Source organism: Promicromonospora sp. MEB111, from assembly GCF_030209445.1.
In the GTDB taxonomy this organism is placed as follows: Bacteria; Actinomycetota; Actinomycetes; order Actinomycetales; family Cellulomonadaceae; genus Promicromonospora.
The window spans coordinates 224,591-282,261 of the sequence record NZ_JARVSD010000018.1 but is presented as its reverse complement, the minus strand read 5'-3'; the positions used below and the strand labels follow the sequence as shown (position 1 = coordinate 282,261).

Here is a 57,671-nt window from a genome sequence, read left to right as displayed (position 1 = left end):
TACGAGGTGAACGACGGCCGGGGCGGCACCGACGAGGGCTCCGTGGACGTCAAGGTGGTGCCGCCGGAGGAGAACAACGCGCCCGAGCAGCCGGGCAAGCCGGTACTGGTGGTGGGCCAGGGCGGCCTGGGCACCATCAAGGTGCTGCCCTACTTCAAGGACCCCGACGGCGACGACATGTTCCTGTCGAGCGCGAGCACGGCCGACCCCCTGGACGAGGTGCGGTTCCGGCCGGACGGCACCGTCGAGTTCCGGGACGGCGGCACCGTGACGGGCAACAAGATCGTCGACGTCCTGGTGTCGGACGCCATGGGCCAGTCCTTCCCCGGCACGCTGATCGTCAACGTGGTCGCCACCAACGTGCCGCCGGTCGCGGTGCAGGACCACGTGGCCGTGCTGGCCGGCGAGCCGGTGACGGTGGACCCGGTGGCCAACGACTTCGACCCCAACGGCGACGACTTCCGGCTGATCCGGGTCGACGACAAGCAGGGCGCGACGATCACGACCAACGCGACGGCCGAGACGTTCAAGTTCGAGTCGGACACGCCCGGCGCGTACGACGTGACCTACCACATCAGCGACGGCCCCGAACCGACGATGGGCCTGGTGCGCGTGGACGTGCTGGAGCCGCCGGACGAGACCGGCGCACCGGTCGCGGTCTCGGACCAGGTGCTGCTGCCGGCCGGTGGCACGGCACTGGTCGACGTGCTCGCCAACGACACCGACCCCGCGGGCGGCGTGCTCGTGGTGCAGGGCGTCAGCGTGCCCGGCGACGCGCCGGTGACCGTGTCGGTGCTCAACCACCAGATCCTGAAGGTCTCGGAGGTCAAGCGCCTGGAAGGTCCCGTGACCCTGAGCTACAAGGTGGCCAACGGCACGAGCACGGCCACCGGCCAGGTGCGTGTGGTGCCGATCCCGGCGCCGGCCCAGCTGCGCCCGCCGGAGGCGGGTCCGGACGAGGCGACCGTGCACGTGGGTGACGTGGTGACGATCCCGGTGCTGAAGAACGACACGCACCCGGACGGCCTTGATCTGACGCTCACGGACAAGCTGCAGGAGTCGCCGCCGGACTCGGCAGGCGAGGCGTTCGTCTCGGAGGACACGGTGCGGTTCCGGGCCGGCCAGGAGGCCGGGACGTACCACGCGGTCTACGAGGTGAGGGACGCCAACGGGCAGAAGGACTCCGCCCAGGTCACGATCAACGTGCTCGACGCACCCGAGAACTCCGCCCCGCAGCTGCCCGACATCGAGGCCCGCGTGCTCAGCGAGGGCATCGTCCGCATCCCGCTGCCGCTGGACGGCACGGACCCCGACGGTGACTACGTCTCCCTGAGCTCGATCTCCGCGGCGCCGTCGCAGGGCACGGCCACCATCGTGGACGGGTTCATCGACTACACGGCCGCGGCGGGATCGGCGGGCCTGGACACCTTCACCTACCAGGTCACCGACACGCGCGGCGCCCCCGCCGAGGGCGTCGTGCGGGTCGGCATCGCGATGGCTCCGGCGTCCAACCAGGACCCGCAGGCGGTCGACGACGTGACGACGGTGCGGCCCGGCCGGACCGTCGCGGTCGCGGCCCTGGACAACGACTCGGACCCCGACGGCAACCAGATCGGGCTGGTGGGCAACGGCTTCGAGGGCACGGGCGACCTGGAGCCCAAGGCGGTGGACGACGACGTCGTGGTCACCGCACCCGACAAGGAGGGCCCCTACTCCTTCTACTACGGCATCCAGGACACCTACAAGGCGCGGGCCAGCGGCGCCATCACGGTGAACGTGGACGCCAACGCGCCGCTGCTGCGTCCCGTCGCCCACGACGACGTCGTGACGGTCGACGACGTGGAGGGTTCGAGCAGCGTCACGCTCGACGTGCTGGCCAACGACGTGGACCCGGACGGCGTGGCCGCGGACCTCGAGGTCGCCGTGGACGCGGACCTGGAGGGCGTGACCGTCACCGAGTCCGGCGCCGTCAGGGTGGAGCTGACGCAGGACGCCCAGGTCATCACCTACACCGTGACCGACGTCGACGGCCAGGGGGCCAAGGCGTTCGTCCGCGTGCCGGGCGACCAGGCACGGCCGCACGTCAAGCCGGGCCTGGAGCCGCTCAAGGCGACCAGCGGCGAGCCGCTGACGATCGACATCGCGGACTACGTGGTGGTGCGCGACGGCACCGAGCCGCGGATCACGGAGGACCGGACGGTCAAGGCGCTGGAGGGCACGGTCACGGTCGAGGACCACGACACGATCGTCTACACCTCGACGGCGGACTACGCCGGGGCCGCGTCGGTCAGCTTCGAGGTGACCGACGGCGACGGGCCGGACGACCCCGAGGGCCTGGCGGCGGTACTGACGCTGCCGATCGACGTGACCCCGGCCAAGAACATGCCGCCCAGGATCACCGGGACGCCGGTGCTCAGGGTCGCCCCGGCCGAGACGGCCGAGGTGGACCTGTCGCGGTACGCCAAGGACCCGGACAAGGACCCGCTGACCTTCGAGGTCAAGGGCACCGAGAAGATCATCACGTCCGTGACGGGCACGACCGTGCGGGGCGAGGTCGACGCGTCGGTGCCGAAGGGCACGTTCCAGGAGATCCCCATGATGGTCTCGGACGGCAAGAACCCGCCCGTCGAGGCCGAGCTGACCGTCGAGGTGGTGCCGTCGACCCGGGAGAAGGCGAAGACGACGCCGGACGTGGTGCTCGACGCCCACCAGGGCGAGGCGACCACCATCCCGGTGCTGGCCAACGACACCAACCCGTTCCCGAACAAGCCCCTCGAGGTCGTCGACGCGACGCGCGAGACGGGCCAGGGCGAGGTCTCGCACAACGGCTCCGAGGTGATCGTCACCCCGGGCGCCGACTTCACCGGCGTCATGACCGTGCGCTACCGCGTGCAGGACGCGACCGGTGACCCCGACCGCGAGGTGGACGGCATCGCGAAGCTGACGGTGCTGGGCCGCCCCGAGGCGCCCCGCGCGCCGCGGGTCGAGGAGGTCCGTTCGGAGACGGTGGTGCTGAGCTGGGACCAGCCGAACAACAACGGCGCGGAGATCACCGGGTACACGCTGCGGACGCAGACCGGTCAGGAGCACGCCTGTGCCACGACCACCTGCACGTTCGACGGGCTCAAGAACAACGTGAAGTACCGGTTCACGGTCACCGCGACCAACGAGGTGGCAGACTCCGACCCGTCACCGGCATCGCGCGAGGTCCGCCCGGACGAGAAGCCGGACAAGCCGGAGCCCCCCACGCTCGACTTCGACAACCAGAGCCTGATGGTGAGCTGGAAGAACAAGGCCTACACGGACCGCTCGCCGATCGAGTGCGTCAACCTCGAGATCAGCCCCGCGCCGGCGAACAACGTGACCCAGAAGGCGTGCGTCGAGAACACCTCGGTCAAGTGGTCGGGGCTGGAGAACGGCACGGCGTACACGGTGCGGGTGCAGGCCAAGAACGAGGCGGACAGCCCGTCGGACTGGAGCGACCCCTCCGCGCCGGAGACCCCCGCCGCGCCCCCGGCGCAGCCGGCCGCACCGGCCGCGCAGCGCGTGGACACGGGCGTGGGCGGCCAGATCACCGTGTCGTGGACGGCCCCGGCCAACAACGGCGACGCCGTGAAGCGGTACTACCTGGCCGTGTACAAGGACGGCGCGAAGGTCAACACCATCCCCGCCACGGGTACGTCGGCGCCGGTCCAGAAGCTGAGCACCAGCTCGACCTACACGTTCACGGTCCAGGCCGAGAACAAGGCGGGCAGGTCCAAGGCCAGCCCGCCGTCGAACGCGGTGGTGCCGTACGGCGTGCCGGATGACCCCAGCCGGCCCACGGCGAAGCTCGGGTCGAACACGAGCAACCAGGCGGACGTGAGCTGGACCGCGATCCCGAGCTCGAACTTCCGCGGCAAGAGCCCGCGGTACGAGGTCACGCACAACAACGGCACGGACCACCCCAGCGCGGGCAACACGACGGCGTACACCTACAAGAGCCTGACCAACGGCACGGCGTACGCGTTCCGGGTGCGGGCGTGCAACGCCGACGCCTGCTCGGACTGGTCCACCGCCTCGAACGCGGTGACCCCGTACGGCCCGCCGAAGACCCCGACGATCACGGCGACCGCCGGGATCGGCAAGGTCACCTTCACGTGGGACGCGCGACCGGAGAACGGCCTGCCCACCACCGCGCGGGTGACCGGCGCGATCACCAGCACGGCCAAGAACGGCACCGCGTCCGCCACGGCCAGCGAGGGTCAGACCAAGGACGCCTGCGTCACGGTCACCGACTCCCAGAACCGCACGGCCCGCGCCTGCGCCTCGAAGGCGGCCCTGCAGCCGCGGGCCTGGGTGACCGTGGGCGGCAACAGCGGCGACTGCGCGAGCTGCCGCAACTGGGTGCTGAACTGGTCGGGCTTCGACACGGGCAACCACCAGGCGGCCTGCTGGGCGGGCAACACCCGGCAGTACGACCAGGACAGCCCGACCGTCTGGCACGACATCCACCCGCCGCACGCCACCACCTGGGGCGGCAGCACCACGTACCCGATGAACGGGGCCAGCGGCAACAGGACGCTCTCGTGCTTCATGAGTGCCAAGTACAACGGAGCGGAGGTCGCCTTCATGGTCGACGGGAAGCGGTACCAGGTCTCGAACTGGAACAGCTGACGCCGGCCGTGCACGGCTGACGTCAGTCCTCGCGGGGCGCACGGGTGACCGTGCGCCCCGCGCTGTCGTTCCCGGACCCGTCCGGCCGACCGCCTCCTGACCGGGCGAAATCCGCTTCCGCAGGCGAAATGCACCACTTGTCGCTACGCTGCCGCCGACGCCGGGTTCGACCAATTGGTCCGCTCTGCCCAGAGTCGTGTCCACAACCTGGATCTCGAACGTAAGGACCACGATGCTCGTTCAGGCCTTCACCGCCAGCCTGATGGACGGCCAGTCGCCCGTCGACAGCGAACCGACGACGTCGATCTGCCGGAGCTACGGGAGCCATCCAGGGGTTCGGACACCGACCACGGAGCACGGCGGGTACTGCGCCGTCGTCGACCACGCGCCGCTTCCGCCGGCGTCCGAGGACGACGAGCTGAGCGTGCAGCGCGGGGCGGCCGTCGACATCGGCGACGGGTGGGCCTTCTTCGACAGCCTCGCCCCGGCGGCCTGCTTCGTCCGTGCGGGCCTGCTGTCCAACCTGAGCCCGTCGTGGGACCTCTTCGAGGCCGCCGAGGTCCGGTCCTGGTGCACGGAGCACTGCTGCGACGAGCTGGCGCTCGTGCTCGGCCGCCAGGTCTACGAGCCGGCCGAGATCGACGAGTTCTTCGCGCAGTTCGCGACCTCCCTCGCCGCGTAGGACGTACCGAGCAGTCCTTCGCGAACCACGCCGGCAGCGCGCGGGCCCCGCCGACCCGGCCTCGGCTACCCCGCGTCCGCCGCCAGCCGCTGCGCGACCGCCGCGGCCTCGGCGGCCTTGACCTGCGCCTTCTCCGCCCGCCGCGCGGCCTTGGCGGCCCGCTTGGGCGTGGTGCCCTCCGAGCGCCGCTCGAACAGCGTGTAGATCACCGGCACCACGTACAGCGTCAGCAGCGTCGAGGACACGAGCCCGCCGATCACCACGAGCGCCAGCGGCTGCGAGATGAACGCCCCGCCGCCGGTCAGGCCGAACGCCATCGGGGTCAGCGCCAGGATCGTCGCCGCCGCCGTCATCACGATCGGCCGCAGGCGCTGACGCGCGCCCTCCCGGACCGCCTCGTCGAGCGGCTGCCCGTCGGCCCGGTACTGGTTGATCAGGTCGATCAGCACGATCGCGTTGGACACCACGATGCCCACCAGCATCAGCACGCCGATCAGGGCCGCGACGTCGAGCGGCGTGCCGGTCAGCAGCAGCGCCAGCAGGGCGCCCGTCGCCGCGAACGGCACCGAGACCAGCAGGATCAGCGGCTGCCCGATGCTCCGGAACGTCGCCACCATCACCAGGTACACGATGAGGATCGCCGCCAGCAGAGCGAGGCCCAGGTCGGCGAACGCGTCGGCCTGGTCGGCCGCCACACCGCCCACGCTCACGTCCGCGCCGTTCGGCAGGTCCAGCCCGTCGATCTCCTCGGTCAGGGCCGTGGTCAGCGTGCCCAGGTCCTGCCCCGCCGGGGTCACCGCGACGGTCGCGCTGCGCTCGCCGTCCACCCGCGTGACCGACGCCGGGGCCGACACCTCCTCGACCGTCACCAGGTCGCTCAGCGGGACCACGCCCGCCGCCGTCGGCACGTCGATCTTCTCGATCTCGGCCGTCGTGGCCGGCACGTCGCCGGCGACGACGACGTCGAGCGACGCGCCGTCGAGGTCCACGGTGCCGATGCTCGCCTCGTTCATCGCGCCGGCCACCAGGCCGGAGACCGCCGCCTCCGTCAGCCCGGCCTCGGCCGCCGCGTCCCGGTCGACCGTCACCTGTACCGTCGACTGCTCGGCGGCCAGGTTGTTGGTCACGCTCTCGACGCCGTCGAGGTCCGTGACGGCGTCCTCGACAGCGCTCGCGGCGTCGGCCAGGTCGTCGGCGTCGGGCGCGGTGACCACCAGGTCCACGGTGGTGCTGGAGAAGCCGGAGTCGCCCGCGGCGACGGTGACCTCGCCGTCCAGGGTGGCGGTGTCGAGCGCCTCGCGGACGTCGTCCTGCACCGCCTCGCCGTCGGCGTCCTCGTCCAGCGTCATCGCGAACGACGCGCTGCTCCCGCCGCCGCCCATGCCGAAGGCGGCGGCCATCCCGTCGGCCGACCCGACGGTGGTCTGCACGGTCGCGATGCCGTCGATGCCCGCGAGGACGTCCTCGACCTCCTTGGCCCCCGCGTCCTGGTCCTCCAGCGACGTGCCCGGCTCGAACTCCTGGGTCACCGACAGCGTGTCCTGGCCGGCGGCGCCGATGAAGTTGGTCTCCATGCGTGGCACCAGCGCGAGCGTGCCGCCCAGCAGCGCGACCGCGACCGTCAGCGTGACCGCCGGGTGGCGCAGCGACGCCGCCAGCGACGGCACGTAGGCGCGCTGCCAGATGCCGCGCCGCTCCTTGAGCTCGGCGGCCTCCCGCATCGCGGCCCCGCCGTCGGCCGAGACCGGAACCTTGATGAACCAGTACGCGAGCACCGGCACCACGACCAGCGCCACGACCAGCGAGGCGCCCATGGCGATCGCCACGGTGACGGCGAACGGCTGGAACAGCTCGCCCGCCATGCCGCCCACGAGCGCGATCGGGGCGAACACCGCGATGGTGCAGACCGTGGACGCGGTGATGGCCGCACCCACCTCGCGGACGGCGGTGACGATGGCGTCGACGCGGTCCTCGCCGTAGGACAGGTGCCGCTTGATGTTCTCGATCACCACGATCGAGTCGTCCACGATGCGCCCGATCGAGATGGTCATGGCCGCGAGCGTAAGGATGTTCAGCGTGTAGCCGGTCAGGTTCATCGCCGCGAACGTCACGGCCAGCGACAGCGGGATCGAGACCGCCGCGACCAGCGTGGCCCGCAGGGAGGCCAGGAACACCAGGATCACGAGCACCGCGAACAGCAGGCCGAGCCCGCCCTCCGTGGTCAGACCCTCGATCGACTCCTCGATGAACGGCGCCTGGTCGAACGTGACGGCGGTGCTCACGCCCGCGTCGTCGAGCTCGTCCTCGACGTCGGCCAGCACGTCCTGCACGGCGTGCGACACGTCGACCGTGTTGCCGTCGGGCGTCTTGGTCAGCGCGATGGCCAGCGACGGCTCGCCGTCCAGCCGCGAGAAGGAGGTGGGCTCGACGTCCTGCACGCTCACCTTCGCGACGTCGCCCAGGTGCACGACGGCGGCGGGGCCGGCCTCGGCGGCCGGCGCCTCCCCGGTGGCGCCCGGGACGCCCGCGGCCGCACCGGCCCCGGCGGCGCCGGCTGCTCCGGCACCGGCTCCCGCGGAGCCGGCGGACGGGACGATCGGCAGCTTCTCGAGCTCCTCGACGGTGCTCACGGTGGTGCCCACCTGGACGCTGCTCGTGCGGCCGTCCTCGGTGACCGAGCCGACCGGCATGACCGTGCCGTTGTCCTGCAGCAGCGACGAGAGCTGGGCGGCGGTGAGACCCGCGGCGGCCAGCTTCTCGTCGTCGGGCTCGATCACGACCTGGCGCTCGGTGGTGCCGGTCACCGTGACGTCGCGGACCTCCGCGATGCCCGACAGCTCGGGCACCAGCACGGAGTCGATCGTCTCGGTCAGCTCCCGCTCGGTGCCGTCGCCGGACACCGCGAGCTGCACCACGGGCAGGTCGTCGAACGAGCCGGCCATGACGTCGGGCTCGACGTCGTCCGGCAGGTCCTGGAGACCCCCGACGGCGGAGGTCATCTCCTGGCTGGCCGCGTCGATGTCGGTGCCGTACTCGAGCTCGACGGTGGTCATCGAGACGCCGGTGGAGACCGTCGAGGTCACACCCGTGACGCCGTCGATCGCCTCGACGGCGGTCTCGATCGGGTCGGTGACGCGCTCCGCGACGAGCTCCGGCGCCGTGCCCGGGTAGACCGCGGTGACCGCCACCACGGGCACGTTCAGGGAGGGTATGAGTTCCTGGCGGAGCTGCCCCATGCTGAAGATGCCGACGACGAAGACGGCGATCGTCGCGAGTGCCACGAGGGCACGGTTCGCGAGCGACATTCGGGCAAGACGAAACACACTGCCTCCAGATCTGGGGTTCACGCCGGGGTCCCACGACTCCGTCGGCGCAGTATTTTGCCTAACGCAAAGGATCACGCCCGGGTTCCCGGCACGCAACTCCGGTTCTCGTGCGGCTCCGGGGCCACTAAAATCACCCCGTGACCGACCAGACCCGCGCGCAGCTCGCCGCCGAGCTCGCCGACCTGCACCACCAGCTGGGTGAGGCGTTCTTCGCCTCCCGGCTCCGGCCCCTGCTGGAGACGGACCTCACGGTGCAGCAGCTCAGAGCGCTGGCCCTGGTGCAGGTGGACCGCGACTCGACACCGCAGCGGCTCGCCGAGGCGCTCGGCGTGTCCGCCGCCACGGTCTCCGGGATCCTCGACCGACTGACCGCGGCCGGGATGACGGTGCGCACGCCCGACCCGGCCGACGGCCGGGTGCGCCGCGTGACCAGCACGGAGAAGGGCAGCGAGGCGATCCGGCGCATCGTCGCCCACGAGGACGACCTGCCGCCCGACCTGCTGGACCTGCTCGACGTGGACGACCTGCGCGCGCTCACCCAGGGCACCCGCGCCCTGCTGGAGGCGACCCGCCGCCTGACGCCCTGACCCCCGCGACGCGTCAGACGTACAGGTCCCCCGGGTGACCTGTACGCCTGACACGAAGGCGGGTGGGGTCGTCAGGCGTGCCGGCGCGCGGTCTCCTCGGCCAGGCGGTGGAGCAGCGCCCGCGCCTCGGGCGGGCCCGTGACCTCGATGTGGTCGGCGAACTGGAGCAGCTGCCGCGCGGCCTCGACCTGCGCGTAGCCGATGGTGATCGGCACCCGGCCGGACGCGTCCGGCGGCCCGACCGTGCGGAGCCGGGAGCCGAGGATGCGGTACGCCAGGTCCACGGCGCCGGCGTCCAGGACCGCCTCGACCGTCATGCCGCGCCGGGTCTCCAGCGCCTGCCCGAGCCCGCGCGCGACGTCCTCCAGGGCGACGTCCCGGACCCGGCGCGGCTCGTCGAGCAGCGTCCAGCCGTCGAGCCGGGTCAGCGCGAACAGCCGGGGCGCCGCGTCGACGTCGGCGACGAGGTACCAGCGGTCGACCCGCAGCAGCAGCCCGTACGGGTCGACCACCAGGTCCGCGGCCGCGCTCTGGCCGCTGCGCCGGTAGGTGACGTGCAGCCGGCGGGCCTGGCGCAGGTCGCGCGCGAGTGCGGCGACGTCGGGCGCCTCGCGCGGCTCCTGCGGCGCGAACCAGGCCCGGTTCTCGACCGTGACGACGTCGGCCAGGGACAGCGGCGCGGCCCCGGGCCGCGCCGGGGGCGCGCCGGGCCGGGTCGCGAACTTGCCGACGGCGGCGCGGGCGGCCGTCTCCGCGCCGAGCGCCCGGGCTCGCTCCAGGTCGACGCCGACGGCGCGGAGCACGTCGGCCTCCGACGTGGTCAGCCGGGTGAGGTCCACCTGCTGCCCCGGGAGCAGGCTGATGCCGCCGTACCTCCCACGCTCGGTGAGCACCGGGATGTCGGCGTCGACGAGCTTCTGGATGTCGCGCAGCACCGTGCGGGTGGACACGCCGAACTCCTCCGCGAGCGCCTCCGCGGTGGTGTGCCGCCGCGCCTGGAGCGCACCGAGCAGGCCGATGAGGCGCTGTGCCGAACCCATTCCTTCTCTCCGGTTCCGTCTTTCCGAGTTCCGTCTTTCCGAGTTCCGTCTTTGCGAGTTCCGTCGGTCCGAGTTCCGTCGCCTCGGGGCTGAACATGACAGGTTCTGTCACGTTACCGCGCGAGCGTGGGTCCGTCGCCGAACGTCGGCGGCACCCTTGGAAGGAGCTACCCATGCCCGCACCCAACCTCTTCCTCGTCTACGTGACCGACGTCGAGCGCGCCACGTCGTTCTACGCCGACCTGTTCGAGATCGAGCCGGTCGTGCGCGCCCCGCGCTACGTACCGTTCGAGATCGCGCCCGGTGTGCTGTTCGCGCTGTGGAGCGGCCACACCGACGGGCTCTCCGCGCGGACGTCGCGGTCGTTCGAGGTGGGCCTGATGGTGTCCCGGTCCGCGGCCGCCGTCGACGACGTCTTCGCGACATGGGTCGCGAAGGGCGTCACCGTCGTCGAGGAGCCGCACGACGAGGTCTTCGGGCGCACGTTCGTGGTCGCCGACCCGGACGGCAACCTGATCCGCGTCTCGCCCACCGACTGACCGGTCGGCGGTGCCGCGCCGCCGTCGTGATGACCTCACGACGGCGGCGCGCCGCGCGCCCGGGCCGCACGTAGGGTGTGTGCCGTGCCGGACACCACCGCCCCTGAGCCGTTCGCCCCGCAGGCCTCGTCGGAGGCGATCGAGGACCTGCGCGCGCGGCTGCGGGCGACCCGCTGGCCCGACGCCCCGGAGGACGTCGGGTGGTCGCTGGGCACGGATCTCGGCTACCTCCGCGAGCTCGTCGCGTACTGGGCGGACGGTTTCGACTGGCGCGCCCAGGAGGCGGCGCTGGCCCGGCTCCCCCGCTTCCGGGCGTCGGTCGGCGGGCTGGGGATCCACTTCGTGCACGCCCGCGCCGTCGCGCCGTCCGGACCCGCGCTCCCCCTGGTGCTCAGCCACGGCTGGCCCGACTCGTTCTGGCGGTACTCGAAGGTCGTGCCGCTCCTGACGGACCCGGGCGCGCACGGCGCCGACCCGGCCGACGCGTTCGACGTCGTGGTCCCGGACATGCCGGGCTTCGGGTACTCGGACCGGCCGACGGGCGCGCCGCTGAGCTCGATCGCCGTCGCGGGGCTGTGGGCCGGGCTCATGACCGTGCTGGGCCACGAGCGGTTCGGCGCGGCGGGCGGCGACATCGGCAGCCACGTGAGCCGCTACCTGGCGCTGGACCACCCGGACCGCGTCGTCGCCGTGCACCGTACGGACGGCGGGCTGCCGGTCTTCGCCGGCGACCCGGCGACGCTCCAGGCCGAGGAGCGCGCCTGGTTCGCCGAGACCGCGACGTGGAGCGCGACCGAGGGCGCGTACGGCGCCATGCACCGCACCAAGCCCCAGACCGTGGCCGCCGGGCTCAACGACTCGCCCGCGGGGCTCGCCGCGTGGATCGTCGAGAAGCTCCGGGCCTGGAGCTTCGGCGACCTGGAGGACGCCTACACGCGGGACGAGATCCTCACCAACATCACGATCTACTGGCTCACGGGCACCATCGGCTCGTCGATGCGGATGTACCACGCCAACGGCGCGATCCCGGCCCGGCAGCTCACGCGTCGCGTCGAGGTGCCGTCCGGGTTCTCGCTGTTCCCGGGCGACATCGTGCGCCCGCCCCGGGCCTGGCTAAAGCGGACCGCCAACACCGTGCGCGTGACCGAACCGGAGCGCGGCGGGCACTTCGCGGCGTTCGAGGAGCCGGAGCTCTACGCCCAGGAGCTCCGCGACTTCTTCCGCCCGTACCGCGCCTAACCCACCTGTCGGGACCGCCGGCCCAGCCGGCCACGGCCGTCAGGCCGGGACCCGTTCGGCCCAGTCGATGTGGTGCTCGTAGATCCAGCGGCTCGGGTCGTTGCCCGTGCGGGCCATGTGCGCCATCCCGAGCCGCATGACCAGATCCCGTGGCACCGCGGCCAGCGGATGAAGCGACTTCCACCCGCCGGTACGCCGCCCCTGCTCGACGACGCGCTCGACGCGCTCGCGCCGCAGCCCCTCGTAGGCCACGAACGCCGACGCGACGGTCGGCCGGTCCCGCAGGCACTTCGCCAGCACCACGGCGTCCTCGATCGCCATGGCCGCGCCCTGCCCGATCGACGGGGCCGTGGCGTGGGCGGCGTCCCCGATGATGATCATGCGGTTGCTGTGCCAGACCGGGACCGACGGCACGTCGTACGTGTTCCAGCCCGCGAAGATCTTCTCGGTGGCGCCGATGATGTCCGAGGCGGATCCCTTGTCGTCCCGGAAGAGGTCGATCAGCCGACGCCGCCACTCCTCCGGGCTGATCGCCGCCAGCTCCGCCGGGGTGGGCTCGACCGGGCTCGGCGGGTTCGCCACCCACCACACCTCGCCGTCCGGGTGCGGCGTGAACGCGAAGAAGCAGCGCCGGCCGAAGATCGCGTTCATCATGCCCGGCTCGCTGTCGACCGGGACGCCGGAGGCGTAGCCGCCCGTGTTGAGCAGGCCGTTGTAGCGCGCACCCGGCGCGTCCGGCGCGATGATCTCGCGGGTCCGTGACCGCAGCCCGTCGGCGCCGATCAGCAGGTCTCCCTCGGCCGTGGTGCCGTCCGCGAACGAGGCAACCACACCGTCGTCGGACGGCGAGGCGCCGACCAGGCGCCTGCCGTGCTCGAAGCGCACGCCGCGCCGCAGCGCCTCCTCACGGAGCCTGCGGTAGAGGTCCGCGCGCTTGACCGTGCGACTGGTCAGACCGTCGCCCGCCGCCTCCAGGCCGGTGCCGTAGGGCAGCTCGCCCAGCGTCCGGCCGGAACCACTCCGCATCGTGATCCGGGGCGTGTCGAAGCCAAGCCCGTGGAGGTCCACGTCCACCGCGCGCAGCGCGTCGAGCGCGTTCACGGCGAGCGTCAGGTAGACGCCCGCGCCGTCCGCCGTCCGGTCGTAGGCCTCGTGGACGGTCGCTTCCATGCCTGCCTCGTGCAGGGCGATCGCGCACGTCGTCCCGGCGATCCCGCCGCCGACCACCATCGCTGTGTATGTCATACACACGAGCGTATGGCATACACTCGGGATCGAGCCAGCCCCTCTTTCCCCACGACACGAGAGTGAGCGCTGCACCATGGACGCCAAGGCCCCGACCGGCCTCGACCTGCTCTGGGGGCGGGACGCGGCCGCGCCCGCCGCCCGGCCCGGCCTGAACGCCGCGCGCATCACGCAGGCGGCGGTGGAGCTCGCCGACGCGGGCGGCCTGGACGCCGTGTCGATGGCCCGGATCGCCGAGCGCCTCGGCTTCACGACGATGTCGCTCTACCGGCACGTCCAGGGCAAGGAGGAGATCTTCCTGCTGATGCTGGACGCCGTCGCCGCGGTACCGGCGGAGCTCGACGAGCCGCCGTCCGACTGGCGCCTCGGGCTGCAGCGCTGGAGCCTGGCGCAGTGGACGATGCTGCGGGCGCACGCCTGGATCGTGGACGTGCCCATCAGCGGCCCGCCGGTGACGCCCAACCAGCTCACCTGGACCGACCGCGCCCTGGCCACGCTCCGGGACACCGGGCTCACCGAGAGCGAGAAGGCCGGCGTGGTGCTGCTCGTGGCCACCTACCTGCACAGCAGCGCGCGGCTGAGCGCGGGGCTCGGGGAGGCGGCCTCCGGCGAGTCGGTGGCCGCGTACAGCACGCTGCTCGGCCGGCTCGCCGACGCCGAGCGATTCCCCGCCCTGCGCCGCGCCGTCGACGCGGGCGCCTACGACTACCCCGCCGACGCCGCCGAGGAGGACCGCCGGCTCGACCACTCGTTCGGCCTGGACCGCATCCTGGACGGCGTGGCGGCTCTGATCAGCCAGCGAGCCAGCTGACGGTCCCCTCCAGGTCCGCAGCTTGTCGCACGAACTCGGCAGCTACCAGTTCAGGGACGCGCCCCGCGGCGACACCGTGCGGGGCACGCCCCACGGGTTGTCGTCCCGCAGCGGTGCCGGCAGCAGGTCCTGCGGGGCGTCCTGGTAGGTGATACCGCGCAGGAACCGGCCGATCGCGGCGGTGCCCACCGACGTGCCGTCCGTCGTCGTCGCCGGCGACGGCCCGCCGTGCTGCATCGCGGGGGTCACCGCCACACCCGTGGGCCAGCCGCCGAGCAGCACCCGCCCCGCGTACCGGCCCAGGGCCGCCACGAGCGCGCCCTGCTCCGCGCCGGTCTCCCCCGACCCCAGGTGCAGGGTCAGCGTGAGGTTCCCGGGGAACAGCTCGCCGACGACGGCGGACAGGTCGGTCCCGGCCGGGTACTCCACGATCACGGAGAACGGCCCGAACACCTCGTCGAGCAGCGCGGGCCCGGCGGTCCGGAGCACGTCCAGCGGCACGGCGACGAACGTCGGCGTCACCCAGGCCTGCCCGTCGCCGTCGCGGCGGAAACTGCCGGAGCGCACCACGCGCACCCCGTCCACCGCCAGCACCTGGGCCACGCGCCGCTCGTAGCCGTCGGCGATCGACGGGTTGAGCAGCCGGTGCTCGGGAACGTCGGCCGTGGCGGCGGCCACGGCGTCGTCGTACACCGTGCCCTGCGGGACGAGCAGGAAGCCCGGCTTGGTGCAGAGCTGGCCGGCCGAGCCGGAGACGCTCGCCACGTACCCGGCCAGCAGCGCGTCCGCGCGCTCCGCCAGGGCCGCCGGCGAGACCAGCACGGGGTTGACGCTGCCCAGCTCGCCGAAGAACGGGATCGGGTCGGGCCGCGCGGCGGCCCGGGCGGCCAGGAGCTGCCCGACGTGCGGCGACCCGGTGAACGCCGCGGACCGCACGGCCGGGTGCTCCAGCAGGGCCACACCGGCGTCCTGTCCCGTCACGAGCTGGAGCGTGTCCTCCGGCAGCCCCGCCTCGACGAGCGCGCCGGCCACGATCCGGGCCGTGCGCTCGGAGAGCCAGGGGTGCCCCGGGTGCGCCTTGACGATCACCGGGCAGCCCGCCGCGAGCGCCGCCGCGGTGTCGCCGCCCGCCACCGAGAACGCAAAGGGGAAGTTGCTGGCCGCGAAGTTGAGCACGGGTCCGACGGGCCACAGGGCGCGGCGCAGGTCGGGGCGGGGACCGAGCACGAAGTCGGGGTCGGCCTCGTCGATGCGGACGTCGAGGTAGGCGCCGTCCTCCACGACGTGCGCGAAGAGCCGGAGCTGCACCTGCGTGCGCTTGAGCTCGCCGCGCAGCCGCGCCTCGGCAAGGCCGGTCTCGACGTGGGCGGTGGCGACGAGCTCGTCGGCATGGTCGCCGAGGGCGGCGGCGGCACGGCGCAGGCCGTCGGCACGGGTCGCGGGGGTGGCCCGGGACAGTCCGGCGAACGCCTCCGCGGCCCGGCGGGCCACGTCGTCGACGGTGCGGTCAAGGTCGGACGCCGCGGTGGCGGTCATGGGGCTCCTCATCAGGCAGGCTTAGATTCGGTGGGCTCAGAACACGAAACCCGTGGGGAACGGGTCGCTCGGGTCGAGCAGGTAGTTGGCGGTGCCGGTCACCCAGGCGCGCCCGGTGATGGTCGGCAGGACGGCGGGCACGCCCGCGACCGTCGTCTCCCCCACCAGGCGGCCGACGAACCGGCTGCCGATGAACGACTCGTTGACGAAGTCGGTGTGCAGGGCCAGCTCGCCGCGCGCCCAGAGCTCGGCCATCCGGGCGGACGTCCCCGTGCCGCACGGCGACCGGTCGAACCAGCCCGGGTAGATGGCCATGGCGTGGCGGGAGTGCCGGGCGTCCGAGCCGGGGGCGATCAGCTCGACGTGGTGGCAGCCCTCGACGCCGTCGAGCTCGGGGTGCCTCGGCTTCGCCGTCTCGTTGATCGCGTCCATGATCGCGAGCCCGGCGGACAGCAGGTCCTGCTGACGCTCGCGGTCGAACGGCAGCTTGAGGTCGTCGAGGTCGACCAGGGCGTAGAAGTTGCCGCCGAACGCCATGGAGTAGGGCACGGTGCCGTAGCCCGGCACCTCGACCTCCTGGTCGAGGGCGGTGACGAAGCTGGGCACGTTCTCGATGGTCACGGCGTCGGCGTGGCCGTCGCTGACGGCGACCTTGGCGACGACGAGCCCGGCGGGCGTGTCGAGCCGGATCTCGGTGACCGGCTCGACCACGTCCACCATGCCCGTCTCGACCAGCACCGTGGCCACGCCGATGGTGCCGTGGCCGCACATCGGCAGGCAGCCGGACACCTCGATGTAGACGACGCCCCAGTCGCAGTCGGGCCGCGTGGGCGGCTGCAGGATGGCGCCGCTCATCGCGGAGTGCCCCCGCGGCTCGTCCATCAGGAAGTGCCGCAGCTCGTCCATGTGCTCCATGAAGTACAGCCGCTTGTCGTTCATCGTCTCGCCCGGGATGGGGCCGACGCCGCCGGTGACGACGCGCGTCGGCATGCCCTCCGTGTGCGAGTCGACGGCGGTGATGGTCCTGCTGCTGCGCATGGTCGCTCCTGTGCTCGATGCGTGGGTGCCGGTGCGGGCTGGTCCGGTGCTGGCTGGTCCGGTGCGAGTGGGTCAGCGCGAGGCGATGTAGCTGAGCGCCGCCTCGGTGTCCTTGCGCACCTGCGCCTCGTGCTCCGCGGACAGCGGGCCGCGCGGCGGGCGGGTGGGCCCACCGTAGCTCTGCCCGGCCATGTCGATCGAGAGCTTGATGGCCTGCACGAACTCGGTGCGCGAGTCCCAGCGGAAGACCGGCACGAGGTGGCGGTACAGCTCACGCGCCTCGTCGATCTTCCCCTCGGTGACCAGCGTGTAGATCTCGACGGCCTCGCGCGGGAACGCGTTGGGGTACCCGGCGAACCAGCCGACGGCGCCGGCCACGAGCGACTCGAACAGCAGGTCGTCGGCGCCCGCGATGACGTCGAGGTCCGGGGCGAGCTCCTTGATCTCCAGCACGCGCCGCACGTCGCCGGAGAACTCCTTGACGGCCACGACGTTCTCGAGCTGGGCCAGCTCGGCCAGGATGCTCGGCGTGAGGTCGACCTTGGTGTCGATCGGGTTGTTGTAGATCATGATCGGCAGGCCCACCTCGTTGACCGCGGCGTAGTGCGCGATCACCTCGGACCGGTTGGCGCGGTAGATGGTCGGCGGCAGCAGCAGGACGCCGTCGGCCCCGTCCTCCGCGGCGAGCTCGGCCCAGTGCTTGGCCTGGTGCGAGCCCACGCCGTGCACGCCGGCGACGACCAGACCCCGGCCGTCCACGGCCTGCACGGCGGTCTGGATCACCTTGCGGCGCTCGTCGTCGGTCAGCGAGGAGTACTCGCCCAGGGAGCCGTTCGGGCCCACGCCGCGGCAGCCGTTGTCGATCAGGAACTCGCAATGAGCGGCGAACTTGTCGTAGTCGACGGCCAGGCCGGCCGGCGCGGACTCGTCGGGCGTGAAGGCGAGCGTGGTGGCGACGATGACGCCGCCGAGGTCGAATCGCTGGTTCATGTCAGGTCTCCTGTGGTTGCGATGCTGTGTGGGTAGAGGAAGTCGGTGTGGCGGCGAGGTCGCCGAGCCGCACGGGCACGACGATCGGACGGCGGTCGACGCCGGTCCCCCCGTCGTCGAGCAGGTCCTGGAGCGTCCGGCCGCACATGCGGGCCTGGCACGGGCCGAGCCCGGCGCGGCTGGTGAGCTTCACGGAGCGGGTCTCGTGCGAACCGGTCAGCTCGACGACCTCGCGCACGCGGCCGTAGGTGGTCTCCTCGCAGCGGCACACGACGGTGTCGTCGCGCAGCCAGCGCACCCACCCGCCGCGGATGCCGTGGGCGGCCTCGATCCGGGCGGCGAAGCCGCGGGCACGGTCCCGGGAACGGATCGCGCGCGGGGCGGCACCGGCACCGAGGTCGCCCCCGGCCGCCGCCGCGCCCGCGACGGCGCCCTCGGCCAGGGCCGCGTCGGCCCCGCCGATCCCGGTGATCTCGCCGGCGGCCCACACGCCCGGCACGGACGTGGCCTGCGTGTCGTCCACGATCACGAACCTGCTCGCCGTGAGGGCGCACCCGGCGGCGATCGCCAGCTCCAGGCGCGGTGTGAACCCGTGGCTCACCGCGACCGCGTCGGCCTCGACCTGGCGCTCCGTGCCCGGCACGGGCGCCCAGCGCGCGTCGAGCCGAGCGACGGTCACGGCCTCGACCTGGCCGTCGCCGTGCGCGGCGACCACGGCCTCGCCGGGGCGCCACGGGACGCGGTGGCGCACGAGCTCGCCGACGTACCCCGCGAGCTCGCCGGCCTTGCCGACGGCGCCGGCCAGCTCCCAGGGCCGGTCCAGCCAGCCGCGCGCCAGCGAGCCGGTCCGGCTCGCCTCGTGCACGCCGAGCACGGTGGCGCCGGTCCGCAGCAGCGAGGAGGCGACGGGCAGCAGGAACGGTCCGGCTCCGGCGACGACGACGCGGCGCCCGACGGCCACTCGCTCCCCCTTCGCCAGCGCCTGCGCCGCCCCGGCCGAGTACACCCCGGGGAGCTGCCAGCCGGGGAACGGGAGGGTCCGGTCGTGGGCGCCGGTCGCGAGCACGAGGGCGTCCGGCTCGAACGTACGGGCCGCGCGCCCTGCGGCGTCGGGCTCCCCCACGAGCACGTTCAGGCGGACGCCGTCGCGCCGTCCCGAGGACGACACCAGCCCCGGCGACGACACCTGCTCCAGCGACCACACCTGCGCCGTCGGGACCACCGTGACCGCGGGGTGCGCCCGCAGGGCGTCGCTCAGCGCGCGGTACGTGTCCCACTTGTGGTGCAGCAGGTGCTCGCGCCCGGCCGGACGTTCGTCGGGCAGGTGGCGCCAGTACTGGCCGCCGAGCACGTCCGCGGCGTCGAGCACTGTGACCCGCGCCCCGGCGTCGGCGGCGGCCCGCGCGGCGGCGAGGCCCGCCGGGCCGGCGCCCACCACGACGACGTGCCGCTCCTGGCCGCTCATCGGGCCACCTCCGGTCCGTCGTGCTCGTCCGAACGCCCTGCGCCGGGCTCGCCGAACGGCCCGCCCTGCGGCGCCACGACGTCGCCGTCCTGCGCGCGGCGCAGGCAGGCCCGCACGTCACGCAGGCCGTTGACCTCGACGACGCAGTCGAAGCACACGCCGATGCCGCAGAACACGCCGCGCGGCGCGCCGCTCTGGCCGGTCGAGCGCCACTGGCGCCGCCCGGCACCCAGCAGGACGCCCGCGATGGTCTGCCCGGCCGTGCCGGTGACGGGCTCGCCGTCGACCCAGATCGTCAGGGGCCGGTCGGGACCCGGCCGCACCGGGTCCGCGGCGGCCGGGATGCGGCGCGACGTCATGATCGTGCTCCCTCGGGGTCGCTCTCCGTCGTGTCAGACGTACAGATCCCCCGGGGGGCCTGTACGTCTGACACGTCAGGGGTGGGGCGCAGGGCCTGGAGCGTCGGGCGGTCGGCGGCGTACGGGGCCGGGTCGACGGCGGGCGCGGAGCCCAGCAGTGCCGCCGCGACCAGGTCCCCGGTCGCGGGTGCCAGGCCCACGCCCGCGCCCTCGTGGCCGGTCGCGAACCACAGCCCGGGCAGCGCCGGGTCGGCGCCGATCACGGGCAGGTGGTCCGGCATGTACGGGCGGAAGCCCAGGTAGGAGCGCATCACGTGGGTCTCGGCGAGGAACGGGAACACCGTCACGGCACGGCGCGCCATCGGGGCGAGCACCTCGGCGCTGAACCGCTCGTCGAACCCCACCTGCTCCCGGCTCGACCCGATCAGCACGGTCCCGCCCCGCGTCGACTCGATGACGGCGGACGTCTGCAGCTCCGCGCCCGCGGACTGGGTGGCCGCGAAGTAGTCGCCGTCGTACACCTTGTGGTGGATGCGCTGCGGCATCGGCGTGGTCACGAGCACCGTCCCGCGGCGCGGCCGCACCGGCACCCACGAGCCGAGCCGCTCCGCGACGTCCGCCGACCACGGGCCGGCCGCCACGACCACGGCTCCCGCGGCGACGTCACCCTGGGTGGTGGTGACGCCGGTCAGGCGCCCGTCGGCCCCCAGCAGCGGCCCGGTCACCTCGACCCCCGTCCGGACGACGGCGCCGGCCCGGCGCGCGGACGCCAGCAATGCCTCGGCGGCGGCGACCGGCTGCACCTGCGCGTCCTGCGGGTAGTGGATGGCGCCCAGGACGCCGGGCGCGAGGTCGGGCTCGAGCTCGCGGGCCCGGTCGCCGGTCACCTCGACGGCCTCGACGCCCGCGGCCCGCTGCGCCGCGGCGAACTCGCGCAGGCCCGTGAGGCCGGCGTCCGAGGCCACCACGACCACGCCGCCCTTGGCGTCGTGCTCGATCGACGGGAACCGGGGGCCGAGCTCGTCGGCCAGCTCGCCCGCGAGCGCCGTCCACCGGCGCAGCGACTCCTGGGCGAGCACCAGCTCCGGCCCCGGGCCCTTGTCCGAGACCAGCAGGTTGCCCTCGCCGTGCGCGCTGGTGCCGGCGGCCGCGGCCCCGCGGTCGAGCACCACGACGCTCGCTCCGGCCAGCGCCAGGGAGCGCGCGCACGCGGCGCCCACGACCCCGGCGCCCACGATCACCACGTCCGCTGCCACGTCCACCCCTTCATCGCTCCGCCGTCCTGTGCTGTGCCTGGCTTGCTGTCACTGCCCTGCTGTCACTGCCCGCTCAGTCCTCGGGCTTGCCCGCCCACGTGCCCAGCGAGTGTCCGATGTGCCGCTCCATCAGCGCCTTTGCGCCAGGGCCGTCGCCGGCCGCGAGCAGGTCGAGCAGCTCGTGGTGCTCCTGTGCGGAGGCGGCCAGCGTGCCGCCCGCGACCATCGTCGAGAGCCCGAGCAGCCGCGCGCGGTCGCGCAGGTCGGCCACGATCTCGCCGGCCACCGGATTGCCCAGCAGCCCCATGAGCCGCAGGTGGAACGCCTGGTCCGCCTGGAGGTACGCGATGAGGTCCCCCGTGCGCGCGCCCTCGACGATCTCGTCGGCGAGCGCCCGGAACTCCCCGAGCTGCCCCACGGGGAAGGACCTCGCCAGGCGTTCCATCCACACCGGCTCGATCACGAGCCGGACGGCGGCGACGTGCCGCAGGGTCTGGTCGCTCACGCGGGTGACGCGGAAGCCCTTGTTGCGCACAGCCTCCAGGAAGCCGCGCCGCTCCAGGTCCAGCACCGCTTCCCGCACGGGGGTCGCGGACACGTCGAAGCGCGCGGCCAGCGTGGGCACGGAGACCAGCTCGCCGGGCTCCAGCTCGCCCGCGACGATCGCCGCCACGAGGGCGCGGTGAACCTGCTCGCGCAGGCTCGCGACCGGAGGTAGACGACGGACCGACGGGGTCGGTGATGCTGAGCTCATGGTGCTCTCCAGGGGTGTCAGGCTTCGACAGTAGAATATTACACACGACAGGAAACCCGTCGTCAATGCCGCCAGAGGGTACCTGAGCAAGGGCCGGCTCGCCGGTCTTTCGCCCGCCAAAACTGGCGTCATCCCGCCGAAACGCGACGTTTACAATCACCCCATCGACATCCCTGTACCGTCTCAGTAACATATCACGCATCACATATCGAAGGCTGGCCGCGTCGACGACGACCGTGGCCGCGCCGGGGCCGTACCGCAGACCACCCGACGCACCCGCGTCACTGATCGAAGGGCCACATCGTGAAGCTCCATCGGATAACGACAGCAGCCGTCGCGGTCGCCGCGACGCTCGCGCTCGCCGCGTGCGGCGGCGGCACCCAGGACGCCTCCTCCGCGGGCGGCGGCGGGTTCGAGGCCGAGCCGGCCGAGGGCGGCACCGTGCAGGTGCTGCAGAACGCCGACTTCTCCTATCTCGACCCGGCACGCGGCTGGGACGGCGGCGTGAACAACTTCTACCGGCTGGTCTACCGCCAGCTCACCACGTCCGCGCCGGGCTCGGCGGAGGACCCGACCGAGATCGTCCCGGACCTCGCCGAGAGCCTCGGTGAGGTGTCCGACGACGGCCTGACCTGGACGTACACACTCAAGGACGGGCTCAAGTTCGACAACGGCGACCCGATCACCTCGGCCGAGGTCAAGTTCGGCATCTCCCGCGCCTGGGACCCGGAGATCGGCATCGGCTCCCCGTACCTCAAGCAGGTCATCGACGCCCCCGAGGGCTACGAGGGCCCGTACAAGACCGGTGACCTGCCGACCGTCGAGACGCCGGACGAGAAGACGATCGTCTTCCACCTCAAGGAGCCGTTCCCCGAGTTCGACGCCGTGCTCTCCCAGGTGAACGCGACCCCGTTCCCCGAGGGCAGCGGTGCGGGCGACGAGTTCATCCACCAGATCATCGCCTCGGGCCCGTACAAGCTGGCCGAGTACGTGCCGGGCAGCACCATCAAGCTCGAGCGCAACGAGAACTGGGACGCCGCGACCGACGAGGTGCGCGCCGCCAAGCCGGACGCCTGGGAGTTCACCATCGGCCTGGACCCGGCCACCATCGACGAGCGCCTCATCGCGGGGCAGGGGGCCGACGTCAACGCGATCTCGGGCACCGTCCAGCCGGCCACGCTCCCCCGCCTCCAGACGCCGCAGCTCCAGGAGCGCACGCTGCAGCTCCCGGGCATCTGCACGACGTACATCGGCCTGAACACCACCAAGAAGCCGCTCGACGACGTCCGCGTGCGCCAGGCCATCAGCTACGCCATCGACCGCAACGCGATCGTCAACGCGAGCGGCGGCACGCAGCTCGGCGAGCCCTCCACGACGATCCTCCCCAAGTCCGTCGCCGGTCACAAGGACTTCGACCTGTACCCCTCGGCGGACGGCACGGGTGACGTCGAGGCCGCGCAGAAGCTGCTCGACGAGGCCGGCCTGTCCGACGGGTTCACCCTCACGCTCGACATCCGCGCCCAGGAGTCCATGCAGGCCCAGGGCGAGGCCGTCCAGCAGGCGCTGGAGCGGATCGGCATCAAGGTCGAGCTCAACCTGATCGACACCGCCACCTACTACGAGACCATCGGCACCCCGTCGCAGCAGCACGACGCCGCCATCACCGGCTGGTGCCCGGACTGGGCCTCGTCGGCGGCCACGTTCATCCCGCCGCTGTTCGACGGCCGCAACATCTACGAGAAGGGCAACTCGAACCTCGCGCAGCTCGACGACGCCGACGTCAACGCCCGGATCGACGAGATCAAGGCGATGACCGACATCGACGCGGCGAACGTGCAGTGGGGCGACCTGGACGAGGAGATCCTGGAGCTGGCCCCGATCGTGCCGCTCATGGTCGCCAAGACGGTGTCCCTGCCCGGCGAGAACGTCACCGGCCTCTACTCGTCGGCGAACGCCGCGACCGGCGGCATCGACTACGTCGGCGTCGGTCTCAAGGACCCCGAGAAGGGCTGATCCATGACGTCCTTCCCGACCGATCTCACGACGGCGCAGCCCGTCGAGGCCGGGACCGACGACACCCCCGAGGCGCCGGCGGCAGCAGCCGCCGGCGCCGTCCGGGCGGGTGCCGGCGGTCCCTGGCAGGCGCTGCGCCGCGACGTCGGCGCGATGCTCGGCCTCGGCTACATCGTGCTCGTCACCCTCGTCGCGGTCCTCGCGCCCGTGCTCACCTCGATCAGCGGCTGGACCCCGTACGAGTTCGACCAGACGGCGATCGACCCCAACCTCGGCGGCATGCCGATCGGCCCGTGGGGCGGCGTCACCGCCGAGCACTGGTTCGGCGTCGAACCCGGCAGCGGCCGCGACATCTTCGCCCGCATCGTCTACGGCGCCCGGGTGTCCATGAGCATCGCGCTGTCCGCCACCGCGCTGACCACCGTGCTGGGCGTCTCGCTCGGGCTGGTCGCCGGGTACTTCGGCGGCCGCGTCGACCTGGTGATCTCGCGCGTCATGGACTTCCTCATGGCCTTCCCGGCGCTCATCTTCATGATCGCCGTGCTCTCCGCCCTGCCGGCCAGCAACCGGTCCACGCTGCTGGTGGTCGTGATCTCGGTCTTCGGCTGGCCCTACCTGGCGCGCATCGTGCGCGGGCAGACCATGTCGCTCGCGCAGCGGGAGTTCGTCGAGGCGGCACGCGCCGCCGGGGCGAGCGGCACCCGCATCGTGTTCCGCGAGATCCTGCCCAACCTGCGCTCCACCATCATCGTGATGGCCACGCTGGCCGTGCCCGGCTACATCGGCACCGAGGCCGGCCTGTCCTTCCTCGGCGTCGGCGTCGTACCCCCCGCGCCGAGCTGGGGCCAGATGATCGCCGCGTCCGTGAAGTGGTACGCCGTCGACCCCGCGTACTTCGTGTTCCCCGGCGCGTGCCTGTTCCTGCTCGTGCTCTCGTTCACCGTGCTCGGCGACCGCCTGCGCGCCGTCGTCGACGCCCAGGAGGGTCGCTGATGCCCCGGTTCCTACTGACCCGAGTCACCTCGGGCCTCGGCGTGCTGCTGCTGGTGTGCCTGTTCACGTTCGTGGTCTTCTTCGCGCTCTCGCCCGACCCGGCGGTGCAGATCTGCGGCAAGAACTGCACGCCCGAGGTCATCGACCAGATCCGCGGCAACCTCGGGCTGGACCAGCCGTTCTGGACGCAGTTCTTCCACTTCGTCGTCGGCATCTTCGCGGGCCGCACCTACGGCGAGGGCGCCGGCGCCGTGGAGTGCGCCGCGCCCTGCCTGGGCTACTCGTTCCAGTCGAGCCAGGCCGTGTGGGACATGATCGTGCAGCGGCTGCCCGTCTCGGCGACCATCGCCGTGGGCGCCGCCGTGCTGTGGCTGCTCGCCGGGCTGGCCGGCGGCCTGCTCAGCGCCGTCAAGGAGGGCACGTTCCTCGACCGGTTCACCACCGGCCTGACGCTGACCAGCATGTCGATCCCCAACTACGTGCTCGCGCTCGTGCTGCAGTACGTGCTGGTGGTCAAGCTGCAGTGGTTGCCGTTCCCGCAGGCCGTCGCCTTCGCCGACGACCCCGGACAGTGGTTCGCCAACTTCGTCATGCCGTGGATCGTGCTCGCCGTCGGCTACGCGGCCGCCTACACGCGCCTGACCCGCGCCAACGTGCTGGACGTGCTGCGGGAGAACTACGTGCGCACCGCCTACGCCAAGGGCCTGGCCCAGCCGCTGGTCTGGCGCCGGCACGCCCTGCGGCCGGCCCTGACACCCGTCGTGACCATCTTCGGCATGGACTTCGCCGGCCTGCTCGGCGGGGCGCTCATCACCGAGACGGTCTTCGGGATCAACGGCGTGGGCAAGATGGCCGCCGACTCGATCGCGCGCAACGACCAGCCGGTGATCATGGGCGTCACGCTGCTCGCCGGATTCCTCGTCGTCGTCGGCAACATCGTGGTCGACGTCGTCTACACCGCCATCGACCCGAGAGTGCGGGTGAACGCATGAGCCTGCTGACGGTGCGTGACCTCACGGTCACCTTCCCCACCCCGCGCGGGCCGCTCGACGCCGTCCGCTCGCTCGACCTCGACCTGGAGCCCGGCGGCGCGCTGGGCATCGTGGGCGAGTCGGGCTCCGGCAAGTCCATGACCAGCCTGGCGATCATGGGCCTGCAGCCGCGGGCCGCCAAGCGCACCGGCAGCGTGCGGCTGCTGGACCAGGAGCTCGTCGGGATGTCCGAGGCCGAGCTGCGCCGCGTGCGCGGCGACCGCATCGCAATGGTCTTCCAGGACCCGCTCTCCTCCCTGAACCCGTACTACACCGTCGGGCTGCAGATCGAGGAGGCGTACCGCGCCCACCGGCCCGGCACCACCCGGCGCGTGGCCCGGCGGGTCGCGATCGAGGCGCTGGAGCGGGTGCACATCCGCGACGCCGCACGGCGCGTGGACCACTACCCCCACCAGTTCTCGGGCGGCATGCGCCAGCGCGTCATGATCGCCATGGCGCTGAGCACCGAGCCCGAGCTGCTCATCGCCGACGAGCCCACCACGGCGCTCGACGTCACCGTGCAGGCGCAGATCCTCGACCTGCTGCAGGAGATCCGGCGGGAGACCGGCACGGGCCTCGTGCTGATCACGCACGACCTGGCCGTGGTCAGCGAGGTCACCGACCACATCGTGGTCATGAAGGACGGCGTGTGCGTCGAGCGCGGCGCCGTGGAGCAGATCTTCACGCGGCCGCAGCACCCCTACACCCGGGCGCTGCTCGACGCCGTCCCGCGCATCGACGACGAGATCGGCGAGCTGCGCGCGGTCGCCAACGAGAAGAACGGAGGCCCCGCATGAGCGCGCCGCTCCTGAGAGCCACGCACCTCGTCAAGGAGTTCCCGGTCCTGGGCACCGGCGGCATCGTGCGCCGTCCGGACACCTTCCGGGCCGTGGACGACGTGAGCTTCGAGATCAACGCGGGCGACACGCTCGCCCTGGTGGGCGAGTCCGGCTCGGGCAAGTCGACGACGGCGCGGCTGGCCGCCCGGCTGCTCGACGTCACCTCCGGCACCGTCGAGCTCGACGGCGAGGACGTGACCCGGCTGGGCCGCGCCGACCTGCGCCGGTTCCGCAGCGACGTGCAGGTGGTCTTCCAGGACCCGTACTCCTCGCTCAACCCGCGGCACACCGTGGAGCGCATCGTCACCGCTCCCCTGCTCTACCAGCAGCGCGGCATCCCCGGCGGCGCCCGGGCGTTCACGCGCTCGCTCATGGAGCGGGTCGGGCTGGACCCCGACCACTCGCAGAAGTACCCGGCGCAGTTCTCCGGCGGGCAGGCGCAGCGCATCGGCATCGCCCGCGCGCTCGCGGTCGGGCCGCGCGTCGTCGTGTGCGACGAGGCCGTCTCGGCCCTGGACGTCTCCGTGCAGGCACAGGTGATCAACCTGCTGCGCGACCTGCAGCGGGAGGAGGGCCTGACGTACCTGTTCATCGCGCACGACCTGGCCGTGGTCCGGCAGATCGCCACCCGGGTCGCGGTGATGACGCAGGGCCGGATCGTCGAGGAGGGCGACCGGGACGCCGTCTTCGACGCTCCGCAGCACGAGTACACCCGCAAGCTGCTCGACGCGGTGCCCCGCATCCGGCCCGAGTGGGAGGCAGAGCGGCGGCGCAACGCGGCGCTCGCGGCGGAGGGAGCACGATGAGCGCGAACTGGACCACCTACCGGCTGCCGGGCATCGGCGTCCGCGAGCGCCGCCTGGCGGTGCCGCTGGACCGGACGGGCCGGCTGACGGGCGAGGTGGAGCTGCTGGTCCGCGAGCTCGTGGACCCGACCCGGGGCGACGAGGACCTGCCGCTGCTGGTGTACCTGCAGGGCGGGCCGGGCGGGGCGAACCCGCGGCCGCTGCGCCGGGACGGCTGGCTGGACGTGGCGCTGCGCGACCACCGCGTGGTGCTGGTGGACCAGCGCGGCACGGGCGGCAGCTCGCCGCTGGACGGCGAGGCGCTGGCCGGGCTGGACGCCCGCGCGGGTGCCGACCTGCTGGCGTGCTACCGCGCCGACTCGATCGTCGCGGACCTGGAGGACGTGCGCCGGGCCGTCTACGGCGGGCGCCGGTGGGCCACGCTCGCGCAGAGCTTCGGCGGCTGGATCACCCTGACCTACCTGTCCGTGGCACCCGAGGCGCTGCGCGCCTGCTACGTGGCGGGCGGGATCCCGGGAACGCCGCCGGACGCCGCGGAGGTCTACCGCCGCACGTTCGGCCGGGTGGCGGGCAAGACGGCGGAGTTCTACCGGCGCTACCCGGCCGACGTCGACGCGGTCGCGGCGATCGCCGACCGGCTCGCCGAGGGCGACGTCCGGCTGCCGGACGGCGACGCGCTGACGGTGCGCCGGTTCCAGTCCATGGGCATCGACCTGGGCATGAGGCCAGGGCCGGAGCGCCTGCACTGGTTCGTCGAGAAGGCGTTCGCCGCGCCGGGCCGGCTGTCGGCCGGGTTCCTGCAGGAGGCGATGGTCCGCACGGCGCAGGCGGACGGCCCGCTGTTCTGGACGCTGCAGGAGTCGATCTACGGGCACGGCGCCAACGGCCCCACGGGCTGGGCCGCGCAGGCGGAGCGGGACCGGCGCCCGGAGTTCGACCCGGACCGCCGTCCGCTGCTGTTCACGGGCGAGATGGCGTTCCCGTGGATGTTCGACGAGATCCGGCTGCTGCGCCCCTTCGCGGGCGCGGTGCACGAGCTGGCGGCGCGCCAGGAGTGGTCGCCGCTGTACGACCTGGACCGCCTGGCCGCCAACGAGGTGCCGGTGGCGGCCATCGTCTACCACGACGACATGTTCGTGGACTCCGGCCTGCAGCTCGACACGCTCTCGCGGGTCGGGTCGGCGCAGGCGTGGGTCACCAACGAGTACGAGCACGACGGGATCGGCGACGCACGCGTGCTGGAGCGCCTGCGTGAGCTGGTCCGCGACCGAGGAGGAGAGATCCGATGAGCACGCACGACACCACTGGCCGGCCCCCGTACGCGGGCACGCGCGCGCCCCGGCTCGCCGACAGCCCGGCGTTCAACGCCCACATGGCGCGCGGCTGGGGCGCGCCGGACGTCGTCGTCCCGGTGATCCCCGGGGCGCCGGAGGCGGCCGCGGACCACCGTCGCCGCCTGTCGGAGCGCATCGGCGCGCGCGACGCCGTCGTCAGCGCCGGACGCGCGCCGCTGCGCAACGGCGACGCGATGTACGGGTTCCGCGCGGACAGCGACTTCGTGTGGCTCACGGGCGTACAGCCCGAGGACGGCGTCCTGGTGCTGCGGGCGAGCGACGGCGGGCACGACGCGACGCTGTACCTGCCTCCGCCCGCGCGGCCCGGCGAGAGCGAGTTCTTCGCGAACGCGGCCTACGGCGAGCTCTGGGTGGGGCCGTCGCCCGACCTGGCCGCGTGGGCCGGGGCGCTGGGCATCGCGGTCGAGCCGCGGTCCGCGCTGGACGGCGTGCTCGACACGCTGGACGGCGCGCTCGCCTCGCCGTCGGTGGACGACGACCTGGTGCGCCGGTACGGCCTCAAGCCGTCCGAGGACCTGGCGCGGGCGCTGTCGGACCTGCGCATGATCAAGGACGACTGGGAGATCGCGCAGCTCCGCGAGGCGATCGACCACACCGTGACCGGGTTCGACGCGGTCGCGCGCGAGGTGCCGCGCGCCGTCGGCGGCCTGGGCGAGCGCTGGCTGCAGGGCACGTTCGACCGGCACGCCCGGACGTTCGGCAACGGTCCGGGGTACTCGACGATCGTCGGCTCCGGCCCGCACGCGCCCACCCTGCACTGGGTGCGCTGCGACGGCCCCGTGCTGCCCGACGTGCCGCTGCTGCTCGACATGGGCGTGGAGGCCAGCTCGCTGTACACGGCCGACGTGACCCGCACGATCCCGCCGTCGGGCACCTTCAGCGCGGTCCAGCGCCAGGTGCACGACCTGGTGGAGAAGGCGCACCGCGCCGGTATGGCGCAGGTCCGGCCGGGCGTGGAGTACCTGGACTTCCACTTCGCCTCCATGGAGGTCATCGCCCAGGGGCTGCACGACTGGGGGCTGCTGGACGTCTCCGTCGACGAGGCGCTGTCGCCGGGCGGGCAGCAGCACCGGCGCTGGCTGGTCTGCGGCATCGGCCACCACCTCGGGCTGGACGTGCACGACTGCGCCCACTCCGACTACCCCACCTACCAGGCCGCTCCCCTGGCGCCGGGCGTGGTCATGACCGTCGAGCCCGGGCTGTACTTCCACGCCCACGACGAGACCGTGCCGCCCGAGCTGCGCGGCGTCGGCGTGCGGCTGGAGGACGACCTGCTGGTCACGGCCGACGGCGCCGAGGTGCTGTCGGACGCCCTGCCGATCGACGCCGCCGGCATCGAGCGGTGGACCACGGAACGGATCGGCGATGCCTGAGGCGGTGCTCGCGGCGGGCCGCGCCGTCGGGGGTCTTCTCGCTCCCGGGACCCGCGTGGCCGAGCCGTTCCCGCTCGCCGACGTCGTCCTGACGGGCGGCGTCTTCACGCGGGCCCGCGACCAGATGCTGCACCTGGCCCGCGTCTACCCGGTCGACCGGCTGCTGGCCGTGTTCCGTGCGAACGCGGGGCTGGACACGCGCGGGGCGCTGCCGCCGGGCGGCTGGGAGGACTTCGGCCATCCCGACGAGGACGCCTGGGGCCCGGACGACTACCCCGGCCGCGAGGCCGCGCCCACCGCGAACCTGCTCCGCGGGCACTACGCGGGCCACTTCCTGTCCATGCTCTCCCTCGCGGCAGGCGGCGCGGACGACGCCGTGGTGCGCGCCGAGCTGCGGGCCAAGGTCGACGACCTGGTCGAGGGGCTGCGGGAGGTCCAGGAGACGCTGGCGGCGACCGGCCGGTACAGCCACCCCGGTTTCCTGGCGGCGTATGGCGAGTGGCAGTTCTCGCGCCTGGAGGGCCTGGCGCCCTACGGCGAGATCTGGGCGCCGTACTACACGTGCCACAAGATCATGGCGGGGCTGCTCGACGCGCACCGGCACACGGGGTCGGCGACGGCGCTGGACGTCGCCGCCGCGATGGGGCGCTGGGTGCACGGGCGGCTGTCCGTGCTGCCCGCCGAGCAGCGCGCGCAGATGTGGGCCCTCTACATCGCGGGCGAGGCCGGCGGCATGAACGAGGTGCTGTGCGACCTCGCCGTGCTGACCGGCGACGAGGTCTTCGTCGAGGCGGCCCGCCTCTTCGACCTCGACACGCTGCTGGACCTCGCGGCGGCGGGGCGGGACGAGCTGGACGGCATGCACGCCAACCAGCACGCCGCGACGCTCCTGGGCTACCTCGCTCTGGCCGACCTGACCGGCGAGAACCGGTACCTGGACGCCGTCGTCAACCTCTGGGACATGGTCGTGCCCGGCCGCACCTACGCCCACGGGGGCTCGGGCGAGAACGAGCTCTGGGGGCCGGCGGGCGCCGTCGCGGGCGACATCGGCAACCGGAACGCCGAGACGTGCGTGACCTACAACATGCTCAAGATCGCGCGCGCCCTGTTCGAGCGCACCGGCGAGGCCCGGTTCGCCGACTACTACGAGCGGGCGGTGACGAACCAGGTCCTGGGCTCGCGGCGCGACGTCGGCTCGGACGACTCGCCCGAGGTGACGTACATGTTCCCCGTGCACCCGGGGGCGCTGCGCGAGTACGACAACGTGGGCACGTGCTGCGGCGGCACCGGGCTGGAGAACCACGTCAAGTACCAGGACTCGGTGTACTTCCGGTCGCCTGCCGGTGTGTCCGGTTCGGCCGGTTCGCCCGGGTCCGCCGGGGGTGCTCCGGCCGGGGCGGCCGACGGCGACGTCCGGACCGTCTGGGTCAACCTCTACGTGGCCTCGACGGCGAGCTGGCCGGAGGCCGGCGTCCGGCTGGTCCAGGAGACCGCGTACCCGCTGGAGGGCGCCAGCCGGATCCGGGTCGACGCGACCGGTGACCTGGAGCTGCGCCTCCGGGTGCCGGGCTGGGTCGGGGGCTCCCCCGTGTCAGACCCACAGGTCACCGGAGGGAACCACAGGTCTGACACGGGCGTTCCGGGCTTCAGCGTGCGGGTGGACGGCGAGGTGCAGTCCGTCCGGGCCGACGGCGGGTACGTGTCCCTGCGTCGCGACTGGCGGCCCGGGACGGTGGTCGAGATCGACATGCCGCTGACGCTGCGCGAGGTCCCGGCACCCGACGACACGTCGGTGGTCTCCCTGGAGCTCGGGCCGACGGTGCTGCTGGCCCGCAGCGCCGCCACCACCTGGCTGCCGGTCGAGGCCGCGACCTGGCGGCGGCTGGACGGCACGCTCGACGCCCCGCTGACCTCGGCCGACGACGGCACGTGGCGGCTGGGCGACCTCGTGCTGGAGCCGACGTGGTCCGGGTCGGACGCCCGGTACCACATGTACCTGCGCCGGGCCGACGCGCGGATCGCGTTCGCCGGGACGGATCCCGCCGCGGACTCGGGCGTACCGAACCCCGCGCGGCAGGACGGCCGCACGTTCCTCGACGTCCTGTGGTCGGACGGCGGCTTCGCCGACCGCTCGGCGTTCGTCGAGGCCGTGCTGTCCGCGACGCACGAGTTCGTGGACCTCGGGCTCCTGAGCGCCACGGAGGCACGGCAGGTGCTGGTGGCGGCCGCCCGGTCCGACGTCGGACGCGAGGCCGACGGCGCTGCCGGGCGGTTGTCCGACGGCGACGGCGGGCCGGGCTCCGACGGCGATCCGCGAAGCGCGGACGAGGCGGCGCTCCTGTCCCGGGCGCCGACCCCGACGCACGAGGGCTCCGCCCCGCGCGTCGAGATCGTCGCGGCCGCCGCGCCCGGCGTCACCGGCTGGTACCTCCGGCCGGCGGAGCTCACCGTCTCCACGCGGGCCGACGTCGGCGAGCCGGCCGTCGAGGTCCGCGTCGGTGACGAGCCGTGGCGGCCGGCCGGTCAGGCGCCCCTGGTCCTGTCCGACGGCGTGCACACGGTCACCGCGCGCGCCGTCGACGAGGCGGGGCGGGAACGCCGCGTCGTCCGCGAGGTCAGCGTCGACACCAGGCCGCCGCGGACCACCGTGACGACCAAGCGCCTGGGCCCGCGGGGCGTCGAGATCAACCTCGCCGCCGCCGACGACGTCTCGGGCGTGGACAGCATCCGGTGGAAGGGGCCGGACACGTTCTGGGCCACGTTCGCCGAGCCGTTCAGCCGGGCACTGTCCGACGTGCCCCAGGTCATCGAGTTCGCCGCGACCGACCGGGCGGGCAACCAGGAGCCGGTCCGCACCCTGGTGCTCCCTCCGGCGGACGCCGACCGATGAACGTGTCAGACGTACAGGTCACCCGGGTGACCTGTACGTCTGACAGCTCCGCCGGCCGGCGCGCGAGCGCGGACCCGGCGGTGCAGGCAAGGTTCGAGTGATGTCCGACCAGCGAACTGGAGAGCACGCATGAAGCAGCAGCGAGCCGCCCGACCGTCCCTGGCCCTACCGCTCGCGGCGGTCGCCGCGAGCGCCCTCGCCCTCGCCCTCGGCGCCGTGCCGGCGAGCGCGGCGGCCTCCCCGCCGCCGTCCGCCGCGCCGTCGGCGGCATCGTCCGTCGCCCCGACCGCGGTGCACGGCGCCGCCGACTGCCGCCTGCCCGCCGCCGTCGGCGGGCTCGGCTCCGGGTTCCCGGTGGACGACCAGGCGCTCCCGGCCGTCGGCACGCTCAAGGCCGCGCTGCTGCTCGTGGACTTCGACGACCATCCGGCGTCCGCGGGCTCGGCCCAGGAGGCGGAGGCCAACCTGGCCTCGGGCGTCGAGTACCTGGAGCGGGTCTCGGGCGGCAGGCTGGACGTCACCACGACGACGTCGGACGGCTGGGTGCGGATGCCCGAGCCGTCCACGTCGTACCCGTTCGAGCGGGGCCTGAGCTACGAGGACCACGTCCGCTACATCGGCGACGCGATCGCCGCGGCGGACGACACGTTCGACTTCACCGACGTCGACGTGGTCTGGGTGACGGCCACCAAGGAGGCGCCGAACATCACCTACTCGCCCACGACGAACTTCCTGGACGTCACCGCCGACGGCAACCACCTCACGCACGCCGTGACGTTCGGCTACGACCAGTGGCGCTGGGGCGGGCTCGTGCTGGCCCACGAGTCGGGGCACACGCTCGGCCTGCCGGACCTCTACCTGTTCGAGGCGCCGCCGGAGGACCCGGGCAACTACCACGCCGCGGTCGGCGGCTGGGACCTCATGGGCCTGATCTCGGGTGCGGGGCCGGAGTACTTCGCCTGGCACCGGTGGCAGCTCGGCTGGCTGGACGACGACCAGGTGGTCTGCGCCGGCCAGGGGCGGACGACGTCCGCGCGGCTGGCGCCGGTGGCACGCTCGGGTGACGCGAGCCCGGGGCAGGACGCGATGGTGGTGTACCCGCTGTCGGCGACGCGCGCCGTCGTCGTCGAGAACCGGCAGCCCGTGGGTTACGACGAGGGCATCGGCGCGCGAGGCGCGCTGGTCTACACGGTCGACACGTCCGTGCGGTCGGGCGAGGGCCCGGTCCGGGTGGTGGACGCGACGCCGGGTTCGGCGGGCGGCCTGGACGACGCCCCGTTCGCGGCGGGCTCGTCCTGGACCGAGCCGACGACGGGCGCGGTGCTCACCTTCCGCGCCGGCCCGGCGGGCACGCTGAAGGTGACGGTCAACCCCTGACCCTCGCGGCCGGACGGGCAGGACACCCGGGTGACCTGTCCGTCCGGCCGTCATGGCCCGGGTGGATGTCAGTGGCGGCGCATAACGTCGGGGCATGAGCGAGCCCCGGCCCTTCACCGTGCACGTCCCCGACCAGGTCCTGACCGACCTGCGCGATCGCCTGGCGCGCAGCAGGATCCCCGAGGACTCGCCCCGGCGTCCGCCGTCGGGCATGACGTCCGGCTACCTGCGCGAGCTCGTCGACCACTGGATCGGCTGGGACTGGCGGGCGCGTGAGGCCTGGCTGAACGGGCACCCGCAGTTCCTCGCCGGGATCGGCGGCGCGGACGTGCACTTCGCGCACCTCCGGTCGCAGGAGGCCGGTGCGCCGGCGCTGCTCGTGCTGCACGGGTGGCCGCACACGTTCGCGCTGCAGCTCGACTTCGCAGACCTGCTTCCGGAGTTCGACGTGGTGGTCGCGAGCCTGCCCGGCTTCGCGTTCTCGACGCCGTACGCGGACGGCGAGATGTCGGAGACGCGCCTGGCCGCCACCATGCACGCGCTGATGACCGACGTGCTCGGCTACCAGCGGTACTTCACCTACGGCGAGGACGTGACCGCGAACGTCAGCGATCTCATCGCCGCCCGGTATCCCGAGCACGTGGCGGGCATCGTCGCCACCCACGCCCACTTCCCCACCGCCGAGGAGCGCACGACCCTCGACGACCCGGAGGTCAAGGAGTTCTTCGACGGCATCGCCGCCCAGCACGGGACCGACGGCGCCTACGGCCACGTCCAGGCCACCCGGCCGGACACGCTCGCGACCGCCCTCAACGACTCCCCCGCCGGCCTCCTGGCCTGGCTGACGGAGAAGCTCGTCGAGTGGAGCGACACCCCGCCCGGCGACCCGCGCGCGGTGGAGCGGCGCATCTCCCGGGACCGGATCCTCACCGAGGCCACGATCTACTGGGCCACCCAGACCATCGCGTCGTCGTTCCGCCCCTACTACGAGGGCGCCGACCAGCCCGGACCGATCCCGCCCACGACGGTGCCCGCGGCCGTCCTCGTCCAGCGGCACGAGGGCACGTATCCGGAGTCGCTCGCGCGCCGCCACTACCTCGACCTGCGGGTGTTCGACCGCCTGACGAAGGGCGGGCACTTCACCGTCGGCGAGGTGCCCGAGGAGATGGCGGCGCGCGTGCGGGAGTTCGTCCGCTCGGTCGGCGCGGGGTGAGCCACGCGCCGGGCGCGGGGCTGCCGGGCTCAGGCCGTGGGGCTCAGGCCGTCGGCTCCAGCCGGATCACCGGGAACTTGCGGTCGGTGTGGGTCTCGTACACCTTGGCGTCCGGCCAGTACTCGGCCCAGATCCCGTAGAGCCGCTCCCACTCGGGCGCCGTCGGGCGCACCACGGTGGCGGTCGCCCGCAGGGTCTGGCCGCCCACCTCGATGGTCGTCTCCGCGGCGCCGTCCTCCACGTTGGCCACCCAGGTCGGGTCCTTGGGCGCGCCGCCCATCGAGCCCACGACGAGGTAGGCGTCGCCGTCCGTCGCGGCCACCAGCGGCGTCACGTACTGCTTGCCGCTGACCCGTCCGACGTGGTGCAGGAGCAGCAGCCGCTTGCCGTCGAAGTGCCCACCCGCGACGGGCGCGTTCACGACGCCCGCGTTCGCCCTGAACGCCTCGATGATCTCGGTGTTCATGTCAGTCATCTTGTCCTCCTCGGACCTCCGTCGGCCCCCCGGCCGACCTAACCGGACTTTACCCCGCTTATGCCGTTCCCGATAGCATCCGGAGCATGAGCACGCCGATGACGTGGGGCACACCGCAGCCCGAGCGGGCCGACGCCGCCCGCAACCGTCAGGTGCTGCTCGCCGCCGCCCGCGAGCTCCTGGCCGAGGCGGGGCCGGACTGTCTCACGATGGACCTCCTGGCCGAACGCTCCGGGCTCGGCAAGGGCACCGTGTTCCGCCGGTTCGGCTCCCGGGCCGGCATCTTCCAGGCCCTGCTCGACGACAGCGAGCGCGAGCTGCAGGAACGGGTGCTCAGCGGCCCGCCGCCGCTCGGCCCGGGGGCACCCGCGATCGACCGGCTCATCGCCTACGGCACGGCGCGGGTCCGCTTCCTCGCCGACCACCACGCCGTCGCGCGCGCCACGATCGACGGCCGGCACGCGGCCGGCCGGCGTCGGCCCCTGTCCGAGATCCACCTGCGGGTGCTGCTGCGCGAGGTCCACCTGCCGGGCGCCGACATCGAGGTACTCGCGGGCCAGCTCGCGTACGCGCTGGACGGCCCGCTGCTGCTCCAGCTCTTCGCCGGCCCGGAGCTGGAGGGGCCGGAGCCGACGGCCCGCTTCGAGGCGGGCTGGCGCGACCTGGTCGAGCGGGTGTGCGGGGTGTCGGGGGCGTAGGCGAGTCCCGGCCGGGCACCGGACACGTCAGGCGTGCGTCGGTGCCTCGTGCCGGGCGTGCTCGGCGGGTTCGAGCTGGAAGGTCGAGTGCTCCACGCGCACGTCGAACTGCGTGGCGACGCATCTCTGCAGCGCGTCGAGCACCGGCGGCGCCTGCCCGTCCCGGAAGCACACGTCGCGCACGACGACGTGGGCGCTGATGGTCGGCAGGCCGGTCGCGACGAGCGAGGCGTGCAGGTCGTGCACCTCCTCGACGTGCTCGACCTCCAGCAGCCGGGCCCGCACCTCGTCGAGGTCCATGCCGGGCGGGGTCGACTCCAGCAGCACGCTCGCGGAGTCGGCCAGCAGCCGGGCGGCGCGCGGCAGGATGAGGACGGCGATGACGAGCCCCGCGACGGCGTCGGCCCGCTCCCAGCCCGTCGTCGCGATCACGACCGCGGCCACGATCACCGCCACCGAGCCGAGCGCGTCGTTGACCACCTCCAGGAACGCGGCGCGCAGGTTGAACGACGCCGAGCGGCCGCCCGCGAGCACGAGCAGCGCCACCACGTTGCCCACCAGGCCGACGACGCCGAAGACGAGCAGGCCCGGACCGGGCGCCTCGGCCGGTCCGACCAGGCGGCTCACGCCCTCGACCAGGGCGTAGACGCCGACGGCGAGCAGCACCGCGGCCTGCGCCAGCGCGGCCAGGATCTCGGCGCGCCGGAACCCCCAGGTCCGGCGGGACGACGGCGGCCGCAGCGCGAGCGACGCCGCCCCGAGCGCGATGGCGAGGCCCGCCACGTCGGTGAGCATGTGCGCGGTGTCGACCAGGAGCGCGAGGCTGCCGGTGAGCAGGGCGCCGACCGCCTGGGCCACGAAGACGGACGCCGTGATGCCGAACGCGACGGCCAGGCGGCGCCGTCCGCCGGGGTCGCCGTGGGCGCCGTGGTCGTGGGTGTGGCCCCCGGGACCGTGGCTGTGGCTCACGACGCCGCCCCCGGCGCCGTCGTCGCAGCCTGCGCCGCCGCCCCCGTCGGGTGCACCGCCGAGCCGTCCACGCCGTAGACCGGGCACAGGGCCACGGCGTCGCCGGTCAGCGCGAGAAGCTTCTCGGCGGACGCGAGGACCGCGAGCGTCGCCTCCGGGTGGGTCAGCGAGAACACCGACGCCCGGCCCTGCGGGCGGGACTCGACGAGCCCGCAGTCCCGCAGGCAGGCCAGGTGCTTCGACACCGTGGACTGCGCGAGGCCCAGGTGGCCGGTCAGGTCCACCACGCGGTGCTCGCCGAGGGCCAGGTGCTGCAGGATCGCCAGCCGCGACGGGTCCGAGAACCCGTGGAACAGGCACGCCGCCACGACCATCGCCTCGGACTCCCGGGCCGCGACATCGCCCGTAACCTCTGTCATCGCCATACGACGATGCTACCAGCCGCTCGTCTCCCCTTTCGGGTCGGCTCAGGCTCGGGTCGGCTCAGGCCACCGCCCGCGCCCGCCACGCCGTTGCCGTCGCGTCCAGGACGTCGTCCCACGGCGTCGGCCGGACGCCGAACACCCCGGTGGTCTCGGCCGCGTCCGCCACGAACGGCCGGTCGTACTGGTAGAGCACGCCCAGCGCCTCGCGCAGCAGCGGCACCACCAGGCCCCCGGCCCGCAGCACCGCGCGCGGCACGCGGCGCAGCCGGGGCTCCCCCGTCCCGGCCCGCGCACCCAGCTCGCGCAGCACCTCGCGGACGGTCGCGGGCGGGTTGGACGGCACCAGCCACGGCGAGCCCCAGGCCCGGTCGTCGGCGCCGAGCGCGACGAGGGTCGCGGCGACGTCGTCGACCGCCGTCCAGGTGTGCGGCTGGTCCGGGTCGGCCATGACCGAGGCGGGCCGGCCCGCGAGCGTCGCCGCCGCGTACATGGGCAGCAGGCCGTGGGAGGTGGGGACGGTCGGCCCGATGTAGTCGGAGGCGCGCGCCTCGGTGGCCCGCACCCGCCCGGCGCGATGGGCGACGAGCGCTTCCTGCCACAGCCGCGCCCGGAGCCGGCCCTTGTGGTCCGACGCCGCGAGCGGCAGGCCGCGGGTCATCGGCCCGTCCACGGGGCCGTAGCCGTAGAGGTTGCTCAGCGTCACGAGCACCGCGCCGGAGACCTCGGCCGCGTGCAGCACCGCACCCGCCAGCGGGGGCCAGCCGCGCTCCCACGCCTGGTACGAGCCCGGGTTCGCGCAGTTGTAGAGCACGTCCGCTCCCCGGGCGGCCGCCGCGAGCGCCGTCGCGTCCGTGGCGTCGAGGGCGATCCGCTCCACGCGGGGGTGCTCGGGGCCGCCGCCGGAGCGGGTCACGACCCCGACGGAGCGGCCGGCACGCGCCAGCCGGAGGGCGAGCGCGGTGCCGACAGGCCCGGCGCCGAGGACGAGGTGGGAGGTCATGGACCCAGGGTCCCATCCATATTGGTCAGACAGGTTCACGACTTGTATGATCGGTAGAACATCCCGCCGCAAAGGAGCGCCATGACGTACCAGCCCGACGCCATCCGGACCGTGCAGCTCTCGACTGTCACGCTGCCGCTGGCCACCGCCATCTCCGACGCCAAGGTCTTCACCGGGCGGCAGAAGCCCATGACCGAGGTCGTGTTCCTGTTCGCGGAGATCACCACCGAGCAGGGGTTCGAAGGCCTCGGCTTCTCCTACTCCAAGCGCGCCGGCGGACCCGCCCAGTACGCGCACGCCAAGGAGGTGGCGCAGTCCGCGATCGGGGAGGACCCCAACGACATCGCCAAGCTCTACACGAAGCTGCTCTGGGCGGGCGCGTCGGTCGGCCGTTCCGGAGTGGCGACCCAGGCGCTGGCCGCCGTCGACATCGCCCTCTACGACCTCAAGGCGAAGCGCGCCGGCCTGCCGCTGGCCAAGCTGCTCGGCGCGCACCGCGACTCCGTGCGCACCTACAACACCTCGGGCGGGTTCCTCAACGCGAGCATCGAGGAGGTCAAGGAGCGCGCGAGCAGGTCGATCGCCGAGGGCATCGGCGGCATCAAGATCAAGGTCGGCCTGCCCGACGGGCGCACGGACCTCGCCCGCGTCGCCGCCGTCCGCGAGCACATCGGACCCGACGTGCCGCTCATGGTCGACGCCAACCAGCAGTGGGACCGCGGCACCGCCCTGCGCATGGGCCGGCGCCTGGAGGAGTTCGACCTCGTCTGGATCGAGGAGCCGCTGGACGCCTACGACGCCGAGGGCCACGCGGCGCTGGCCGCAGCCCTGGACACCCCGATCGCCACGGGCGAGATGCTTGCCTCCGTGGCGGAGCACGAGCGGCTCATCGCGACCCGCGCGTGCGACATCATCCAGCCGGACGCCCCGCGCGTCGGCGGCATCACGCAGTTCCTGCGGCTGCTCACGCTCGCCGACCAGGCCGGGCTGGACCTCGCGCCGCACTTCGCGATGGAGATCCACCTGCACCTGGCCGCCACCTACCCGCGCGAGCCGTGGGTGGAGCACTTCGACTGGCTCGACCCGCTGTTCAACGAGCGGCTCGAGACCAAGGACGGGCGCATGCTCGTGCCGGACCGCCCCGGCCTGGGCGTGACCTTCAGCGAGCAGGCCCGCGCCTGGACCACGGAGACCGCGGTCTTCGGCCCCGCCTGACACGTCGGGTGGGGTCGGCGGGATCGAGATGGAAGCATGAGGCCATGGCCCAGACCCTGAGCGGCACCCTCGTGGAGACGCTGCGCACGCGCATCGTCAACGGCGACATCGCCCCCGGCGAGAAGCTGCCGAGCGAGCCGCGGCTCGCCGTCGAGCACCAGGTCAGCCGTACGGTGGTCCGCGAGGCCATCGCGCGCCTGAACCTGGAGGGCCTGGTCCACACCCGCCGCGGCAGCGGCAGCTACGCGCTCACCCCACCCACCGAGGACGACGACGGCGCGCCCGTCGCCCGGTCCCTGGCCGACCGCCTCGCGCTGGTCGAGTACCGCATCGCGCTGGAGACCGAGGCCGCCGCGCTGGCCGCCGTCCGGCGCACGCCCGCGCAGCTCGCGGCGCTGGCCGACCGGCTGGGCGCGCTGGCGTCGTCCGACGGGCATCCCGCCACCGCGATGCAGCACGACTTCGCGTTCCACCGCCTGGTGGCCGAGGCCGCGGGCAACAGGTTCCTCCTGGAGGCCCTGGACCGGCTGGGCCCGCAGATGATCGCGATGCCCCGCGGCCGACTGGACACGCACGAGGCCACGGCGCAGGACGGCGGCCGCTTCACCGCCGTCGTCCAGGAGCACCGCGCCGTGCTCGACGCCCTGGACGCACGGGACCCGCAAGCCGCCGCAGCGGCGATCCGCACCCACCTGACGTCATCCCGCCGCCGCCTCCTGATGGAGTCGGGAACACGTTGACCACAGCGGTTCCTGCCAGGAGGGCCACCTCTCTGGCAGGAACCGCTGTGGTCAACGCCGGGCCGGCGGACGCCGGCGGAGCCGGGCGGACGGCGCCGGCGGTCAGCGCGGGGGCTTGACCGCCAGGACCGGGTGCTCGGCCTGGAGCAGGATGCGCTGCGCCACCGAGCCCATGATGAACTTGCCCACCGTGCTGCGGCGGCGCAGGCCGATCACGATCAGCGAGGCGTCGTGCTTCTCGGCCAGGTCGAGGATCTCGTCCGTGAAGTCGTCACGGTGGGTGCCGCGCACGAGCTCCGCCCGCACCCCCGCCCGCTCCGCCTGCGCGAGCACGCGGTCGAGGTCCTCGTCGGCGGCGACCGTCGACTCGACCAGAGAGCCCTCCCGCGCCGAGTTCACGACCAGCAGGTCCTCGTCCCGGAGCCCCGCCTCGACGATCGCCGCCTGCACGGCGGCCTCCCCCGCGGGCGTGGGGACGTAGCCAACGACGATGCTCATACGGACTCTTCCTCTCGGTTCTTCGCCGACGCACCGGCGTCCGGCGCACCAGCAACATCCCCGCCCGCCCGCCGGTCGCGGACGGCACGGATCAGCGGCAGCACGGCCACCACCACGAACACCACCAGCAGCGTGGCGGAGATGGGCCGCGTGAAGAAGCCTGCGGCGGACCCGTCGAACATCAGCAGCGAGCGCCGCAGGCTGGACTCCAGCAGCGAGCCCAGCACGAACGCCAGCACGAGCGGCCCCGGCTCGAACCCGAACTTCTTCATCAGGTACCCGACGGCGCCAAAAACAACGACCAGCAGCACGTCGAACACCGAGTTGTTGATGGTGTAGGCGCCGACCATCGTGATCAGGGCCGTCACGGGCGCCAGGATCGCCGCGCGCACCCGCAGGATGCGCACGAACACGCCCACCAGCGGGATCGACATGATGAGCAGCAGCACGTTGCCGATGTACATCGAGTTGACCACGCCCCAGAACAGCTCGGGGTGCTCGGTGACGAGCTGCGGGCCCGGGGTGATGCCCTGGATCAGGAGCGCGCCGAACATGAGTGCCATGGTCGCGTTGGCGGGGATGCCGAGCGTGAGCAGCGGGATGAACGAGCTGGTCGCGGCGGCGTTGTTCGCCGTCTCCGGCCCGGCCACTCCCTCGATCGCGCCCTTGCCGAACCGGCTCGGGTCCTTGGCGCGCTTCTTCTCCGCCGCGTAGGCGGCCATGGAGGCGATGGTCGCGCCGCCGCCGGGCAGGATGCCGAGGAAGAACCCGAGCACCGAACCGCGGGTCACGGCACCCGACGACTCCTTGAGGTCCTTGCGCGACGGCCAGACGTTGGCCACCTTGCCCGGCGCGTGCACCGCGCGGTGCCGCTCCTCCAGGTTGTAGAGGATCTCGCCGAGCCCGAACAGGCCCATGGCCACGGGCACGAAGTCGATGCCGTCGGCCAGGCTGAGGTTGTCGAACGTGAAGCGTTCGGCACCCGTGAAGGCGTCGCGCCCCACGGTGGCCAGCAGCAGCCCGATCGCCGCGGCGATCAGCGCCTTGAGCCGCGCGCCGGACGCGATGGTCGAGACCAGGAGGATGCCCAGCAGGGCCAGGGCCGCGTACTCGGGCGGCCCGAAGTCGAGGGCGAAGCCGGCCACGACCGGGGCGAGGAAGGTCAGCCCGACGATGGCGACGGTGCCACCGATGAACGACCCGACGGCAGCGACGCCGAGCGCCGTGCCCGCCCTGCCCTGTCTGGCGAGCGCGTGCCCGTCCAGGACCGTGACCACCGAGCTGGCCTCGCCGGGCAGCCGGAGCAGCACGGACGTGATGGTGCCGCCGTACTGGGCGCCGTAGAAGATGCCGGCAAGCATGATGATCGCGGTGACCGGCTCCACGCCGTACGTCAGCGGGAGCAGGATGGCGATGGTGGCTGCCGGGCCGAGGCCCGGCAGCACCCCGATGAGCATGCCGATGACCACCCCGAGCAGGCAGTACAGGAGGTTCGTCGGTTCGAGCACGACGGCGAAGCCGGCGGCTACGTTCTGCAGTGATTCCACGTGCGTTTCCCTTGCGGATCAGACCTGCGGTGCGGTCAGAAGAGGTGCGGGACGTTGGTGCCGAGCGCCCCGACGAAGACCCCGTAGAGCACCCCGACGACGAGCACCGAGTACAGGACGGCGGAGCGCCAGGACTCGCCGCCCAGGAACTTCATCCAGATCAGGCTCAGCAGCAGGGCGGGGATCTCGAAGCCGATCACCGGCAGCAGCGCCACGAGCCCCAGGAGGGTCGCGAGGCCGACCAGGGAGAGCCACGAGTAGCGGGAGAACTTCTCCCCGTCGCCGCCCCGCCGTCCGACGACGACCTGGGCGAGCGACAGCACCACCACGGCGACGCTGATCGCGAGCGGCCACAGGCCGGCACCCGGCTGGGTGGGCGTGCCCAGCCCCAGCCCGACCGCCGTCACGGCGCCCAGGACGCCGATCGCCGTCGTGACCAGGCTGGCCGCGAGGTTGGCGACCGGCCCGGCGGGCGGCGGCGTCTCCTCGGCCCACTCGTCGGCGAGGGCCTGGGCCGGGTCGGCGGGCGCGACGGCGGCTCCGCCGTCCGCCCTGCCGTCCGGCTTGCCGTTCGAGCTGCCGTCCACGCGTGCCTCCTTGGTTGCCGTTGCCACGAGGGATCAGCCCTCCGCGAGGCTGATGTCGTACTCCTCGGTGAGCGCCCGGTACTTCTCCGCGAGCTCGGACCACTGAGTGGTGACCTCTTCGCCCGAGATCTCGTGCGGGGTCAGCAGGTTGTTCTCGTTGAACGACGTGTAGGCATCCGAGGCGATGGCGGCGTCGATCGACTCGACGAGCCGGGCCTTGACGTCCTCCGGCAGACCCTTCGGGGCGGCCAGGGCGCGGTACTGCGACACGGGCACGTCGTAGCCCTCCTCGACGGCGGTCGGCACGTCGGGCAGGAACTGGTTGCGCTCGGCCGAGAAGGCCAGCAGCGGCACCACCTTCCCGGCGTCGATCTGCGGCTTGGCCTCGCCGAGCTGCACCGTGGCCACCTGCACCTGGTCGCCGACGACGGCGGTGAGCGCCGGCGAGCCCGAGTCGAACGGCACGGCCGTGCCGTCGATCTCCGCCTGCGCGAACAGCGCCGCCTGGGCGAGCTGCGAGCCGGTGCCCACGCCCGTGGTGCCGTACTTGATCTCGCCGGACGCGCCCTTGAGGTCGTCCAGGTTCTCGAACCCGGAGTCCACGCTGGCCAGCAGCACGTAGTCGTCCTGCGAGAGTCCCTTGAGGACGTCGAGCTTGCCCAGGTCCACGGCCTCGTCCTCGGACACCGCCAGCGGCGTGATCGTGATGAGGGAGGCGTTCAGCAGCACCAGCTCGTACCCGTCGGCGGGCTTGCCCGCCACCTCCTCGGTCGCCACGGCGCCGTTGGCCCCGGCACGGTTGACCACCGGGACCGCCACGCCGAGGTCCTCGGCCATGCCCTCGGCCACGGCCCGGGCGATGAGGTCGGTCGACCCGCCGGCGTCCTGCCCCACGGTGATCGTCACCGGGCCGGACGGGAAGTCTTCACCCTCGCCGCCCCCGGCGGCACCCACGTTGCCGCCGCACGCGGCGAGCGTCAGGGCGGCGAACGCGGCGGTGGCGCCCAGCGCGACCTTGCCGGCGCGCGGGCTGGTGCGCGGGCTGCGGCGCGGGTTTCGGGGGGTAGGAGTTGTCATCACAGCTCTCCTCGTTGAGATCTCCGACGGGCAGGTGCCGGTCGGGCGTTGAGCATAGGAAGCCCATACGATGCCTGTCTAAGCCTCTTACTGCATTGCTTGATTCTCGGAATGCATCAATTCCCGGAAAGGCCATCGTGTACACCCTCGATCAGGTCCGCTGCTTCCTCGCCGTGGCGGAAGAGCTCCACTTCGGCCGCGCTGCGGAGCGACTCAACATGACCCAGCCGCCGCTGAGCCGGCAGGTCCAGAAGCTGGAACGTGCCGTCGGCGTCCCCCTGCTGGAGCGCGACAACCGGCACGTCGAGCTGACGACGGCGGGCGCGGTGTTCCTCGAGGAGGCCCGCCGCCTCCTGACCGCCGCCGACGCCGCCCCCGCGCTCGCCCGGAAGATCGCCGCGGGCCGCGCCGGCGTGCTGCGCCTCGGCTTCACCGCCGCCTCCGGGTTCAGCCTGCTGGGCACGCTCGTGCAGGAGATCGCCGAGTTCATGCCCGACGTCGACCTCGACCTCCAGGAGCTCGTCACGATCGAGCAGATCGAGGCGATCCGTCGCGGCGAGCTCGACCTGGCGCTCGGCCGGCCGCCGTTCGACCAGGAGAGCTTCGACTCCCGGCTCCTGTTGTCGGAGGACCTGGTGCTGGCCGTGCCGCCCGCGCACCCGCTGACCCGGCTGGACCGCCCCGTGACCGCCGCCGACCTGCGCGACCAGCCCGTCGTGGGGCACCACCCCACCAAGGCCCGGTACTTCTACGACATGGTCGTGCGGTACATCGCCGTCGAGCACAACAACGTGGTGCACGTCGTCAGCCAGATCCTGACGATGTGCTCGCTCGTGGCCGCGGGCCGCGGCGTGGCGTTCGTCCCGGAGTCGGCCCGGCTGCTCGGGCTGCCGGGCGTGACGTTCGTGGAGCTGGACGTGCCGCACGGCGTCGTCGAGCTGCACGCCATCTGGAACCGGGACTCGAAGAACCCGGCCCTCCACGAGTTCCTCCGCTTCCTCCACCCCTCCCGTTGAGTGCTGGATTTTCGCCCTGTCGAATCGGTTCGAGAGGGCGAAAATCCAGCACTCAACGAAGGTTTGATGCAGGGCCAGCATGAGTCGATGCCGTTTTGGGCTTGGACAGGCATCGTGGACCGTTCCTACCGTGGCGCCGAGACCTAGCCCGACCAGTCGCCATCGTCGACGTCTGTCACAGGAGGGGGCCACCTTGGCCACGTATGCACCGCAGGAGCTCGCCGTCGCCCTCAAGGACGGGCTGTTGTCGTTCCCCGTCACGCCGTTCACCGCGGACGGCGCGATCGACGAGCAGCGGTACCGCGACCACATCGACTGGCAGTCGAGCTTCCGGATCGGCGGCCTCTTCGCCGCGGGCGGTACGGGCGAGGGCTTCAGCCTGACGCCGCAGGAGTCGGCCCGCGTGGTGCGCCTCGCCGTCGAGACCGCCGCGGGCCGCACCCCGGTGCTCGGCAGCGCGGGCGGCAACACCGCGCAGGCGATCGACAACGCCCGCGCCGCGCAGGACGCCGGCGCCGAGGGCCTCCTGCTGCTGCCCCCGTACCTGACCGAGGCCGACCAGGACGGGCTGCTGGAGCACGCCTCGGCGGTGTGCGCCGCCACCGGCCTCGGCGTGATCATCTACAACCGCGGCAACGCGATCTACTCCGCGACCACGGTCGCCCGGCTGGCCGAGCGCCACCCCAACTTCATCGGGTTCAAGGACGCGATCGGCGACATCGAGCACCTCACGCGCGTCTACGCCACCAACGGCGACCGGCTCTTCTACCTGGGCGGCCTGCCCACCGCCGAGACCTACGCCCTGCCGCTGCTGCAGCTCGGCATGAGCACCTACTCGTCGGCCATGTACAACTTCGTGCCCGAGTTCGCCCTCGAGTTCTACCGCGACGTCCGCAACCTGGACCACGCGGCGGTCACCGAGAAGCTGCGCCGGTTCGTGCTGCCCTACCTCGACATCCGCGACCGCACCAAGGGGTACGGCGTCTCCATCGTCAAGGGCGGCATGAAGGCCGTCGGCCGCGACATGGGCAGCGTGCGCGCGCCCCTCCAGGACCTCACCGCCCAGGACCTCGCCGACCTCTCCGCCCTGATCGACGCCGCCGGGGTGCGCCCCGCCGCGGCCGACGCCGCCGTCGACACCCTGGCCGGCTGACCCGAACGCACCAAGGAGACATGCGATGACCCAGCTCACCGGCCACTCGATCGTCGCCGGCACGCCCCTTGCGGGCACCGCCGGCACCTTCGCCGGGCAGGACCCGGCCACGGCCCAGGCGCTCGAACCCGCCTACTCCCTGCTCGACGAGGCGCAGGTCGCGCAGGCGACCGCGGCCGCGCAGGAGGCGTTCGCCTCCTTCTCCGCGCTCGCGCCCGAGCCGCACGCCCGCTTCCTGGAGCAGGTCGCGGCCAACATCGAGGCGATCACGCCCGACGTCGTCGCACGGGCCATGCGCGAGACCGGCCTCCCGGCGGCCCGCCTGACGGGCGAGGTGGCCCGGACCACGAACCAGCTCCGCCTGTTCGCGCAGGTCGTGCGGCAGGGTGACCACCGCGGCGTGCGGATCGACCCCGCGCTGCCCGACCGCACTCCCCTGCCGCGCGCCGACATCCGGCAGCGCAAGGTGCCCGTCGGTCCGGTGGCCGTGTTCGGCGCCAGCAACTTCCCCCTCGCCTTCTCCACCGCGGGCGGCGACACCGCCTCCGCTCTGGCCGCGGGCTGCCCCGTGGTGGTCAAGGCGCACAACGCGCACCCCGGCACGGCCGAGCTGGTGGGCCGCGCGGTGGCGGACGCCGTCGCCTCGTCCGGCCTGCACCCCGGCGTGTTCTCGCTGGTCTACGGGCCGGGCAAGGTCGTGGGCCAGACCCTCGTGTCCGACCCCGCGATCCAGGCCGTCGGGTTCACCGGCTCCCGCGGCGGCGGCCTCGCGCTCGTCGCGGCCGCCGCGGCCCGGCCCGTGCCGATCCCCGTCTACGCCGAGATGAGCTCGATCAACCCCACGATCCTGCTCGACGGCGCCCTCGCGGGCGACGTCGACGCCCTGGCCGCCGCGTACCTCACGTCGGTGACCGGCTCGTCGGGCCAGCTCTGCACCGCCCCGGGCCTCGTGTTCGTGCCGGACGGCGAGCGCGGCGACGCGTTCGTGGCCGCCGCCGGGCGCGCCGCCGCGGCGGCCGCCGGCCAGACCATGCTCACCGACGGCATCGCGCAGGCGTGGCAGGACGGCGTCGACGCGCTGGCCGCGCAGGACGGCGTCTCGCTCGTCGGGGCCGGATCGCCGGGCGCGACACGGAACGCCCCCGCGCCCGCGGTGTTCGCCAGCGCGGTGCCGACCCTGCTGAGCAACCCCGTGCTGCAGGCCGAGATCTTCGGCGCGGCCTCGCTCGTGGTCCGGTACGCCGACGCCGCCGAGCTGCTGTCCGCCGTCGAGCGCCTCGAGGGGCAGCTCACCGTGACGCTGCACCTGACCGAGGACGACCGCGAGACCGCCGCCGCCCTGCTGCCCGTGCTGGAGCGCAAGGCCGGTCGCATCCTGGCCAACGGCTGGCCCACCGGCGTCGAGGTGGGGCACGCGATGGTGCACGGCGGCCCGTTCCCCGCGACGTCGGACGGACGCACCACCTCGGTGGGCACGCTCGCGATCGAGCGGTTCCTGCGGCCCGTGGCCTACCAGAACCTGCCGGAGTACCTGCTGCCCGAGCCGCTCCGGTCGGACAACCCGTGGCACCTGACGCGGCGGGTGGACGGCGTGCTCGACGTCGTCCTCGGTGCCACGGACCGCGACGTCACGGACGCCGACGTCGCGGAGGCCGCCCGGTGAGCGCGCACCCCACGATCGCCCGCGTCGAGGTCGTGCCCGTCGCGGGCCACGACTCGATGCTCCTGAACCTGTCCGGCGCGCACGCCCCGTTCTTCACGCGCAACGTCGCGATCGTCACCGACTCCGACGGCCGCACCGGGCTGGGCGAGGTTCCCGGCGGGGAGAAGATCCGGGCCACGATCGAGGAGGCCGGCGCGATCGTCGTCGGGCAGCCGGTGGCGCGGTACCGCTCCCTGCTGCGCGACGTCGCGCGGGCCTTCGCCGACCGCGACGCGGGCGGGCGCGGGCTGCAGACCTTCGACCTGCGCACCACGGTGCACGCGGTCACGGCCCTGGAGTCCGCGCTGCTGGACCTGCACGGCCAGGACCTGGGTGTGCCCGTGGCGGAGCTCCTCGGCGACGGCGTCCAGCGCGACGCCGTGCCGATGCTCGGCTACCTCTTCTACGTGGGCGACCCGGACGCGACCGACCTGCCGTACCTGCGCGGGGACGACGAGCCCGACGCGTGGGGGCGGCTGCGCCGCGAGGAGGCCATGACGCCCGACGCCGTCGTGCGGCTGGCCGAGGCCGCCGCCGAGCGGTACGGCTTCACCGACTTCAAGCTCAAGGGCGGCGTACAGGCCGGCGACCTGGAGGTCGACACCGTCGTCGCGCTCAAGGAGCGCTTCCCCGACGCGCGGATCACGCTCGACCCCAACGGCGGCTGGCTGCTGGACGACGCGATCCGGCTCGGCCGGCGGATGCGCGGCGTGGTCGCCTACGCCGAGGACCCCTGTGGCGCGGAGGGCCGGTTCTCCGGCCGCGAGGTCATGGCCGAGTTCAAGCGCGCCACCGGGCTCCCGACGGCGACCAACATGATCGCCACCGACTGGCGGGAGATGGCGCACGCGGTGCGCGCGGGCGCCGTCGACATCCCGCTGGCCGACCCGCACTTCTGGACCATGGCCGGCTCCGTGCGGGTGGCCCAGCTCTGCCACGAGTTCGGGCTCACCTGGGGATCGCACTCCAACAACCACTTCGACATCTCGCTGGCCATGTTCACGCACGTCGGCGCGGCCGCGCCCGGGGAGACCACGGCGCTGGACACGCACTGGATCTGGCAGGACGGACAGGGCCTGACGACGGCGCCGCCGCGGATCGAAGGCGGCGCGATCCAGGTGCCGACGACGCCGGGGCTCGGCGTCGAGCTGGACCGCGAGCGCCTGGCCGCCGCGCACGAGCTGTACCTGAAGCACGGGCTGGGCGCCCGCGACGACGCCCTGGCGATGCAGTACCTGATCCCGGACTGGACGTTCGACCCGAAGCGCCCGTGCCTCGTCCGCTGAGTGCTCCACGGGGTCGGCGATGAGCGGGGTGCTGCTCGGGTTCGCGATCGTGCTCGTGCTGGTGGGTGTGGGGTTCGTGGCCGCCTGGGCGCTGCCCGGCGAGGCGCGCGCCATGCAGCGCGGTATCGCACCGCTGGTGTACTACATCACCAACCCGGCGCTGATGTTCCTGCTCATGTCCGACGCCGACCTGGGCGCCGTGCTGCGAACCTACACGCCCATCGCGCTGATCACCGCCGCGGCCACGGGGCTGCTGTACGCGGTGGTCGCGGGCGGGCTGCTGCGGCGGCCCGCCGGGCCGGTCGCGGCCGGTGCGATGGCGAGCTCGTACGTGAACGCGGGCAACATCGGCGTGCCGATCGCGCTGTACGCGGTGGGCACCGCCGCCCCGGTGGTGTCGGTGCTCATCGCGCAGCTCCTCGTGGTCGCGCCGGTGTACATGTCGGTGTTCGCGTGGTGCCGGCACCGGGCGGGGCGGGCGGGCCGGTTCGTCGACCCCGACGGCGCGGGCGACGCGGGTGCGGTCGAGGCCGCCGACGTCGAGAGCGCCGCCGCGGCCCGCTCGCTCGGCGCCACCCTCGCCCGGTCGCTCGCCAACCCGGTGACGGTCGCGACGGGGCTCGGGCTGCTGGCCGCGGCGTTCTCCGTGGACCTGCCCGCGGTACTCGGGCAGCCGGTCGAGATGCTCGGCCACGCCTCGGTGCCGCTGCTCCTGCTGCTGTTCGGCATGTCGCTGCGGGGGCAGCGGCCGCTGGGCCGCGAGGCGCGGGCCGAGGTGGTGCTGGGCACCGTGCTCAAGACCCTGGCCATGCCGGCGCTCGCGTGGGTGGTCGGCCGGTTCCTGTTCGGGCTGGACGGCCTGGACCTGCTGGGGGTCGTGCTGATGGCCGCGCTGCCCACGGCGCAGAACGTGTTCCTGTTCGCGGGTCACTTCCGCCTGGCGACGACGCCGGTCCGCGACATCACGCTGGTGAGCATGCTGCTGGCGCTGCCGGTGTCGCTGGTGATCACGGTGCTGCTGGGCTGACGACGCAGGTTCTACGACCGGCGTCGGCGGGGCCTGCGATCGTCCCGGACGCCGAACCGCCGCGCGCGCGAGAAGGTCGAGAACTGCTGACGGAGGCCCCCGAACATCACCGCCTCGGCAAGGCAGACTCCGACGACCAGAGCCCAGAGGGGCGACGGGCGCGCGATACCGACCGTGTCCCACGGCCCGCCGGCCGCAGCGACGGCCGTGACCAGGATGACGGCGAAGCCGATCATCCCCGCGAGCAGGATCGGCACGAACACGATGCTCCACCGCACCTCGGTACGGGTCGGTGCCGTGTCCTGCTCGGACGGTGATCCCATGATCTGCCTCTCCCCGGAGCCGCGAGCGCTCTCTCTCGCCGCAGGACACCTTACGAGACGGATCGCCCGGATTCAGCCCCGGGTGATCCCACCCAGCAGGTTGCCCACCAGCGCGTCGGCGAAGGCCTCGGTGACCGGTTCGTCGGGCACCAGCAGCCGGTGGTAGACGGCGCCCCAGAGCTGGTCGACCACCACCTGCACGTCGACGTCGTCCCGGATCTGCCCCAGCTCCTGCGCCGCGCGCAGCCGGTCCCCCGCGAGGCGCCGCCGCTCGGAGGAGTACAGCGTCCGGTAGGCCACGGCAAGGTCCTGGTCGGTCTGGGACTGCCCGATCAGCTCCGTGAGGAGCCGGCCCGCGGGCGTGGTGGTCATCAGGTGCACGAACGCGCGGAGCTGGTCGCGCAGGTCGGTGCGGATGTCACCCGTGTCGGGGAAGGCGAGCGTGTGCTCCACCGCGTGGAAGTAGCCGTCCAGGGCGAGCGCCCCCCTGGAGGGCCACCACTTGTAGAGCGTCGTCTTGCTGACGCCGGACAGGCGCGCGACCCGCTCGAACGTCAGGTCGGCGATGCCGTCGGCCAGCAGCACCTCGCCGACGGCCCGCAGCACGTCGGCGCGCACCTCGTCGGCCGGCCGCCGCCCACGCCCCCGGCTGCGCGCCTCGGGCCGCTCGGCGGCGGACGCCGTCGCCTGGTTCGTCATGTCCCCTCCTCCTGAGCTCCCGCGAGTCTAGGTGGCCTCGCGTCGCCGACCTGCTCGATCGGCAGGGTGTCGGGTGATCGGCAGCTCGGACTGCCGATCACCTGACCTGCTACCGATCACCCTGCTCAGCCCCGTCCCCGCCCCGCACCGTGAGCAGGTCCGGCAGGCCGACCCGGTCGAGGAACTCGCGACGGGTCCGGTCTGCGAGGTCCGAGACCACCTCGGAGCCGTCGTCGGCCGGGTCGATGTGCACCCGGTACGGCCGCTGCCCGGCGGGCAGGGCCACGATGCGGGCGATCTCGTCGGAGACCAGCGACACGTCGGCGTCGGGCGCCAGGGCCGCGAGCTTCTCCGCGACCTGACCCATCAGCCCGGCGTACCGGGTCTCGTAGTCGGCCTCCACCGCGGTGTCGGCCGGGTGGCCCGCGTGCGCGAAGTGGTTGGTGCCGCTCGTGAACGAGCCCGGCACCACGATCGACGTCTCCACGCCCCAGCGGGCCAGCTCCGCGGCGTACGACACCGCGAGGGAGTCCATGCCCGCCTTGGCCGCGAAGTAGGGCGCCAGGTACGGCGGGGTGCCGCCCTTGACGCTGGAGCTGGAGACCCAGATCACGAGTCCCGCGCCGCGGCGGCGCATGCCGGGCAGGACCGCCCGGTTCACGCGCTGGGTGGACAGCACGTTGACGTCGTAGAGCTGCGCGAGCTGCTCCGGGGTGAACGCCTCGGCCGGGCCGACGACCATGTGCCCGGCGTTGTGGATCAGCACGTCCACCTGCCCGTGCTCGGCCTCGATCTGCTCGACGGCGCGGTCGACCGACTCCTGCGAGCTCACGTCGAGCTCGACCGGCCGCAGGTCCGCCCCGTGCGCGGCCGCCCACTCCCGCGCGGCGTCGACCTGCGGCGCGTTGCGCCCCTCGGTCTGCCGCATGCCCGCGTAGACGGTGTGGCCCGCGGCGGCCAGGGCCCGCGCCGTGAGGGCTCCGAACCCGCTCGACGCTCCGGTGATGACGACGACGGCGCTCATGCCAGGCCTCCGTTGGTGTAGATGACCTGTCCGTTGACCCACCGTGCGGGGCCGGCCAGGAAGGCGACCGTCTCGGCGATGTCCTCGGGCTGGCCGAGGCGCTCGAGGGGCACGGCGTTCGCCAGGTTCTGGATGGTCTGCTCGTCCTTGCCGTCCAGGAAGAGCGGGGTGGCCGTGGGGCCGGGCGCCACCACGTTGACGGTGATGTCCTTGCCGCGCAGCTCGCGGGCCAGGATCAGCGTCATGCCCTCGACGGCGGCCTTGCTGGCCACGTACGCGGCGTAGGCCGGGAACTGGGCCCGCACCACCGACGTCGAGAAGTTGATCAGGGCGCCGCCTGCGCGCAGCCGGTTCGCGGCGAGCTGGGCCACGACGAACGTGCCGCGGATGTTGGTGCGGTGCATGCGGTCGAGGTCGGCCAGGTCGAAGCTCGCGACCGGGCCGAGCAGCATGATGCCGGCCGTGTTGACCACGACGTCGACGCCGCCGAACGCCGCCTCGGTCGCGTCGAACGCGGCGGCCATCGCGACCTCGTCCGCGACGTCCCCGCCGACGGCGATCGCCTGGCCGCCGGCGGTCTGGACCTCGGCGACGACCTCGTCGGCCCGGGCCTGGTTGCCCGCGTAGTGCACGGCGACGGCGTAGCCGTCCGCCGCGAGCCGCCCGACGACGGCGCGGCCGATGCCGCCGGACCCGCCGGTGACGAGCGCGACACGCGTGGTGCCGGTGCTGCTGGTCTCGGTACTGGTGCTCATGGGGTGCTCCCTGGTCTCGATGTGGACTGTGCGTCCATATAAACACAGAAGTGCACGCGCCGTCCATATATTCCCGCACACCGGTCCCGGAGCGAACGGCAAGAGGTCCGCCTCCAGCTGGCGATCCCGCATGCTCCGAGGTCGGAGAACACGCCTGATCGCCTGCTGGAGGCGGACCTGGTCGGACGGCGGCCGGGGTACCCCCAGAGTTCCCCGGCCGTCGTCGGTCCTTGGTCGGGCGCCCTCAGACGCCCGTCGGCTCCGGCACCCGCGGGCGCGAGCCGCGCGTACGGTCGGCGTCGTCGCCGGCGTCCGTCTCCGACGCCTCGGACGGGGCGTCGTCCGGCGCGTGCAGGTCGTCCGCCGCGCTCTCGTCGAACGGGAGCGAGCCGGACAGCACCTGGGTCACGCGGTCGCGGTCGATCTCCTTGGTCCAGGTGCCGATGACGACGGTGGCCACGGCGTTGCCCGTGAAGTTGGTCAGGGCCCGCGCCTCGGACATGAAGCGGTCGATACCCACCACGATGCCCACGCCGTCGACCAGGTCGGGGCGGTAGGTCTGCAGGCCGCCCGCGAGCGTCGCCAGGCCGGCGCCGGTGACCCCGGCGGCGCCCTTCGAGGCGATGATCATGAAGGCGAGCATGCCGATCTGCTCGGGCACGGACAGCGGCGTGCCCATGGCGGAGGCGATGAAGAGCGACGCCATGGTCAGGTAGATGGCCGTGCCGTCCAGGTTGAACGAGTACCCGGTCGGCACCGTGATGCCGACGACCGGCTTGGACACGCCCAGGTGCTCCATCTTGGCGATGAGGCGCGGCAGGGCCGCCTCGGACGAAGAGGTGCTGACGATCAGCAGGTACTCCCGCGCCAGGTACTTCATGAGCGAGAAGATGTTCACGCGGGCCACGAACCAGAGCACGGCGCCCAGCACCACCGCGATGAACACGATGCAGGTCAGGTAGAAGCCGAGCATCAGGGTGCCCAGGGCGACGACGGCGCCCCAGCCGGTCTCGCCGACGACGCCGGCGATGGCGCCGAACGCGCCCACGGGGGCCACCCACAGGATCATCGTCAGCACGCGGAACACGATCGCCTGGACCATGCGGACGGCGTCGAGCGCGGGCTTGCCGCGGGCGCCGAGCTGCTGGATGGCGAAGCCGACGAGCAGCGCCACGAACAGCGTCTGCAGCACGGACTCACCGGTCAGCGGAGAGACGAGCGTGGTGGGGATGATGCCGAGCACGAAGTCGACCAGGCCGGCGGCCTCGCCCTCCGCCTCGTAGCTGGCGTCCGCGATGTTGAGGCCCTCGCCCGGGTGCAGCACGTTGCCGACGACCAGGCCGATGAACAGCGCGAACGTGGACATCACAAGGAAGTAGAGCAGCGCCAGACCGCCGACCCGGCCCACGGTGGCGGCCTTCGCGATCGAACCGATGCCCAGCACGATGGTGCAGAAGATGACGGGCGAGATCATCATCTTGATCAGGGCGACGAACCCGGTGCCGAGCGGCTTCAGCGCCACTCCGGTCTCCGGGGAGGCCAGGCCCACGATGACGCCGGCGACGACGGCGACGATCACCGCGATGTACAGGTAGTGACTCTTGTCGAGCCGGCGGCGCGGGGTGGTCCCGGCGCCGGCGGGCTGCGTTACCGCCATGGTGTGTTCCTCTCACAACGCTGTGTGGTCAGCGACAAGAGTGCTGGCCAGGGCGGCGAACCCCACCATTGCGTACATAGTGTTCTCACGGCGGTCGGAGCAGCGGCGCGGGCGGTCCACAATGGACCCCGTGGCGCAGCGACGGGGTGCGAGTATCGCGAGGTGGTTCCTCGCCGTACACACGGCGCTGCTGTTCGCCGGGGCGGTCATCGTGTTCGGGCTGCTGGCGCTGGACGCCCGGTCCTCGGCCGAGACGCACGCCGCGAAGGAGAGCACCGACCTGGCGGCCACGGTCGCGGCGGAGTCGCTCGTGATCGACACCGTGGCGCGGGCGCACGAGACGCTGGGCACGGACCGCGCGGGCGCCGTCGCCGAGGCCTCCGGACTGCTGCAGCCGTACGCCGAGCGGGTCATGGCCACCACCGACATCGACTACCTGACCGTCATGGACGCCGACCGGACCCGCTACACACACCGCAACACGTGGCAGATCGGCCGCCCGTTCGTCGGCACCACCGCACCGGCCCTGCGCGGCGAGACGTTCACCGAGGTCTACGACGGCACCCTCGGTCCGTCGGTGCGCGCGGTGGTTCCGGTCGTGACGGACGACGGCGAGGTGGTGGGCATGGTCTCCGCGGGGGTCACGCTCGACCGGCTGTGGGACAGCATCGTGCCGCGACTGGTGGTGGTCGGCGTCGGCACGCTCCTGGCGTTCGGCACGGGCGCCGTCGCCGCGACGATCCTGGCCCGCCGGCTGGACCGGATCACGGAGAGCAAGGGCCCGGACGAGCTGGCGCACCTGTTCACCGCGCACGAGGCGGTGCTGCACTCCGTCGAGGAGGGCATGCTGCTGGTCGAGGACGGCGCCGTGGTGCTGGCCAACGACGAGGCGCTGCGGCTGCTCGACGTCCCGGACCTGACGGCGCCGTTCGCCGTCGACGATCCGCGCCTGTCCCCCGCCGTGCACGACGTGCTGGTCGGCACCGCGCCGGAGGGCCCGGTCCGCGTGGGCGACCGCGTGCTGCTCGTGGGCCGCGACACCGCGGCGGCCGCGGGGCGCAACGTCGGCGAGGTCGTGTCCCTGCGCGACCGCACCGAGCTGCAGCGCGTCACCGGCGAGCTGTCGTCGGTGCGCACCATCTCGGAGGCGCTGCGCGCCCAGACCCACGAGTTCAGCAACCGCCTGCACACCATCGCGACCCTCATCGAGCTGGGCCGCAGCGACGAGGCGCTGCGGTTCATCGCCGGCGAGACGGACCTGGGCCAGCGGCTCACCGACCGCGTGGTCCAGGCGATCGAGGAGCCCGTCATCGCCGCGCTCGTGCTGGGCAAGGCCGCCCAGGCCCGCGAGCGCGCCGTCGAGATGCACTTCGAGACGCACCTGACGCCGGGGACGCACTGGCTGGAGCCGGTGGACGTGGTGACGATCCTGGGCAACCTGATCGACAACGCGATCGACGCCGCGGCGGCCCGCGCGCTCGACGGGGCGGACGAGGCGTGGGTCGAGACCTACCTCGCCAACGGCGACGACGGCTCGCTCGTCTTCCAGGTCTCCGACAGCGGGGCCGGCATCGCCGACGCCGACCTCGGTCACATCTTCGACCAGGGCTGGAGCACCAAGGACGCCGCGGCGGGCGGGCGCGGCTACGGCCTGGCGCTGGTGCGCCAGGTGGTCGAGAGCCTCGGCGGCGACGTCGAGCTGACCCGCGGGGCGGGCACCGGCGCGGTCTTCACGGTCACGCTCCCCCGCCCCGAGGGGGCCGCGCCGGGCGGCCCGCCGGACGACGGCGCCGCCGTCGTACCGCCCGCCCTGGCCGGACGCGCTGGACCCGCCGGGCCGCCTGTCACGGGCGGCCGCGGGTGATCCGGGTCCTGGTCGTGGAGGACGACCACCGCACCGCCGACGCGCACGGCGAGTACGTGCGCCGCGTGGACGGGTTCGAGCTGGCCGGGGTGGTGCACACGGCGGGCGAGACCGTCCGGGCGCTGCGCGACGCGCAGGCCGCGGGGCAGGAGGTGCACCTGCTCCTGCTGGACATGAACCTGCCCGACCGGCACGGTCTGGTGCTGTGCCGCCAGCTGCGCGCGGCGGGCCTGGTGGTGGACGTGATCGCCGTGACGGCGGCGCGCGAGCTGGAGGTGGTGCGCGAGGCGGTGGCCGTCGGCGTGGTGCAGTACCTCATCAAGCCGTTCGCGTTCGGGCTGTTCGCCGAGAAGCTCGGGGCGTACCGCAAGTACTTCGAGCAGATGCGCTCGCCCGTCTCGACGATGAGCCAGCGTGAGGTGGACACCGCGTTCGCGGCGCTGCGCACGTCGAACGCCGCCGGGCTGCCCAAGGGGCTGTCCCAGGACACGTTGGACGCGGTGTCCGACCTGCTCGCCCGG

49 protein-coding genes (2 of these 49 running past the window's edge) are annotated in these 57,671 nt (G+C 73.2%); 26 read left to right on the top strand and 23 right to left on the bottom strand.

What is annotated here, in order from left to right:
* A protein-coding gene (locus QRN56_RS22535) for an Ig-like domain-containing protein (protein WP_285107040.1) crosses the window boundary here: on the top strand, positions 1-4,656 show its 3' portion. It extends 1,407 nt beyond the left edge of the window; only the last 4,656 of its 6,063 coding nucleotides appear in the window; its start codon lies beyond the left edge, outside the window; the stop codon is at positions 4,654-4,656.
* Between the two features lie 232 nt (positions 4,657-4,888).
* Entirely contained in the window at positions 4,889-5,338 is a 450-nt protein-coding gene (locus tag QRN56_RS22530; protein ID WP_285107038.1) for a hypothetical protein, read from the top strand.
* Between the two features lie 65 nt (positions 5,339-5,403).
* On the opposite strand, the gene QRN56_RS22525 is transcribed toward QRN56_RS22530, so the two are convergent.
* Positions 5,404-8,643, bottom strand: coding sequence for an efflux RND transporter permease subunit (locus tag QRN56_RS22525; protein WP_285107036.1), 3,240 nt, complete (start codon positions 8,641-8,643; stop codon positions 5,404-5,406).
* A gap of 158 nt (positions 8,644-8,801) precedes the next feature.
* On the opposite strand from QRN56_RS22525, the gene QRN56_RS22520 reads away from it, so the two are divergent.
* On the top strand, positions 8,802-9,251 hold the full coding sequence (locus QRN56_RS22520; RefSeq protein WP_285107034.1) for a MarR family winged helix-turn-helix transcriptional regulator: 450 nt from the start codon (positions 8,802-8,804) through the stop codon (positions 9,249-9,251).
* 71 nt (positions 9,252-9,322) lie between these two features.
* Here the strand turns inward: QRN56_RS22520 and QRN56_RS22515 are convergent, their stop codons facing one another.
* On the bottom strand, positions 9,323-10,291 hold the full coding sequence (locus QRN56_RS22515; protein ID WP_285107032.1) for a helix-turn-helix transcriptional regulator: 969 nt from the start codon (positions 10,289-10,291) through the stop codon (positions 9,323-9,325).
* Between the two features lie 173 nt (positions 10,292-10,464).
* Here QRN56_RS22515 and QRN56_RS22510 point away from each other — a divergent pair, with 173 nt between their 5' ends.
* Positions 10,465-10,830, top strand: a complete 366-nt coding sequence (locus QRN56_RS22510; RefSeq protein ID WP_285107030.1) for a VOC family protein — start codon at positions 10,465-10,467, stop codon at positions 10,828-10,830.
* 84 nt (positions 10,831-10,914) lie between these two features.
* Positions 10,915-12,069: an epoxide hydrolase family protein gene (locus QRN56_RS22505; RefSeq protein ID WP_285107028.1), complete on the top strand. Its 1,155-nt coding sequence runs from the start codon at positions 10,915-10,917 to the stop codon at positions 12,067-12,069.
* 39 nt (positions 12,070-12,108) lie between these two features.
* Here the strand turns inward: QRN56_RS22505 and QRN56_RS22500 are convergent, their stop codons facing one another.
* Complete coding sequence (locus tag QRN56_RS22500; protein ID WP_285107026.1) at positions 12,109-13,314, bottom strand: FAD-dependent monooxygenase; 1,206 nt, start codon at positions 13,312-13,314, stop codon at positions 12,109-12,111.
* Positions 13,315-13,390: 76 nt separating this feature from the next.
* On the opposite strand from QRN56_RS22500, the gene QRN56_RS22495 reads away from it, so the two are divergent.
* A complete protein-coding gene (locus QRN56_RS22495) occupies positions 13,391-14,125 on the top strand; it encodes a TetR/AcrR family transcriptional regulator (RefSeq protein ID WP_285107023.1) in 735 nt (244 codons plus the stop codon).
* A gap of 42 nt (positions 14,126-14,167) precedes the next feature.
* On the opposite strand, the gene QRN56_RS22490 is transcribed toward QRN56_RS22495, so the two are convergent.
* The 7 genes from QRN56_RS22490 to QRN56_RS22460 form a co-directional block, all read right to left on the bottom strand.
* Positions 14,168-15,661, bottom strand: a complete 1,494-nt coding sequence (locus QRN56_RS22490) for an aldehyde dehydrogenase (NADP(+)) (protein ID WP_285107021.1) — start codon at positions 15,659-15,661, stop codon at positions 14,168-14,170.
* Positions 15,662-15,697: 36 nt separating this feature from the next.
* Positions 15,698-16,699, bottom strand: coding sequence for a proline racemase family protein (locus tag QRN56_RS22485; protein WP_285107019.1), 1,002 nt, complete (start codon positions 16,697-16,699; stop codon positions 15,698-15,700).
* A gap of 72 nt (positions 16,700-16,771) precedes the next feature.
* Complete coding sequence (locus QRN56_RS22480) at positions 16,772-17,689, bottom strand: dihydrodipicolinate synthase family protein (protein WP_285107017.1); 918 nt, start codon at positions 17,687-17,689, stop codon at positions 16,772-16,774.
* Position 17,690: 1 nt separating this feature from the next.
* Positions 17,691-19,154, bottom strand: coding sequence for an FAD-dependent oxidoreductase (locus tag QRN56_RS22475; RefSeq protein ID WP_285107015.1), 1,464 nt, complete (start codon positions 19,152-19,154; stop codon positions 17,691-17,693).
* A complete protein-coding gene (locus QRN56_RS22470) occupies positions 19,151-19,513 on the bottom strand; it encodes a (2Fe-2S)-binding protein (RefSeq protein ID WP_285107012.1) in 363 nt (120 codons plus the stop codon). The genes QRN56_RS22475 and QRN56_RS22470 overlap by 4 nt, the downstream gene beginning before the upstream one ends.
* Positions 19,510-20,769, bottom strand: a complete 1,260-nt coding sequence (locus QRN56_RS22465) for an NAD(P)/FAD-dependent oxidoreductase (protein ID WP_285107010.1) — start codon at positions 20,767-20,769, stop codon at positions 19,510-19,512. Before QRN56_RS22465 ends, QRN56_RS22470 begins: the two co-directional genes overlap by 4 nt.
* 73 nt (positions 20,770-20,842) lie before the next feature.
* Positions 20,843-21,523, bottom strand: coding sequence for a GntR family transcriptional regulator (locus QRN56_RS22460; protein ID WP_285107008.1), 681 nt, complete (start codon positions 21,521-21,523; stop codon positions 20,843-20,845).
* Between the two features lie 303 nt (positions 21,524-21,826).
* Here QRN56_RS22460 and QRN56_RS22455 point away from each other — a divergent pair, with 303 nt between their 5' ends.
* The 10 genes from QRN56_RS22455 to QRN56_RS22410 all read left to right on the top strand — a co-directional run bounded on the left by QRN56_RS22455 (position 21,827) and on the right by QRN56_RS22410 (position 35,413).
* Positions 21,827-23,536, top strand: coding sequence for an ABC transporter substrate-binding protein (locus QRN56_RS22455; RefSeq protein ID WP_285107006.1), 1,710 nt, complete (start codon positions 21,827-21,829; stop codon positions 23,534-23,536).
* A 3-nt stretch (positions 23,537-23,539) separates the two neighbouring features.
* Complete coding sequence (locus tag QRN56_RS22450; RefSeq protein WP_285107004.1) at positions 23,540-24,529, top strand: ABC transporter permease; 990 nt, start codon at positions 23,540-23,542, stop codon at positions 24,527-24,529.
* Positions 24,529-25,521 carry an ABC transporter permease gene (locus QRN56_RS22445; RefSeq protein WP_285107002.1) on the top strand — a complete coding sequence of 331 codons (993 nt, stop codon included), beginning with the start codon at positions 24,529-24,531 and terminating at the stop codon, positions 25,519-25,521. The genes QRN56_RS22450 and QRN56_RS22445 overlap by 1 nt, the downstream gene beginning before the upstream one ends.
* Positions 25,518-26,357 carry an ABC transporter ATP-binding protein gene (locus QRN56_RS22440; protein ID WP_285107000.1) on the top strand — a complete coding sequence of 280 codons (840 nt, stop codon included), beginning with the start codon at positions 25,518-25,520 and terminating at the stop codon, positions 26,355-26,357. Before QRN56_RS22445 ends, QRN56_RS22440 begins: the two co-directional genes overlap by 4 nt.
* Positions 26,354-27,205 carry an ATP-binding cassette domain-containing protein gene (locus tag QRN56_RS22435; RefSeq protein ID WP_285106998.1) on the top strand — a complete coding sequence of 284 codons (852 nt, stop codon included), beginning with the start codon at positions 26,354-26,356 and terminating at the stop codon, positions 27,203-27,205. The genes QRN56_RS22440 and QRN56_RS22435 overlap by 4 nt, the downstream gene beginning before the upstream one ends.
* Entirely contained in the window at positions 27,202-28,494 is a 1,293-nt protein-coding gene (locus tag QRN56_RS22430; protein WP_285106997.1) for an alpha/beta fold hydrolase, read from the top strand. The genes QRN56_RS22435 and QRN56_RS22430 overlap by 4 nt, the downstream gene beginning before the upstream one ends.
* On the top strand, positions 28,491-29,933 hold the full coding sequence (locus QRN56_RS22425) for an aminopeptidase P family protein (RefSeq protein WP_285106996.1): 1,443 nt from the start codon (positions 28,491-28,493) through the stop codon (positions 29,931-29,933). The genes QRN56_RS22430 and QRN56_RS22425 overlap by 4 nt, the downstream gene beginning before the upstream one ends.
* Positions 29,926-32,823 carry a beta-L-arabinofuranosidase domain-containing protein gene (locus tag QRN56_RS22420; protein ID WP_285106995.1) on the top strand — a complete coding sequence of 966 codons (2,898 nt, stop codon included), beginning with the start codon at positions 29,926-29,928 and terminating at the stop codon, positions 32,821-32,823. The genes QRN56_RS22425 and QRN56_RS22420 overlap by 8 nt, the downstream gene beginning before the upstream one ends.
* 129 nt (positions 32,824-32,952) lie before the next feature.
* Positions 32,953-34,200, top strand: a complete 1,248-nt coding sequence (locus tag QRN56_RS22415) for a M6 family metalloprotease domain-containing protein (protein ID WP_285106994.1) — start codon at positions 32,953-32,955, stop codon at positions 34,198-34,200.
* 94 nt (positions 34,201-34,294) lie between these two features.
* Entirely contained in the window at positions 34,295-35,413 is a 1,119-nt protein-coding gene (locus QRN56_RS22410; RefSeq protein WP_285106992.1) for an epoxide hydrolase family protein, read from the top strand.
* Positions 35,414-35,456: 43 nt separating this feature from the next.
* Here the strand turns inward: QRN56_RS22410 and QRN56_RS22405 are convergent, their stop codons facing one another.
* The gene (locus tag QRN56_RS22405; protein ID WP_285106991.1) at positions 35,457-35,888 is read right to left on the bottom strand and encodes a nitroreductase/quinone reductase family protein; all 432 of its coding nucleotides are present in this window, start codon (positions 35,886-35,888) and stop codon (positions 35,457-35,459) included.
* A gap of 86 nt (positions 35,889-35,974) precedes the next feature.
* On the opposite strand from QRN56_RS22405, the gene QRN56_RS22400 reads away from it, so the two are divergent.
* Complete coding sequence (locus QRN56_RS22400) at positions 35,975-36,586, top strand: TetR/AcrR family transcriptional regulator (RefSeq protein ID WP_285106989.1); 612 nt, start codon at positions 35,975-35,977, stop codon at positions 36,584-36,586.
* Positions 36,587-36,613: 27 nt separating this feature from the next.
* Here the strand turns inward: QRN56_RS22400 and QRN56_RS22395 are convergent, their stop codons facing one another.
* From QRN56_RS22395 to QRN56_RS22385, 3 genes are read right to left on the bottom strand one after another with little or no spacing between them, the layout of a single operon-like run.
* Positions 36,614-37,555 carry a cation diffusion facilitator family transporter gene (locus QRN56_RS22395; RefSeq protein WP_285106988.1) on the bottom strand — a complete coding sequence of 314 codons (942 nt, stop codon included), beginning with the start codon at positions 37,553-37,555 and terminating at the stop codon, positions 36,614-36,616.
* Complete coding sequence (locus QRN56_RS22390) at positions 37,552-37,980, bottom strand: ArsR/SmtB family transcription factor (protein WP_285106986.1); 429 nt, start codon at positions 37,978-37,980, stop codon at positions 37,552-37,554. Before QRN56_RS22390 ends, QRN56_RS22395 begins: the two co-directional genes overlap by 4 nt.
* A gap of 58 nt (positions 37,981-38,038) precedes the next feature.
* Positions 38,039-38,980 (bottom strand): NAD-dependent epimerase/dehydratase family protein, encoded by a 942-nt coding sequence (locus tag QRN56_RS22385; RefSeq protein WP_285106984.1) that lies wholly within the window; start codon positions 38,978-38,980, stop codon positions 38,039-38,041.
* Between the two features lie 81 nt (positions 38,981-39,061).
* On the opposite strand from QRN56_RS22385, the gene QRN56_RS22380 reads away from it, so the two are divergent.
* Positions 39,062-40,195, top strand: coding sequence for an L-talarate/galactarate dehydratase (locus QRN56_RS22380; RefSeq protein ID WP_285106982.1), 1,134 nt, complete (start codon positions 39,062-39,064; stop codon positions 40,193-40,195).
* 44 nt (positions 40,196-40,239) lie between these two features.
* Positions 40,240-40,935: a FadR/GntR family transcriptional regulator gene (locus QRN56_RS22375; RefSeq protein WP_285106980.1), complete on the top strand. Its 696-nt coding sequence runs from the start codon at positions 40,240-40,242 to the stop codon at positions 40,933-40,935.
* A gap of 102 nt (positions 40,936-41,037) precedes the next feature.
* Here the strand turns inward: QRN56_RS22375 and QRN56_RS22370 are convergent, their stop codons facing one another.
* From QRN56_RS22370 to QRN56_RS22355, 4 genes are read right to left on the bottom strand one after another with little or no spacing between them, the layout of a single operon-like run.
* Positions 41,038-41,433, bottom strand: coding sequence for a universal stress protein (locus tag QRN56_RS22370; RefSeq protein ID WP_285106978.1), 396 nt, complete (start codon positions 41,431-41,433; stop codon positions 41,038-41,040).
* Positions 41,430-42,980 (bottom strand): tripartite tricarboxylate transporter permease, encoded by a 1,551-nt coding sequence (locus QRN56_RS22365; RefSeq protein ID WP_285106976.1) that lies wholly within the window; start codon positions 42,978-42,980, stop codon positions 41,430-41,432. The genes QRN56_RS22370 and QRN56_RS22365 overlap by 4 nt, the downstream gene beginning before the upstream one ends.
* A 35-nt stretch (positions 42,981-43,015) precedes the next feature.
* On the bottom strand, positions 43,016-43,567 hold the full coding sequence (locus tag QRN56_RS22360; RefSeq protein WP_285106974.1) for a tripartite tricarboxylate transporter TctB family protein: 552 nt from the start codon (positions 43,565-43,567) through the stop codon (positions 43,016-43,018).
* 33 nt (positions 43,568-43,600) lie between these two features.
* The gene (locus tag QRN56_RS22355) at positions 43,601-44,644 is read right to left on the bottom strand and encodes a tripartite tricarboxylate transporter substrate binding protein (protein WP_285106972.1); all 1,044 of its coding nucleotides are present in this window, start codon (positions 44,642-44,644) and stop codon (positions 43,601-43,603) included.
* Between the two features lie 137 nt (positions 44,645-44,781).
* Here QRN56_RS22355 and QRN56_RS22350 point away from each other — a divergent pair, with 137 nt between their 5' ends.
* The 5 genes from QRN56_RS22350 (at position 44,782) to QRN56_RS22330 (ending at position 50,828) form a co-directional block, all read left to right on the top strand.
* Positions 44,782-45,660, top strand: a complete 879-nt coding sequence (locus tag QRN56_RS22350; RefSeq protein WP_285106970.1) for a LysR family transcriptional regulator — start codon at positions 44,782-44,784, stop codon at positions 45,658-45,660.
* 193 nt (positions 45,661-45,853) lie between these two features.
* Positions 45,854-46,813 carry a 5-dehydro-4-deoxyglucarate dehydratase gene (kdgD, locus tag QRN56_RS22345; RefSeq protein WP_285106968.1) on the top strand — a complete coding sequence of 320 codons (960 nt, stop codon included), beginning with the start codon at positions 45,854-45,856 and terminating at the stop codon, positions 46,811-46,813.
* Between the two features lie 25 nt (positions 46,814-46,838).
* Entirely contained in the window at positions 46,839-48,476 is a 1,638-nt protein-coding gene (locus tag QRN56_RS22340) for an aldehyde dehydrogenase (NADP(+)) (protein WP_285106967.1), read from the top strand.
* Positions 48,473-49,801, top strand: coding sequence for an enolase C-terminal domain-like protein (locus QRN56_RS22335; RefSeq protein WP_285106965.1), 1,329 nt, complete (start codon positions 48,473-48,475; stop codon positions 49,799-49,801). Before QRN56_RS22340 ends, QRN56_RS22335 begins: the two co-directional genes overlap by 4 nt.
* Before the next feature lie 19 nt (positions 49,802-49,820).
* Positions 49,821-50,828: an AEC family transporter gene (locus QRN56_RS22330; RefSeq protein WP_285106963.1), complete on the top strand. Its 1,008-nt coding sequence runs from the start codon at positions 49,821-49,823 to the stop codon at positions 50,826-50,828.
* A gap of 11 nt (positions 50,829-50,839) precedes the next feature.
* Here the strand turns inward: QRN56_RS22330 and QRN56_RS22325 are convergent, their stop codons facing one another.
* The 5 genes from QRN56_RS22325 to QRN56_RS22305 form a co-directional block, all read right to left on the bottom strand.
* A complete protein-coding gene (locus QRN56_RS22325; protein WP_285106961.1) occupies positions 50,840-51,151 on the bottom strand; it encodes a hypothetical protein in 312 nt (103 codons plus the stop codon).
* A gap of 72 nt (positions 51,152-51,223) precedes the next feature.
* Complete coding sequence (locus QRN56_RS22320) at positions 51,224-51,850, bottom strand: TetR-like C-terminal domain-containing protein (RefSeq protein ID WP_121381955.1); 627 nt, start codon at positions 51,848-51,850, stop codon at positions 51,224-51,226.
* Positions 51,851-51,959: 109 nt separating this feature from the next.
* A complete protein-coding gene (locus tag QRN56_RS22315) occupies positions 51,960-52,874 on the bottom strand; it encodes an SDR family oxidoreductase (RefSeq protein ID WP_285106959.1) in 915 nt (304 codons plus the stop codon).
* Entirely contained in the window at positions 52,871-53,629 is a 759-nt protein-coding gene (locus QRN56_RS22310; RefSeq protein ID WP_285106957.1) for an SDR family oxidoreductase, read from the bottom strand. The genes QRN56_RS22315 and QRN56_RS22310 overlap by 4 nt, the downstream gene beginning before the upstream one ends.
* A gap of 244 nt (positions 53,630-53,873) precedes the next feature.
* Positions 53,874-55,286 (bottom strand): cation:dicarboxylate symporter family transporter, encoded by a 1,413-nt coding sequence (locus tag QRN56_RS22305; RefSeq protein ID WP_285106955.1) that lies wholly within the window; start codon positions 55,284-55,286, stop codon positions 53,874-53,876.
* A 130-nt stretch (positions 55,287-55,416) separates the two neighbouring features.
* Here QRN56_RS22305 and QRN56_RS22300 point away from each other — a divergent pair, with 130 nt between their 5' ends.
* Both QRN56_RS22300 and QRN56_RS22295 read left to right on the top strand, forming a co-directional pair.
* Positions 55,417-57,150, top strand: coding sequence for a sensor histidine kinase (locus QRN56_RS22300; RefSeq protein WP_285106953.1), 1,734 nt, complete (start codon positions 55,417-55,419; stop codon positions 57,148-57,150).
* Positions 57,147-57,671: the 5' portion of a response regulator gene (locus QRN56_RS22295; RefSeq protein ID WP_285106952.1), read on the top strand. It continues 177 nt past the right edge of the window; only the first 525 of its 702 coding nucleotides appear in the window; it begins with the start codon at positions 57,147-57,149; its stop codon lies beyond the right edge, outside the window. Before QRN56_RS22300 ends, QRN56_RS22295 begins: the two co-directional genes overlap by 4 nt.

Bases quoted from the DNA above. Each gene is read 5' to 3' on its own strand.
- QRN56_RS22480 (WP_285107017.1), bottom strand. From the start codon at position 17,689: ATGAACCAGCGATTCGACCTCGGCGGCGTCATCGTCGCCACCACGCTC.
- QRN56_RS22450 (WP_285107004.1), top strand. From the start codon at position 23,540: ATGACGTCCTTCCCGACCGATCTCACGACGGCGCAGCCCGTCGAGGCC.
- QRN56_RS22420 (WP_285106995.1), top strand. From the start codon at position 29,926: ATGCCTGAGGCGGTGCTCGCGGCGGGCCGCGCCGTCGGGGGTCTTCTC.
- QRN56_RS22320 (WP_121381955.1), bottom strand. From the start codon at position 51,850: ATGACGAACCAGGCGACGGCGTCCGCCGCCGAGCGGCCCGAGGCGCGC.
- QRN56_RS22500 (WP_285107026.1), bottom strand. From the start codon at position 13,314: ATGACATACACAGCGATGGTGGTCGGCGGCGGGATCGCCGGGACGACG.
- QRN56_RS22415 (WP_285106994.1), top strand. From the start codon at position 32,953: ATGAAGCAGCAGCGAGCCGCCCGACCGTCCCTGGCCCTACCGCTCGCG.
- QRN56_RS22400 (WP_285106989.1), top strand. From the start codon at position 35,975: ATGAGCACGCCGATGACGTGGGGCACACCGCAGCCCGAGCGGGCCGAC.
- QRN56_RS22375 (WP_285106980.1), top strand. From the start codon at position 40,240: ATGGCCCAGACCCTGAGCGGCACCCTCGTGGAGACGCTGCGCACGCGC.
- QRN56_RS22530 (WP_285107038.1), top strand. From the start codon at position 4,889: ATGCTCGTTCAGGCCTTCACCGCCAGCCTGATGGACGGCCAGTCGCCC.
- QRN56_RS22305 (WP_285106955.1), bottom strand. From the start codon at position 55,286: ATGGCGGTAACGCAGCCCGCCGGCGCCGGGACCACCCCGCGCCGCCGG.
- QRN56_RS22425 (WP_285106996.1), top strand. From the start codon at position 28,491: ATGAGCACGCACGACACCACTGGCCGGCCCCCGTACGCGGGCACGCGC.
- QRN56_RS22380 (WP_285106982.1), top strand. From the start codon at position 39,062: ATGACGTACCAGCCCGACGCCATCCGGACCGTGCAGCTCTCGACTGTC.
- QRN56_RS22315 (WP_285106959.1), bottom strand. From the start codon at position 52,874: ATGAGCGCCGTCGTCGTCATCACCGGAGCGTCGAGCGGGTTCGGAGCC.
- QRN56_RS22515 (WP_285107032.1), bottom strand. From the start codon at position 10,291: ATGGGTTCGGCACAGCGCCTCATCGGCCTGCTCGGTGCGCTCCAGGCG.
- QRN56_RS22405 (WP_285106991.1), bottom strand. From the start codon at position 35,888: ATGACTGACATGAACACCGAGATCATCGAGGCGTTCAGGGCGAACGCG.
- QRN56_RS22440 (WP_285107000.1), top strand. From the start codon at position 25,518: ATGAGCCTGCTGACGGTGCGTGACCTCACGGTCACCTTCCCCACCCCG.
- QRN56_RS22495 (WP_285107023.1), top strand. From the start codon at position 13,391: ATGGACGCCAAGGCCCCGACCGGCCTCGACCTGCTCTGGGGGCGGGAC.
- QRN56_RS22340 (WP_285106967.1), top strand. From the start codon at position 46,839: ATGACCCAGCTCACCGGCCACTCGATCGTCGCCGGCACGCCCCTTGCG.
- QRN56_RS22490 (WP_285107021.1), bottom strand. From the start codon at position 15,661: ATGACCGCCACCGCGGCGTCCGACCTTGACCGCACCGTCGACGACGTG.
- QRN56_RS22470 (WP_285107012.1), bottom strand. From the start codon at position 19,513: ATGACGTCGCGCCGCATCCCGGCCGCCGCGGACCCGGTGCGGCCGGGT.
- QRN56_RS22510 (WP_285107030.1), top strand. From the start codon at position 10,465: ATGCCCGCACCCAACCTCTTCCTCGTCTACGTGACCGACGTCGAGCGC.
- QRN56_RS22430 (WP_285106997.1), top strand. From the start codon at position 27,202: ATGAGCGCGAACTGGACCACCTACCGGCTGCCGGGCATCGGCGTCCGC.
- QRN56_RS22385 (WP_285106984.1), bottom strand. From the start codon at position 38,980: ATGACCTCCCACCTCGTCCTCGGCGCCGGGCCTGTCGGCACCGCGCTC.
- QRN56_RS22410 (WP_285106992.1), top strand. From the start codon at position 34,295: ATGAGCGAGCCCCGGCCCTTCACCGTGCACGTCCCCGACCAGGTCCTG.
- QRN56_RS22485 (WP_285107019.1), bottom strand. From the start codon at position 16,699: ATGCGCAGCAGCAGGACCATCACCGCCGTCGACTCGCACACGGAGGGC.
- QRN56_RS22325 (WP_285106961.1), bottom strand. From the start codon at position 51,151: ATGGGATCACCGTCCGAGCAGGACACGGCACCGACCCGTACCGAGGTG.
- QRN56_RS22435 (WP_285106998.1), top strand. From the start codon at position 26,354: ATGAGCGCGCCGCTCCTGAGAGCCACGCACCTCGTCAAGGAGTTCCCG.
- QRN56_RS22370 (WP_285106978.1), bottom strand. From the start codon at position 41,433: ATGAGCATCGTCGTTGGCTACGTCCCCACGCCCGCGGGGGAGGCCGCC.
- QRN56_RS22460 (WP_285107008.1), bottom strand. From the start codon at position 21,523: ATGAGCTCAGCATCACCGACCCCGTCGGTCCGTCGTCTACCTCCGGTC.
- QRN56_RS22475 (WP_285107015.1), bottom strand. From the start codon at position 19,154: ATGAGCGGCCAGGAGCGGCACGTCGTCGTGGTGGGCGCCGGCCCGGCG.
- QRN56_RS22525 (WP_285107036.1), bottom strand. From the start codon at position 8,643: ATGTCGCTCGCGAACCGTGCCCTCGTGGCACTCGCGACGATCGCCGTC.
- QRN56_RS22310 (WP_285106957.1), bottom strand. From the start codon at position 53,629: ATGAGCACCAGTACCGAGACCAGCAGCACCGGCACCACGCGTGTCGCG.
- QRN56_RS22330 (WP_285106963.1), top strand. From the start codon at position 49,821: ATGAGCGGGGTGCTGCTCGGGTTCGCGATCGTGCTCGTGCTGGTGGGT.
- QRN56_RS22355 (WP_285106972.1), bottom strand. From the start codon at position 44,644: ATGACAACTCCTACCCCCCGAAACCCGCGCCGCAGCCCGCGCACCAGC.
- QRN56_RS22390 (WP_285106986.1), bottom strand. From the start codon at position 37,980: ATGGCGATGACAGAGGTTACGGGCGATGTCGCGGCCCGGGAGTCCGAG.
- QRN56_RS22445 (WP_285107002.1), top strand. From the start codon at position 24,529: ATGCCCCGGTTCCTACTGACCCGAGTCACCTCGGGCCTCGGCGTGCTG.